At 59.9% G+C, this 56,379-nt stretch carries 56 protein-coding genes and 4 pseudogenes (2 of these 60 cut by a window edge); 36 read left to right on the forward strand and 24 right to left on the reverse strand.

Going from position 1 to position 56,379, the window contains the following annotated elements:
* The 7 genes from NKJ75_RS02475 to NKJ75_RS02505 all read left to right on the forward strand — a co-directional run.
* Window positions 1–821 carry the 3' portion of a class I adenylate-forming enzyme family protein gene (locus tag NKJ75_RS02475; RefSeq protein ID WP_352499129.1) on the forward strand. The gene continues 784 nt to the left of window position 1, outside the view, so only the last 821 of its 1,605 coding nucleotides appear in the window; its start codon lies beyond the left edge, outside the window; its stop codon occupies window positions 819–821.
* Window positions 818–1,078 carry an acyl carrier protein gene (locus NKJ75_RS02480; RefSeq protein ID WP_352499130.1) on the forward strand — a complete coding sequence of 87 codons (261 nt, stop codon included), beginning with the start codon at window positions 818–820 and terminating at the stop codon, window positions 1,076–1,078. Before NKJ75_RS02475 ends, NKJ75_RS02480 begins: the two co-directional genes overlap by 4 nt.
* Window positions 1,075–2,697, forward strand: a complete 1,623-nt coding sequence (locus NKJ75_RS02485) for an AMP-binding protein (RefSeq protein WP_352499131.1) — start codon at window positions 1,075–1,077, stop codon at window positions 2,695–2,697. The genes NKJ75_RS02480 and NKJ75_RS02485 overlap by 4 nt, the downstream gene beginning before the upstream one ends.
* Window positions 2,687–4,039, forward strand: a complete 1,353-nt coding sequence (locus NKJ75_RS02490; protein ID WP_352499132.1) for a cytochrome P450 — start codon at window positions 2,687–2,689, stop codon at window positions 4,037–4,039. Before NKJ75_RS02485 ends, NKJ75_RS02490 begins: the two co-directional genes overlap by 11 nt.
* On the forward strand, window positions 4,036–4,992 hold the full coding sequence (locus NKJ75_RS02495; protein WP_352499133.1) for an aldo/keto reductase: 957 nt from the start codon (window positions 4,036–4,038) through the stop codon (window positions 4,990–4,992). The genes NKJ75_RS02490 and NKJ75_RS02495 overlap by 4 nt, the downstream gene beginning before the upstream one ends.
* Before the next feature lie 53 nt (window positions 4,993–5,045).
* Window positions 5,046–6,203 (forward strand): acyl-CoA dehydrogenase family protein, encoded by a 1,158-nt coding sequence (locus NKJ75_RS02500; RefSeq protein ID WP_352499134.1) that lies wholly within the window; start codon window positions 5,046–5,048, stop codon window positions 6,201–6,203.
* Window positions 6,204–6,869: 666 nt separating this feature from the next.
* Window positions 6,870–7,190: a hypothetical protein gene (locus tag NKJ75_RS02505; protein ID WP_352499135.1), complete on the forward strand. Its 321-nt coding sequence runs from the start codon at window positions 6,870–6,872 to the stop codon at window positions 7,188–7,190.
* Window positions 7,191–7,276: 86 nt separating this feature from the next.
* On the opposite strand, the gene NKJ75_RS02510 is transcribed toward NKJ75_RS02505, so the two are convergent.
* The 9 genes from NKJ75_RS02510 to NKJ75_RS02550 form a co-directional block, all read right to left on the reverse strand.
* Entirely contained in the window at window positions 7,277–7,597 is a 321-nt protein-coding gene (locus NKJ75_RS02510; protein WP_352499136.1) for a hypothetical protein, read from the reverse strand.
* Between the two features lie 135 nt (window positions 7,598–7,732).
* Window positions 7,733–8,425, reverse strand: a complete 693-nt coding sequence (locus NKJ75_RS02515; protein WP_023809599.1) for an amino acid ABC transporter permease — start codon at window positions 8,423–8,425, stop codon at window positions 7,733–7,735.
* A gap of 17 nt (window positions 8,426–8,442) precedes the next feature.
* A complete protein-coding gene (locus NKJ75_RS02520; RefSeq protein ID WP_352499137.1) occupies window positions 8,443–9,159 on the reverse strand; it encodes an amino acid ABC transporter permease in 717 nt (238 codons plus the stop codon).
* Window positions 9,160–9,226: 67 nt separating this feature from the next.
* Window positions 9,227–10,054, reverse strand: coding sequence for a transporter substrate-binding domain-containing protein (locus NKJ75_RS02525; RefSeq protein WP_352499138.1), 828 nt, complete (start codon window positions 10,052–10,054; stop codon window positions 9,227–9,229).
* A gap of 23 nt (window positions 10,055–10,077) precedes the next feature.
* A complete protein-coding gene (locus NKJ75_RS02530; RefSeq protein WP_023669868.1) occupies window positions 10,078–10,818 on the reverse strand; it encodes an amino acid ABC transporter ATP-binding protein in 741 nt (246 codons plus the stop codon).
* A gap of 57 nt (window positions 10,819–10,875) precedes the next feature.
* Window positions 10,876–11,439, reverse strand: a complete 564-nt coding sequence (locus NKJ75_RS02535) for a peroxidase-related enzyme (RefSeq protein ID WP_352499139.1) — start codon at window positions 11,437–11,439, stop codon at window positions 10,876–10,878.
* Complete coding sequence (locus NKJ75_RS02540) at window positions 11,436–11,918, reverse strand: CMD domain-containing protein (RefSeq protein ID WP_352499140.1); 483 nt, start codon at window positions 11,916–11,918, stop codon at window positions 11,436–11,438. Before NKJ75_RS02540 ends, NKJ75_RS02535 begins: the two co-directional genes overlap by 4 nt.
* Entirely contained in the window at window positions 11,915–13,384 is a 1,470-nt protein-coding gene (locus NKJ75_RS02545; RefSeq protein WP_352499141.1) for an NAD(P)-binding domain-containing protein, read from the reverse strand. Before NKJ75_RS02545 ends, NKJ75_RS02540 begins: the two co-directional genes overlap by 4 nt.
* Window positions 13,381–14,352: a LysR family transcriptional regulator gene (locus NKJ75_RS02550; RefSeq protein ID WP_352499142.1), complete on the reverse strand. Its 972-nt coding sequence runs from the start codon at window positions 14,350–14,352 to the stop codon at window positions 13,381–13,383. Before NKJ75_RS02550 ends, NKJ75_RS02545 begins: the two co-directional genes overlap by 4 nt.
* 231 nt (window positions 14,353–14,583) lie before the next feature.
* Here NKJ75_RS02550 and NKJ75_RS02555 point away from each other — a divergent pair, with 231 nt between their 5' ends.
* A complete protein-coding gene (locus NKJ75_RS02555; RefSeq protein ID WP_352499143.1) occupies window positions 14,584–15,654 on the forward strand; it encodes an NAD/NADP octopine/nopaline dehydrogenase family protein in 1,071 nt (356 codons plus the stop codon).
* A gap of 210 nt (window positions 15,655–15,864) precedes the next feature.
* Here NKJ75_RS02555 and NKJ75_RS02560 read toward each other — a convergent pair whose 3' ends face one another.
* From NKJ75_RS02560 to NKJ75_RS02570, 3 genes are read right to left on the reverse strand one after another with little or no spacing between them, the layout of a single operon-like run.
* A complete protein-coding gene (locus NKJ75_RS02560) occupies window positions 15,865–16,512 on the reverse strand; it encodes a hypothetical protein (RefSeq protein WP_023669873.1) in 648 nt (215 codons plus the stop codon).
* Window positions 16,513–16,546: 34 nt separating this feature from the next.
* On the reverse strand, window positions 16,547–17,281 hold the full coding sequence (locus tag NKJ75_RS02565) for a HupE/UreJ family protein (protein ID WP_352499144.1): 735 nt from the start codon (window positions 17,279–17,281) through the stop codon (window positions 16,547–16,549).
* 48 nt (window positions 17,282–17,329) lie between these two features.
* Window positions 17,330–17,719 (reverse strand): hypothetical protein, encoded by a 390-nt coding sequence (locus tag NKJ75_RS02570; RefSeq protein ID WP_023683326.1) that lies wholly within the window; start codon window positions 17,717–17,719, stop codon window positions 17,330–17,332.
* 104 nt (window positions 17,720–17,823) lie between these two features.
* Here NKJ75_RS02570 and NKJ75_RS02575 point away from each other — a divergent pair, with 104 nt between their 5' ends.
* From NKJ75_RS02575 to NKJ75_RS02620, 10 genes are all read left to right on the forward strand, one after another.
* Window positions 17,824–18,105: a metal-sensing transcriptional repressor gene (locus NKJ75_RS02575; protein WP_023669876.1), complete on the forward strand. Its 282-nt coding sequence runs from the start codon at window positions 17,824–17,826 to the stop codon at window positions 18,103–18,105.
* A gap of 8 nt (window positions 18,106–18,113) precedes the next feature.
* Window positions 18,114–19,454, forward strand: coding sequence for a cation diffusion facilitator family transporter (locus NKJ75_RS02580; protein ID WP_352499145.1), 1,341 nt, complete (start codon window positions 18,114–18,116; stop codon window positions 19,452–19,454).
* Between the two features lie 64 nt (window positions 19,455–19,518).
* Window positions 19,519–20,841: an MFS transporter gene (locus NKJ75_RS02585; RefSeq protein ID WP_352499146.1), complete on the forward strand. Its 1,323-nt coding sequence runs from the start codon at window positions 19,519–19,521 to the stop codon at window positions 20,839–20,841.
* Between the two features lie 9 nt (window positions 20,842–20,850).
* Window positions 20,851–21,291 carry a YqaA family protein gene (locus tag NKJ75_RS02590; RefSeq protein WP_352499147.1) on the forward strand — a complete coding sequence of 147 codons (441 nt, stop codon included), beginning with the start codon at window positions 20,851–20,853 and terminating at the stop codon, window positions 21,289–21,291.
* Between the two features lie 129 nt (window positions 21,292–21,420).
* Window positions 21,421–22,983 carry an ABC transporter substrate-binding protein gene (locus tag NKJ75_RS02595; RefSeq protein ID WP_352499148.1) on the forward strand — a complete coding sequence of 521 codons (1,563 nt, stop codon included), beginning with the start codon at window positions 21,421–21,423 and terminating at the stop codon, window positions 22,981–22,983.
* Between the two features lie 28 nt (window positions 22,984–23,011).
* Window positions 23,012–23,953 (forward strand): ABC transporter permease, encoded by a 942-nt coding sequence (locus NKJ75_RS02600; RefSeq protein WP_023703912.1) that lies wholly within the window; start codon window positions 23,012–23,014, stop codon window positions 23,951–23,953.
* A 4-nt stretch (window positions 23,954–23,957) separates the two neighbouring features.
* Window positions 23,958–24,869 carry an ABC transporter permease gene (locus tag NKJ75_RS02605; RefSeq protein ID WP_023669882.1) on the forward strand — a complete coding sequence of 304 codons (912 nt, stop codon included), beginning with the start codon at window positions 23,958–23,960 and terminating at the stop codon, window positions 24,867–24,869.
* Complete coding sequence (locus NKJ75_RS02610) at window positions 24,866–25,876, forward strand: ABC transporter ATP-binding protein (RefSeq protein ID WP_031201713.1); 1,011 nt, start codon at window positions 24,866–24,868, stop codon at window positions 25,874–25,876. Before NKJ75_RS02605 ends, NKJ75_RS02610 begins: the two co-directional genes overlap by 4 nt.
* Entirely contained in the window at window positions 25,869–26,852 is a 984-nt protein-coding gene (locus NKJ75_RS02615; RefSeq protein WP_023696818.1) for an ABC transporter ATP-binding protein, read from the forward strand. Before NKJ75_RS02610 ends, NKJ75_RS02615 begins: the two co-directional genes overlap by 8 nt.
* Before the next feature lie 259 nt (window positions 26,853–27,111).
* A complete protein-coding gene (locus NKJ75_RS02620) occupies window positions 27,112–28,149 on the forward strand; it encodes a Cj0069 family protein (protein ID WP_352499149.1) in 1,038 nt (345 codons plus the stop codon).
* A gap of 229 nt (window positions 28,150–28,378) precedes the next feature.
* On the opposite strand, the gene NKJ75_RS02625 is transcribed toward NKJ75_RS02620, so the two are convergent.
* Window positions 28,379–28,972: a TetR/AcrR family transcriptional regulator gene (locus NKJ75_RS02625; protein WP_023703909.1), complete on the reverse strand. Its 594-nt coding sequence runs from the start codon at window positions 28,970–28,972 to the stop codon at window positions 28,379–28,381.
* A gap of 204 nt (window positions 28,973–29,176) precedes the next feature.
* Between NKJ75_RS02625 and NKJ75_RS02630 the strand changes: the two genes are divergently transcribed.
* The 7 genes from NKJ75_RS02630 to NKJ75_RS02660 all read left to right on the forward strand — a co-directional run bounded on the left by NKJ75_RS02630 (window position 29,177) and on the right by NKJ75_RS02660 (window position 35,418).
* Window positions 29,177–29,989: a class I SAM-dependent methyltransferase gene (locus NKJ75_RS02630; protein WP_352499150.1), complete on the forward strand. Its 813-nt coding sequence runs from the start codon at window positions 29,177–29,179 to the stop codon at window positions 29,987–29,989.
* Between the two features lie 154 nt (window positions 29,990–30,143).
* Window positions 30,144–30,575, forward strand: coding sequence for a hypothetical protein (locus NKJ75_RS02635; protein ID WP_352499151.1), 432 nt, complete (start codon window positions 30,144–30,146; stop codon window positions 30,573–30,575).
* A 182-nt stretch (window positions 30,576–30,757) separates the two neighbouring features.
* A complete protein-coding gene (locus NKJ75_RS02640) occupies window positions 30,758–31,402 on the forward strand; it encodes a DUF1007 family protein (RefSeq protein WP_023696813.1) in 645 nt (214 codons plus the stop codon).
* A gap of 20 nt (window positions 31,403–31,422) precedes the next feature.
* Window positions 31,423–32,139 carry a HoxN/HupN/NixA family nickel/cobalt transporter gene (locus NKJ75_RS02645; RefSeq protein WP_023669894.1) on the forward strand — a complete coding sequence of 239 codons (717 nt, stop codon included), beginning with the start codon at window positions 31,423–31,425 and terminating at the stop codon, window positions 32,137–32,139.
* 483 nt (window positions 32,140–32,622) lie between these two features.
* Complete coding sequence (locus NKJ75_RS02650; RefSeq protein WP_023703907.1) at window positions 32,623–33,966, forward strand: hemolysin family protein; 1,344 nt, start codon at window positions 32,623–32,625, stop codon at window positions 33,964–33,966.
* A 948-nt stretch (window positions 33,967–34,914) separates the two neighbouring features.
* Window positions 34,915–35,052 (forward strand): YHYH domain-containing protein, encoded by a 138-nt coding sequence (locus NKJ75_RS02655; RefSeq protein WP_023669898.1) that lies wholly within the window; start codon window positions 34,915–34,917, stop codon window positions 35,050–35,052.
* A 114-nt stretch (window positions 35,053–35,166) separates the two neighbouring features.
* A complete protein-coding gene (locus NKJ75_RS02660; RefSeq protein WP_245263712.1) occupies window positions 35,167–35,418 on the forward strand; it encodes a hypothetical protein in 252 nt (83 codons plus the stop codon).
* A 280-nt stretch (window positions 35,419–35,698) separates the two neighbouring features.
* Here NKJ75_RS02660 and NKJ75_RS02665 read toward each other — a convergent pair.
* A pseudogene (locus NKJ75_RS02665) lies at window positions 35,699–35,928 on the reverse strand (hypothetical protein).
* An 814-nt stretch (window positions 35,929–36,742) separates the two neighbouring features.
* Between NKJ75_RS02665 and NKJ75_RS02670 the strand changes: the two are divergent.
* Window positions 36,743–37,054 carry a DUF736 domain-containing protein gene (locus tag NKJ75_RS02670; RefSeq protein ID WP_023669902.1) on the forward strand — a complete coding sequence of 104 codons (312 nt, stop codon included), beginning with the start codon at window positions 36,743–36,745 and terminating at the stop codon, window positions 37,052–37,054.
* An 89-nt stretch (window positions 37,055–37,143) separates the two neighbouring features.
* Here NKJ75_RS02670 and NKJ75_RS02675 read toward each other — a convergent pair.
* The 3 genes and pseudogenes from NKJ75_RS02675 to NKJ75_RS02685 form a co-directional block, all read right to left on the reverse strand.
* A pseudogene (locus tag NKJ75_RS02675) lies at window positions 37,144–37,673 on the reverse strand (Ros/MucR family transcriptional regulator).
* 538 nt (window positions 37,674–38,211) lie between these two features.
* Window positions 38,212–38,459 (reverse strand): annotated as a pseudogene (locus NKJ75_RS02680) (conjugal transfer protein TraD).
* A 1-nt stretch (window position 38,460) separates the two neighbouring features.
* On the reverse strand, window positions 38,461–38,787 hold the full coding sequence (locus tag NKJ75_RS02685; protein WP_023669905.1) for a conjugal transfer protein TraD: 327 nt from the start codon (window positions 38,785–38,787) through the stop codon (window positions 38,461–38,463).
* 172 nt (window positions 38,788–38,959) lie between these two features.
* Here NKJ75_RS02685 and traA point away from each other — a divergent pair, with 172 nt between their 5' ends.
* Window positions 38,960–42,007: a Ti-type conjugative transfer relaxase TraA gene (traA, locus tag NKJ75_RS02690; RefSeq protein ID WP_352499152.1), complete on the forward strand. Its 3,048-nt coding sequence runs from the start codon at window positions 38,960–38,962 to the stop codon at window positions 42,005–42,007.
* A gap of 129 nt (window positions 42,008–42,136) precedes the next feature.
* Complete coding sequence (locus NKJ75_RS02695) at window positions 42,137–42,352, forward strand: helix-turn-helix transcriptional regulator (RefSeq protein ID WP_023669907.1); 216 nt, start codon at window positions 42,137–42,139, stop codon at window positions 42,350–42,352.
* 85 nt (window positions 42,353–42,437) lie between these two features.
* On the opposite strand, the gene NKJ75_RS02700 is transcribed toward NKJ75_RS02695, so the two are convergent.
* The gene (locus NKJ75_RS02700) at window positions 42,438–42,680 is read right to left on the reverse strand and encodes a helix-turn-helix domain-containing protein (RefSeq protein WP_023699715.1); all 243 of its coding nucleotides are present in this window, start codon (window positions 42,678–42,680) and stop codon (window positions 42,438–42,440) included.
* 137 nt (window positions 42,681–42,817) lie between these two features.
* On the opposite strand from NKJ75_RS02700, the gene NKJ75_RS02705 reads away from it, so the two are divergent.
* The 3 genes from NKJ75_RS02705 to NKJ75_RS02715 all read left to right on the forward strand — a co-directional run bounded on the left by NKJ75_RS02705 (window position 42,818) and on the right by NKJ75_RS02715 (window position 46,102).
* Window positions 42,818–43,498 (forward strand): hypothetical protein, encoded by a 681-nt coding sequence (locus NKJ75_RS02705; RefSeq protein ID WP_352499153.1) that lies wholly within the window; start codon window positions 42,818–42,820, stop codon window positions 43,496–43,498.
* A 7-nt stretch (window positions 43,499–43,505) separates the two neighbouring features.
* Complete coding sequence (locus NKJ75_RS02710) at window positions 43,506–43,961, forward strand: helix-turn-helix domain-containing protein (RefSeq protein WP_023711097.1); 456 nt, start codon at window positions 43,506–43,508, stop codon at window positions 43,959–43,961.
* A gap of 479 nt (window positions 43,962–44,440) precedes the next feature.
* Entirely contained in the window at window positions 44,441–46,102 is a 1,662-nt protein-coding gene (locus NKJ75_RS02715) for a recombinase family protein (protein ID WP_352499154.1), read from the forward strand.
* 238 nt (window positions 46,103–46,340) lie between these two features.
* Here NKJ75_RS02715 and NKJ75_RS02720 read toward each other — a convergent pair whose 3' ends face one another.
* From NKJ75_RS02720 to NKJ75_RS02735, 4 genes are all read right to left on the reverse strand, one after another.
* Window positions 46,341–46,679, reverse strand: a complete 339-nt coding sequence (locus tag NKJ75_RS02720; protein WP_023691672.1) for a hypothetical protein — start codon at window positions 46,677–46,679, stop codon at window positions 46,341–46,343.
* A gap of 377 nt (window positions 46,680–47,056) precedes the next feature.
* The gene (locus NKJ75_RS02725; protein WP_023691671.1) at window positions 47,057–47,983 is read right to left on the reverse strand and encodes a DUF4238 domain-containing protein; all 927 of its coding nucleotides are present in this window, start codon (window positions 47,981–47,983) and stop codon (window positions 47,057–47,059) included.
* The gene (locus NKJ75_RS02730) at window positions 47,980–48,489 is read right to left on the reverse strand and encodes a Pycsar system effector family protein (protein ID WP_023691670.1); all 510 of its coding nucleotides are present in this window, start codon (window positions 48,487–48,489) and stop codon (window positions 47,980–47,982) included. The genes NKJ75_RS02725 and NKJ75_RS02730 overlap by 4 nt, the downstream gene beginning before the upstream one ends.
* Window positions 48,486–49,178 (reverse strand): adenylate/guanylate cyclase domain-containing protein, encoded by a 693-nt coding sequence (locus tag NKJ75_RS02735; RefSeq protein ID WP_023691669.1) that lies wholly within the window; start codon window positions 49,176–49,178, stop codon window positions 48,486–48,488. Before NKJ75_RS02735 ends, NKJ75_RS02730 begins: the two co-directional genes overlap by 4 nt.
* Window positions 49,179–49,496: 318 nt before the next feature.
* Here NKJ75_RS02735 and NKJ75_RS02740 point away from each other — a divergent pair.
* The 5 genes and pseudogenes from NKJ75_RS02740 (at window position 49,497) to NKJ75_RS02760 (ending at window position 53,917) form a co-directional block, all read left to right on the forward strand.
* Window positions 49,497–50,600, forward strand: a pseudogene (locus NKJ75_RS02740) (IS5 family transposase).
* Window positions 50,597–50,941: a hypothetical protein gene (locus NKJ75_RS02745; protein ID WP_352499155.1), complete on the forward strand. Its 345-nt coding sequence runs from the start codon at window positions 50,597–50,599 to the stop codon at window positions 50,939–50,941. Before NKJ75_RS02740 ends, NKJ75_RS02745 begins: the two are co-directional and overlap by 4 nt.
* A gap of 901 nt (window positions 50,942–51,842) precedes the next feature.
* Window positions 51,843–52,175 (forward strand): exonuclease/endonuclease/phosphatase family protein, encoded by a 333-nt coding sequence (locus NKJ75_RS02750; protein WP_156939127.1) that lies wholly within the window; start codon window positions 51,843–51,845, stop codon window positions 52,173–52,175.
* Between the two features lie 739 nt (window positions 52,176–52,914).
* A complete protein-coding gene (locus tag NKJ75_RS02755; protein ID WP_352499166.1) occupies window positions 52,915–53,472 on the forward strand; it encodes a phospholipase D family protein in 558 nt (185 codons plus the stop codon).
* Entirely contained in the window at window positions 53,459–53,917 is a 459-nt protein-coding gene (locus NKJ75_RS02760) for a hypothetical protein (RefSeq protein ID WP_023691665.1), read from the forward strand. The genes NKJ75_RS02755 and NKJ75_RS02760 overlap by 14 nt, the downstream gene beginning before the upstream one ends.
* 553 nt (window positions 53,918–54,470) lie before the next feature.
* Here NKJ75_RS02760 and NKJ75_RS02765 read toward each other — a convergent pair.
* Complete coding sequence (locus NKJ75_RS02765) at window positions 54,471–56,024, reverse strand: amidohydrolase family protein (protein WP_352499156.1); 1,554 nt, start codon at window positions 56,022–56,024, stop codon at window positions 54,471–54,473.
* Window positions 56,025–56,056: 32 nt separating this feature from the next.
* Window positions 56,057–56,379, reverse strand: the 3' portion of a protein-coding gene (locus NKJ75_RS02770; RefSeq protein ID WP_352499157.1) for a DUF5677 domain-containing protein. 460 nt of this gene lie beyond the right edge of the window; 323 of the gene's 783 nt are visible here — the last part of the coding sequence; its start codon lies off the right edge, out of view; the stop codon is at window positions 56,057–56,059.

Consider the following 56,379-nt stretch of genomic DNA (forward strand, 5'->3'; position numbering starts at 1 on the left):
TCTTCCCGATCGTGCCAACCATGGTTCCGCTGATCGAACCTTTGGTGGACCGTTTCGAGGTCGGTCGCGTCCGCTGCCTGACGAGCACATCGGCAGCGCTCCACAGCGGCAGCATCGACAAGCTGGCGGCTATGTTCTGCCACGCGACCATCTTCTCCATGTACGGCCTCACTGAGTGCCATCGTTGCACCTATCTCGATCCGGCGGAGCTCGAAACGCGCAAGATGAGCGTGGGAAAAGCCATTCCCAACACGGAGCTCTGGCTGGTGGACAAGGAAGGCCGGCGTCACTTCCGCAACGCGACCGGTGAGCTCGTCATCCGGGGAAGCACTGTGATGAAAGGCTACTGGAATAATCCCGCCAAGACGGCGGAAAAGTTGCGCATGTGCCCCGAGACCCAGGAAGTCGTTCTTTTCACCGGCGACACCTGCCGGCTAGACGAAGACGGCTTTCTCTACTTCATCGCCCGCGACGACGACATTCTCAAGGTCGGCGGTCAGAAGGTGGCCCCTTCCGAGATCGAGCGCATGCTTACGTCTCATCCGGTCGTGTCTCAGGCCGCCGCGATCGGCGAGACGCATCCGACCCATGGAGAACGCCCCGTCGCCTTCGTCACGCTGCATCCCGGGCAGGACGCCAAGCCGAGAGCCCTTCTCGACTGGTGCCGCGAACGCCTGGAACACCACGTCGTGCCCGCCCGCATTATCATCGTCGACGAATTGAGGCGTAACCAGAACGGAAAGATCGACAGGCATGTCCTGCGGGACCTGCTCGTCAACACGCTTGATCACCCCATTGCCGCAGAGGAAACCCCATCATGAACGAGTTGGAAGCCATCATCATTAAAGCCATTGTCGAACTTCTCGAACTCCCGAACCAGAATGGGCTTGCGCCCGAGACGCGCCTGCAGGACCTAGGCATCGACAGCGGCCTTATGCTGGAACTCTTCCTCCTCATCGAAGAAAGCGTGCCGAGTCTGGACATCGATCCGGCGCAACTGCTCCCAGAGCACTTCACGAGCGTGGAGAGCCTCGCGAGTTTCGTAGGCAGGAGCGTCCAGGCGCAGGCAGTGGTATGACGGCTCTTCCCAACCGTCACGAGACCTTCCAACCCACCGTGGAAGAGCGTCTGCACGCGATCTTCGAAAGCTTCGCTGGCGAGACGGCTGCAAGCTGCCGCTACGCGGGGGGCGAGCTCAGTTATGCGGAGCTGTATCGCCGGGCCGCCAATCTCCGCCATGATCTTGCCAGCGGCCCGCTTGCAGGACCGGAGCGTCCCCCGGTCCTGATCTGGGGCCACAAGGACCATCGCTACATGATCGCATACTGGGCGTGCCTGACCGGTGGCTGGGCGTTGGTGCCGGTAGAGCCGGAGACACCGGTGGAACGTGTGCGCCAGATCGCGTCGGCCTGCGGCGCCGGAGCCCTGCTCATCGCCGATACGGATACGAGGATCGAGGCGCAGATCGCTGATCTTGTGTCGGTCGTTCACATCGGCTGCGAAGACGACTGCACGGGTCTGGCCTTCGATACCGCCTGCCGGGCGCCAAACGCCGGCATCAATCCGCATGACGTGGCCTACATAATGTTTTCCTCCGGCACGCTCGGCCAGCCGAAGGGCATTCAGGTGAGCTATGCCAATCTCATCGACTTCATAGACTGGCTCGACGTGCTCCTGCCCGAGGCGGCGATGTGGCAGGGCGTGTCCGGCAACATCCGCTACTGCTTCGACGTATCGCTCTTCGAGATCTGGACCGCCTGGCTTCATCTGCTGCCGGTGACAGCGCTCGATCACGCGGACCTGGCAAATTCCAGCGGACTGATCCAGAGGGTGGCGGCCGATCGCGTTTCGCTGTGGGTCTCCACGCCATCGATCATTCGTCTCTTCCTCAAGAATCCGCGCTTCACCGGCGAGGCTCTTCCCGATTGCAGGACATTCCTCTTCTGCGGCGAGCCACTTACAAAAATGATCGTCCGCCAGCTTTTCGAGCGTTTCCCAGGATGCCGGGTCGTCAACACCTACGGGCCGACCGAATGCACTGTCGCCGTCACCGGCGTAGACATCACCGAGGCGCACCTGACGGATACGCACGAGCTGCCGATCGGCTATGCGCGCCCCGGCACCGTGCTCGAACACTTCGCCCAGGCCGAAGCGGGCGCGGAGGATGGGAGCGAACCGCTGGCGGGCGAAATCTACATCCGCGGCCTCAGCGTCGGCAACGGCTACATCAACCTGCCGGAGAAGCAGGCAACGGCCTTCCCCAAGCCGGGGCTCTACCGCACAGGGGACTGGGGATATCGGGCGAAGGACGGCCTCTGGTACTTCAAGGGGCGCATCGACCGGGAAACGAAAATCCAGGGCGTGAGGGTCGATCTCGATGATGTCGAGAAGCATGTGCGCTCGCTTGAAGGCGTCGATGATGCGGTGGTCAGCGTCTATTCGCTCGACGGCCAGCCGCGTGCGCTAAATGCCTTCGTCCTCGGACCACGCGGTGCGGCGGATCTGCGGGCCCTTGCCGAGCGGCTCGCGACCGAGCTCCCGTCCTATCTCGTCCCACGCTTCTGGTATGCGAATTTCGAAGTCAAGCTGAACAACAACTCCAAACTCGACCGCAAGGAGGTCATCACTGCCGCCGGCAAGGCGCGCGCCCGCTACGTCCATTCCGGGCTTGGCGTGGGTGTCCCTCATGGGCACTGATTCCGGTTTCTCACAGGAGGGTCCTCCGGTGGCTGCATGCCCCGTCTTCGACGCCAACTCGGCACTCTACCAGAATCTCGGCCTGCTGAAAGTAGCCGAGGAAGCATCCCGACGGCACGGCGACCTCGTTGTCCTACATACGGGCGACGACCGGGACACCTACCTTTTGAGCGGTGAGCAAGGCCTGCGCTCGTGGAAAGAGAACGCCGCCCAGCTGCTGGCCACTTTCGGCGACGTAAGGAGCAATGCCAACACCACGCGCATGCTTCTCGGCGCAGATGGCCAAGGCGCCTCCTGGGCACGGGTCGGACTGGCACTCCGCCGGGCCCTTTCGCAGGCCGAGGCGGCGTCGGAAGCGCAGTTCGACGCGGCCGCGGACGCTGCGGCCGATGCATTCATCGCCGAGGTGCAGGGCACGGTCGACGACCTTCGCGACTTGACGCGGCTGTGGGCGGTTCGCTCGGTGGCGCCTACGATCTTCGGCTCGGTGGCCGATCCGGCCACCTTGGCGCAGGGGCTGATCGCGATGCAGTCCTTCCACCGCTTTGTGTTCAACAAGACGGCGGAGACGCTGCATTCCGCCGAAAGCTCCGAGGAGTTCATCAAGATCCGTGCCTTCCTTGACCAGGTGGTCGCGGCCAGCATCGAAGCGGCGAGGCCGGGCGACCCGACATTCGTCGCCGCCCTGGCTGGGGCACTGCCAGAAGAAATCGAACCAGACGCGCGGGTGAACCTGCTGCGCCCCATCCTGTTCCGCATCCTCAAGGATCGGCTGAACGTCGACGGGCTGGGCCTGTTCTGGGCGCTTGTGCATCTGGCAAGGGATGACGCGCTTGCGGCTGCGCTGGCCGGGGAGCAGGACGCCGGCGCCAGGCCGGACGGCCGCTCCCTGGCCATGTCGGTCGCAAAGGAGACCGCGCGCCTCTATCCGGAGCATCCTTTCGTCTACCGCACGGCCGGTCGAAGCATGTCCGTCGACGGCATGACCATTCCGACCGGCGCGACCGTCCTGTTCTCGCCCTGGCTCATGCATCACGACCAGCGCTGCTGGCGGGAGCCGAGCCGTTTCTACGGCCGCCGCTTCATGGCGGAAAGCGAGGACCCCGAATGCTTCATGCCTTTCGGCCTTAGCCCCACGGCGCGCAAGCAGACACGGTTCATGCTGCGCCTGCTTTCCAGGTCGCTACACACCGTCACGTGCGCCCTGGAATTCGAGATCGCACCGGCCTGCGCGCCCGGCAACCTGCGCCCCTTCCTGCGCGCCCAACTGGCGCCCCGCGGACCTGTCCCGTTCGTCTTCCGCAGACGCCGGCAGCTGGTCGAGACAGGTTGGTTGCAATGAATAGGCGCAGGCTCGGTCGCTCGGGGCTTCTCGTAGCGCCCTTGGGACTTGGTGGAAACGTCTTCGGCTGGACGATCGACGAACGCGGATCCTTCAGGGTCCTCGACGCTTTCGTCGACCGCGGATTCAACCTCATCGACACCGCTGATGTCTATTCCAATTGGGCGCCCGGCAATCCGGGTGGCATATCGGAAACGATCATCGGCAATTGGATCAAGGCGCGCCACAACCGCGACCGGATCGTGCTGACGACGAAGGTCGGCTTCGCCATGGGCACCGGGAGAGAGGGCCTGTCACGGCGCTATGTGACAGAGGCCATTGAGGCTTCCCTGCGGCGCCTTTCGACCGATTACATCGATCTCTATCTTGCCCATCGGGAAGATCTGCAGGTCCCCATCGAGGAGACGCTGGGTATCTTCGCTGACCTAGTGCGGGAGGGAAAAGTCCGCGCGATCGGCGCGTGCCATCATGGAACGCAACAGCTTGGCACGGCCGAGCATATTTCCAGGCACGAAGGCTGGCCCCGATTCGAGACAGTGCAGGCGCACTACAATCTGTACGATCGGGGAGAGCACGAAGGGGACCTCGCGGCCTTCTGCTCTGCCCATGAAATCGCGGTCACAAGCTACTTCTCGCTGGCGCGCGGCTTTCTCTCCGGAAAATATCGGGCGCGGAGCGATTTTCGCAAGAGCCCGGCCCGCGGCTTCTTCATGAAGGCCTACCTCAACGAACGGGGGCTACGGATACTCGACGCCCTCGACGAGATTGCTCTTGCCCACGGCGTTGCCCCGGCGAGCGTGGCGATCGCCTGGCTCAACAGTCGCCCGGGTCTTGCCGCGCCGATCGCCAGTGCAACGACGCCAGCCCAACTCGCACAGATCCTCGAAGGTGCGACGCTGCACCTTGTGGCCGACGAATTGCAGCGCCTCGACAGCGCCAGCTCCTATTATTGAGGCACCGGCAATGCCTGAGCCATCTCGAACCGGGCCGATCATTGAGGTATGCCATGATCAAACGAAGTCTTTTTTCACATACGGATGACCGTTTCCGCCTCTATGTTGCGGATTTCCTCGACAGCGAGATAGCGCCATACCACGGTGACTGGGAGATGCAGGGCCGCATCCCGCGCGATGCCTGGCTCAAGGCTGGTGCGGCCGGCCTGCTGTGCCGCACGGCTCCTAGTGGCCACGGCGGCTGCGATGCCCCGTTCACCGAAGCCGTGGTCATTGCCGAGGAGCTGGCGAAACGACGGCTCTCCGGCTTTCTGACCTTTTTGCAGAGCGATATTGTAGCGCCATATTTTCTCAAGCTGGCGACGGAAAATCAGAAGCAGGACTATGTTCCGGGTTTGTGTTCGGGCGCAAAGCTCGGGGCAATCGCCATGACGGAACCGCAATCGGGTAGCGAGGTCGCGCATATGAAGACCTCCGTCGCCCGGATTGACGGCGATTTCGCCATCAACGGCGAAAAGAAACATATATCGAATGGCTTTTCGGCTGATGTAATCGTCGTCGCCGCGCGCAAGGCAGGCCTGGCCCTGGAGCAGGCCCCGCAGTTGAGCCTCCTGATCGTCGACGCGGATAGGCAGGGCCTCAGCCGAGAACCCATCGCCAAATCCGGAATGCGCGCCCTCGACACCAGCACGATCGTCTTCGACGATTGCCGTGTAGGCGGAGACAAGCTGCTGGGTGCCGAGGGTCGCGGCTTGTTCTACCTTTTGACCTTCCTGGGTCTCGAGCGTTTGATGCTCGCAATCTATGCCCAGACGAACGCGGTCACCATTCTGCAAGAGTTGATCGGCTTCTGCGGGCGCCGAAAGACATCCAGGGGCAGCCTTCTCGACTATCAGGTCAACTATTGCCGCTTGGCGGATCTCTACGGCGAATGCACCGTCAATCAGGCCTATATCGACGCATGCATCATCGAGCAGTCCCGTAGCGGCCTCAACCCGAGGGCTGCGAGCCTGGCAAAGTTGCGGGCGACGGAAACGCTGAAATCTGTTGCTGCCCTGTCGGTCCAGCTACACGGCGCCCAAGGCATAAGCGGCGTATCAGGTGAGCGTTGCACGCAGGATCTCCTCGACAGTGCCGTACAGTCCATTTGGGGCGGAGCAAGCGAAGTGCTGCGCGATGTGATCGGTCGAGGCTTGGTCAACAGTCTTTAGGACGAACCAGGCCGCCCCAATTTTCCTTAGAAATACAGCATTCGGAAAGCGCCCGGCAGGTCTTTTAGTAGCGATTGTTTACCCGCGAGATGTTGCACTTCCCCAGATGTCTTTGGAGCATAATTGAGGACTGCGGTCTTGGAGCGGCGAGGGGACTTGCCTACATCGCACATGTCGCCGATATGAAGGTCGATGAGTTCGCCGAAGGTTTTCAGGCGCGCTATACGGGACTTGGTCGGCGTCTCACGCGATCGACTTGGCGCTCGGTTTCGGTTGCCCTGCGTCGTGCATCGTCTCGGCGCAAGAAGGTCTCGCTGACGTAGCGACCTTTGCGACGGACTTGGACACGCCAGGAACCGGACGAGAGCTTTGTGTAGGTGGCCATTTTTTCGTGTGCGCTCCGTGTGCAATGAGAGATCGAAACGTGGCGAAAAGGGTCGTATTCTGGCGTAAATTCGAGTGCACTCGGCAGGTCCTAGCGATTTGATGTTAGAGAAAAAATGCTAAAATATCAAGCACATAGATTGGCCATAGCACCCATGAGCTGATGGAACGTCCCCAACTCTGAACCTTGAAGGTGGGCGAGGTTGTCGAGGCGTTGACCGTTCTGACGGGAGCAGGTTTTGCCCTCCCGGCGCAAACGCCAACAAAACAGACTACCGAGCGATGCAACAAGCTGAACCGCCATATCCGCAGCCGCGCGCTTGGCGCACGGAACTTACGCATCTTGCTTCACCCGTGACTCGCGGCGGCATATTCGTGCCCCATGTCTACCAGATGTTTATGCTCGCACTCGAGCAGGGCAAGCAATCAGCTGAGGATCTTGCGGATTTCGTCTGGGAATTCCTCGACAGTGTTGGCGAACGGCTGGTGAGGAACGGACAGCGCGTCGAAGAGAAGGACGAGAACATCAAGGAGTTCACAACTATGGCCAACGCATTCCTAACTAGGAAGCGCCCGCTGTTGCAGGCGCTCGCGGTCATGTAGGCGATCAACTTCGCCTGCCAAGCTTGGGGGTGGCGACTCTCCTCTGTGCAAAAAAAATGCAGATCCATGCAAGGCCCGCTATGTCGCTACAGTCGATTTAGGCCGGCCGTTGTCGCTCGAAGCAGGAAGTCAAAAAAACGAGGATCGGAGGCCCAAGCGATGTTGACGCGAATGCCTGCCTTCGTCCGCCGATAGTGGCCCTCACTGATCAGCCCATGGATCAGCCGCTCGATATGTCCCGAGCTGTTGACGTTCGTCAGCATCTTCAACTCGGCCAGGGAAGCGATCAGGTCTTGACGCGCCGCGATATAGCCGCAGCGCAGGTTGGCCGAGAGCGTCTTGGGGAAGGCGCGCACGCAGATGACGTTCTGCAACTGGTCGAGTGGTGCCAGGTCGACGCCGCGCACCTAACCAAGCGCATGAAACTCACCGATACATACATCGGCTACTTGGGTTTCTCCTCAAGCTTTTCATCTCCGAAAGAATTGCCTCCCAGCTGCGGGTCGATATCCGAAGCTTGACGATTCTATCCCACATCCGCCTCACGTCCGCACCCTCAGCGCCTGCTCCAGCCTGTCGGCAATCTGTGTGACGATATAGGCAATCACCATATAGATCACGACGGCAATCACGAAGGCTTCGAGGTAGTAGTAGTTCAGCGCGGCGGTCAACTGGGACTGGGCGAAGATATCGACAACCTCGATGGCGAATCCGAGAGAAAGGGCCTTCATGATGACCATCATCGAAGTTGTCAGGTCAGGAATTGCCGTGAGGGCCACCTGGGGAAAAAGGATACGTCGGAACAGTTGGCCGCCCGTATAGCCCAGCGAATGGGCTGCGTCCGACTGACCGGTGTCGAATGCATTCAGGGCTCCCTTGATAATCTCCGATTGGAACGCGGCGACACAGCCGGTAATCGCAACGACAAGGATGACCCAATTGGGGGTTTCGTGGGCGTTGAAGTTGATCCCCAGCAATGAGAACAGGAACTGGAATGCGGGCGGCAGACCGAAATAGGCGAGGAAAATCACGATGACCATCGGAACGCCCTTGAAGACGATCTTGTAAGTCATGATGAGCTCTCGCAGCACCGGCACCCGTCTGTATTCGATAAGCGCGAATATGCTGCCGACTATCGTAGACAGGACAAAAATCATGAGCGCCATTCCAATCGTCACGGGTACGGCACTCAGAATTTCCTGAGTGTCCTGGAGCAAAATATCGGTATCAAACATGGTTGAATACCCTTACGTCAGACGCTCGCGAGGAGCTCGTTCTTGATCGGAGTTGTTGTCGTCGCCTCAGGCGCTTGCATCGGTGATCGAAGCTCGAAGAAGCGCACGATGAGCCATGCGACCAGGCACATCAGCGAATAGATGACCGCCAGGACGAGGTAGGTTTCGAACTGGAACTGGTTGTAGTCGCGCTCCATGATCAGATGCGCGGTCGCCATGACGTCGGCCGCCCCGATGTACATGACCAGCGCAACGTTATGGATCAGATAGATGATGGAGTTCCCATAGCCCGGCAAAGCGAAGTGCACCGCCTGAGGACCCACGACGCGAGTAATTTTCTGTCGGAACGTATATCCAAGGCTGTCGGCCGCATCGTGCTGGCCGCGATCGACGGCCAGATATGCAGGCCGCATGACTTCCGACAGATAGCCGCCGTGGTAGAGACTCAACCCCACCATGGCAGCCATCGTCGCCGAAATAAAATCTTTGGCGCCGAACAGGATCACCAACAGCGGAAGCCCATAAAACGCGACGAACAACTGCAGTACGACAGGAACACTCCGGGCATAAGATACGTAGAGGTCCACTAGGTGACTTATGACTGGCACCCTGCGGACCCGGAGGGTTGTCGCGATGAGTGCCAGGCAGAACCCGGAAATGAGGGCCGTAAACGTGATGGCGAGCGTCAGCGGCAGTGCCGAGAGCAACTCGGGAATCATAGCAGATACATCCACTTTGAAACGCTCCTTCTTGCAATTCAGCCTTGCCGCTGACTAGCGAATATGGCCCTCGACGGCCGTGCTATTTCATGTACTGGACGATGCCCTCGCCGAACCACTTCTGCGAGAGCTTCTCGATCGTGCCGTCGTCTTTCAATTCCTTGAGAACCTTGTTCACATCGTCAGCCAGAACCTTGTTCTCGTCTGATCTGTGGATCAGCATGTAGGTGTTGTTGCTGAACACTGGTTCGGACGCCACGATATCGAGTTTCTTTTGCTCGATGACGGTCTGCTCACCGAGATTGGACGGCAAGACGAGAGCGTCGAACTTACCGTTCTGAACTTCGTCCAGCCGGTTCGGGTAGGGAATGCCTGCACTCGATGCCGTGACATCGAGCTTGTATTGCGGGTTTTCTTTCTGCCAGTTCATGATGAACTTGTAGGTTCCACCGCCGGCCGTGGTCGGAACGATCCTCTTGCCGACCAGGTCTTTCATTTCCTTGATGCCGCTGTCTTTCTTGCTGTAGATCTTCATCAGGCTGGCGCCCATAGGATTTTCCGGAATGAAGAACTGCTTGGAGCGCTCGGGCGACTTGTAGTAGCCACCCACCGCAATGTCGTACTTGCCCGTAGCGAGACCGGTTTCCTGGGCAATGTCGGAGACGCCTTCCATTTCGAACTTGTATTGCGGCAGCTTTGCGTTGATCGCCTTCAGAAGGTCGGGCTCATAGCCTTGCGGCTCGACGCCGATCGCGCCCCATGCCAGCGGCTTGGATTCGGCAGACGTAGCGATCTTGATCGTGCGAACGGTCTGGCCATAGCTGACCCCCGCCGTTGCAAGGGCAATCGCGATGCCGCCGGCGATGGCCAGGGCATAGCGGCGAGAGAAATTGGATGTGATTGCAGACATGTCTTGGTTCCCTTGTTGTTGGATTATTGAAAAGCGAGTTCTGACTGCAGGAATTGAGCAAGTCGTGGGCTGGAAGGCGCGTCGAAGATATCAGCCGGGCTGCCATCGGCGGCGACCACGCCGCGGTCCATGAAGACGATCCGGTTGGAGATGTTCCTTGCGAATTGCATCTCGTGGGTCACAAGCAGCGAAGTGATCCCTGATGAGGTGACGTCCTTGATCACCTTCAGGACTTCACCGACGAGTTCTGGATCCAGCGATGACGTAGGCTCATCGAAGAGTATCACGTCGGGACGAACCGCCAGGGCGCGCGCAATGCCGGTGCGCTGGAGCTGGCCGCCCGACAGTTGGGAGGGATAGCTGTCTCGCTTCGGGGTGAGGCCGACCCGCTCGAGCTCCCGCAAGGCGATCTCCCGCGCCTCGTCCGCGGACTTGCGCTGCACGACGACCAGTGGATCCATCACGTTCTGCAGGACCGTCATGTTCTTGAAGACGTTGAATTGTTGAAAGACCATCGCCGTTCGCAACCGGATCGCCTGGACAGCGACCTTGTCGGCACGCTGGTAATCCATCCGGATCTGATCGAACGCGATGGTTCCTGACGACGGCTTGGCCAGGTAGTTGATGCATTTCAGCAACGTGGTCTTGCCGGTGCCGCTGGGGCCGATGATCGAAACCACGTCACCCCGCTTTACCGAGAGATTGACGCCGTTCAGAACCTGCGTGCTTCCGTAAGACAGCTTTACATCTTTGAGTTCAAGCATTTCTGGTTGGCCCTTCGGAAAGTGTGAGACGGACTGCTTCGACCGCATGCGACATCATCACCCGCTCTCTGCATGGCCGAGAACGTGCATCAGCCGGTTTGCCCAGCCGAAGATCGATATGGCGTGGATCAGGTCGATAATCTCGCGGTCGTCCATGCCGACTGATCGAAGCGCGGCGATATCGTCTGCCGTCGCTTCCGACGGGGCCGCCGACAGGCGGCGGGCAAAACTGTAGATTGCCGCATCGCGTGGGCCGAGCGCTTCAGGTTTATCGAGATAGAGCGCGGTGACCACTTCGTCGTTCTTGGTCAGCTCTGCATGCCTGCGGGCGTGAACAACGGCGCAGAATTTGCAGCCATTGACGATGGACGCACCTAATGCACCAAGCTCGCGGTCAGGGCGGGCAAGCCCGCCTTCGACATACATGATTGCGTTGAACAAGACGGTGCGAGCAAGGTAGCTCTCAGGGTCATGCGCAAGGGTGCGCACATATTCCGAAACTTTCTTGGCTGATGGCGTGACCTTCATCGCTTCAAGCTGTTCCGGCGTGGCCTCGGATAGCTCGACCGGCGCTATGTACGGATGCCAATTCAATGGCTTCAGGCGCACCGCGGAAATCATGCCGTCCTCAACAATCGCAGGCCGGTTGCCACCCGCGTCTGGAAATTGACGAAGGCGATGAGCTCGGAAAGGGCGACGATCTGAGGATTGTTCAATCCAGCTTGGGCGAGCAGGGCGATGTGGCCCGCTTCCGCCTTTTTCGGTGTCAGCGTAATCAGGTCCACATGGCGTGCGATGGTCGCCAATGGCTCTTCCAAATCCGTTTCCCCCTGGGCTAAGGCCAGAAGCTGCTCAGTCGGATCGAGCTGAGCCAGCTGCTCATCATATTCGGCCATTAGGACCGGATCGGCATTCAGAGCGGCCATGCGACGGGCCAGAGCAACCCGCAAATTAGGCGCAAGCCCTTGGTCGTTTGCTGGCTGCAGGACGGAGAGGCGGCATTCCTCGGCCCCCAGCACGAATTCAGGCCGAAACCGACGCGCGCTGAAAAGCGCATCGTCCGTTGATAGACCGGCGGCCTTGTCCATTGCGTCGATCACAGCGCGACCTCCTTCTCCAACAACGGTGTTGAATCGACCCATTCGTCGCCCAGAAGTTCGGGCGTGTCGTAAGCGATCAGGTTGGCGAAGTGGGTTTCGACATCTTCGGCAAACAGCGATGCGGCAATGCCGCGGACCAAACGGTCGGCACCCGCGCTGACGGCTGGGATATCACCGGAGACCTTGCCGTGCGTCAGCATGGCGGCGTCGTTGAAGCAGTGGATATGCGACAGCATCGGGCAGGAGCCGGGGACGCGCTCACGAAACTCGAAGGCGGGACCTAGGTCCGGTGCGTCGGACATGCCTGCACGCGCCGGCCCCATGTCCGGTGTATATCGGCCATCCGACCAGGTGCGGATATGTGGCGCGATGGCTGCAAATTCCGGGCGGCCGTTGAAGTCGTTTGAAAAGCCGGTTGCCGCGATCAGGAAGTCGTAGCGCATCAGCCCCTGGGTGGTTTCGATAAGCAGGCCTCCCGCATCTTCCGTGACCGCGACGATGCCGCAGTCGAGAAAGAACCGGGCATTGGGGTGGCGAGAAACGCGAAGCGTCGATGAACGCGGCGGCGGCGTCTGGGTTGAAGCGGTGTAGTCGAAGAACTTCCACTTCCAGGCATCGGGCAATTGATGCATGCCGAGTACAACACCCGGACTGCCGATTCCGGTCAGCTTGTTGATGCGCGGCATTTCCTTGCGCCGGATCAACATGTCCACAGATCCGGCGCCCGCCTCGAGTGCGGTTGCGGCATTGTCCATGGACGAGGCACCGGCGCCGATGACCGCCACACGCTTACCTTGCAGCGCGTCGAAATCGATCTCGTCCGCAGAATGGGCCCAATAAGCGCGATCGATGCCCCTGAGGAAATCGGGCACGGCAAAACCGCCCAGACCAGAGCGGCCGGTGGCCAGAACGAGATGACGGGTGAGAACCCGGCCGGATTCCGCGCCTTCGATATCGATCGCAATCAGATCACCAACCGGTGCGACGCCGGTCATGCGCACGCCGTTGCGCACAGGCAGAGCAAGAACCTTGCGGTACCAGACCAGGTAATCCACCCACTGGCCCTTGGGGATTTTGTCCAGCGACCGCCAGGCGTCGACGCCCCATTGCGCCGTGAACCAGGCGCGGAACGTCAATTGCGGCAAGCCGAGCGACGGACCGTGCAGGGTCTTCGGCGACCGGAGTGTTTGCATGCGGGCAAACGTTATCCACGGTCCTTCGAGCCCAGCCGGCGCCGCATCATAGGCGACGACATTGGTGATCCCTGCCAGCACCAGCTTTGCCGTGGCAGCAAGTCCGCACATGCCAGCGCCAATGACCACGACATCACGGACTGGGGCGCCCTCATGCATGCGTGTGGGGACCCAGGGCTTGGCGGGCAGTTCGAGAAACTCAAGATCCTGTGCGAGCTGTGCTTCGAGCGCGGCAAGACCTGTCGACGTTGGCGCGGTGGGGGTATGCTTCATATTCCCGTTCCGTGATTTGTGCCGGATGCAGGATCGCTCACCAGTTGGCCGGCCAGGGCCGGATCGAGTTTCTTGAAGCCGACGATCGTCCGTTCAGCCACCGCCTCGACCGCATCCATCAACGCCTGCGCGACTGGACGAAGGGGGCGTTTTTCGGCAGCAACAACGCCCCAATAAAAAAGGACGGTCGCGTCAATCGGGCGGATGGCGACCCCAGGCAAGGCCACGCCATAAGCGGTGAGGGGATCGATGACAGCGGCTACGCCGGTCCGGCGCACAAGCTGCAACGCGCCATAGGCAGTATTCGTCCGGATCACTGGCCCGGTGTCGATACCCCTGGCGGCCAATGCCTTGGAGACATGCAACTGGAAACGCAGCGGATTGAGCAACGTAGCGACGCGGCGGCCGGCAAAAGCCGAAAGCGGTATGACATCAAGTTCAGCCAGCGGATCCTCCTCCCGCACGGCCGCAACATCAGGTGCCGAATAGAGCCGCAGGACATCCAGACCGGGCGTATCGAGCGGCAGGCTTGAAAAACCGATCTCGGCACGTCCGCTGCGCACTTCCTGCGCGACGATCGAGGGAAGAAACTGCCCGAGATGTGTCTCGTGCGGAAGCTCAATACCCTTGAGCTCGGCCAGGGCCGCCGGGATCAAGCCGGTGCCGATCGCGGAGGTTGTGACAATCTGCAGGATCCGCCCACGGCCGGCGGCGATCATCTTGGCCCGCGCTGCAAGTTCGGTGAAAGACATCAGCAATCGCCGCGCTTCCTCCTCGAATGCGACACCCTCTTCAGACAGCTGCACCCGTCGACCGATCCGATGCAGCAATTCGAAGCCAAGTTCGGCCTCGAGCTCCTGAATGGTGCGTGTCACCGCAGGTTGGGAACGCCCGAGCATGTCAGCCGCCTTGGTAATGCTGCCGCTGGCAGCAACCGCAAGGAAGGTCTGAAGGTCCCGGGTTTCCATGTTCTCCCTACATGCGTAATTCGTATGATTGACATCGTCTCATTCATTTTTGATATATGTCAAGCGGAAACTAATGGTCGTTGCGGCGTTTGCCGGCTCAGAGCCGGAGTCCTGATCGAAACGGCTGATGGCAACCGACGTGACTCCAATTCGGATCCTCGTGATGAAAAAACTTGTAGGCGGGGACGGCAAGGATTCTCGAACCATAAAGCCGGCGACAGGAGGAATGTTATGCGCGTGAGTATTCTGGGCGCCGGAGCAATTGCCTATGGCCTTGCGGCCTATTTGGCACAATCGGGACACTCGCCAACGCTTTGGTCACCGTCGGGACGCCGCACCAGAACGTTGGCTACTGGCGAATTGTTGAAGGCGACGGGGGATATCGAGGCGACGGTGCCGGTGCGCATTGCCAAGGATTGTAGAGATGCTATCGACCACGCGGACGTGGTGGTGATCGCGCTTCCGGCTTACGGCCACAAGATGGTGATGGACGCCGCCGTCCCTCACCTGGCAGATGGAATTCCGGTCATCATCAGTTCGCATAGTTCGTTCGGGGCTCTGTATCTCTGGAAGCGGTTAGCCGAGCGCAAGGTCAGGTTGCCGATCGTCGTTTGGGGCACAACGCTCTTGACCGGCCGCCAGCTCGGACCAACAGAAGTCCAGGTCACTTCCATTCGCCAGAAGCTTGATGTTGCGACGCTGCCTTTCGATGCGCTCGATCAAGGGTACAAGCTTTGCACGGCCTTGTTCGGCGATCGTTTCGTCAAGCGCGATGGTCTGCTGGCAATTGCGCTCAGCAACCTCAATCCGCAGAACCATCTGGGAATTGCCCTTCTCAATCTCACACGCATGGAGAAGGCCGAGCAATGGAGCCAGGGGGGAAATGTCACTCCTGCCGTTGGTCGCTTCATCGAGGCTCTGGATGCCGAACGATTGGCCATAGCTGGCAATTTCGGTATCGCTGTTCGTACCGTCCAGGAACATTTTTCATTGTCGTTCCACGTCCCCATGAGCACCGTTTCGGAAATGAACCTGGAGATGGATCGCCAAGGTCGTGGCGGCTTTGGCCCGACGACTATCGAGAGCCGCTATATTCTCGAGGACGTTCCGTTCGGCCTGTTACCAACCGCAGTCCTGGGGAAGATCAGCGGAAATCCGGCGGTTCTCCATGAATCCGGAATTTCCATATTGTCGGCGGCTTATGGCCGGGATCTAAAGGGAGATAATGATATTCTTCCTGGGCTCGGCATCGAGAAAATGACAAAGACGGATCTTGAAGCCCTTTGCCGCAAGGGGTTTTGAGCGCGCTCGCGGCCAATGCGGCGTGATTACGCTTTGGGGAAGCTAGCGCGACGCTCCTGTTACATCATTGCGAGCTGATTCTAACCAACGACATCCGAAGGGGACCAACACAGGTTGGATATTATCAAACTGTGTTGGTCCGAGTTGGCTATTTCACCTGCTTGATCTCCCCCGGCGCCAAACGGCGCCGGATAAGACGTGCCGTATCGATCACATCATGCGTTTGATGTCGGTGTACGCGCCATTCGTCTTCAGCGTCACGGTGACGTCGGCACCGGTGCGGTTGCGCCAGAACCAACCGTGATTGCCGTCAAAGGCTGCCTCAAGTACGCCCTCGTCCTCTGCAGCACCGCGTCCCTTCTCGTATGAGATGTTTTCGCCGCCGCCGTCACCATGGGTGTCGAAGTTCACCGCCGCGCCATTGGCTGTCCAAGAGTAGTTTGCCTTTGCGCCCTTGGCCATGACGAGCTTGATCTCAGCTCCTTCGCCGGGCTTGAGGGTGACCGACATTTCGTCCGTCCGCAGTTCCTGGGCAGAGGCGGAACCAATCACCAGTTCAGCGAAGACGCGCTCCAGAAGACTCGACTGCTGATCTTGGCCTGGCACTGCGGTCGGCGTGCCGTTTTGCAATTCGCGAAGGCGGTCTTGCTCGGCCTCTTCGGCGAGTTGTGTCTTGATCTCGCCCATCTCGGTGAGCTCGAGCGCTCGCCCAACGCCGGTGGGATCGATGGCGTATTCGGCCGGCAGCACGATGGTCACAAGGATGGCCGCTGCCGCGACAATGGCGATAAGGGTAGATCGGAGGAGCTGCATGGATGTCGGCAGTTCAGCGCGGGTCGGGATGTCGGTGTTGTACATGGGAGAATTCCTTTTTTGATCTTTACTTGGAGGTTCAGGAGACGACCCAGCCGGTGAGCTGATAGCCGATCAGCACAAACCCGGCGGTCATCATGATGGTGTTGGCGGTGTATGCGTGGCGCCAGAAACTGTCGGTCCGGCGCCAGTAGCCCATGACGATAAGGATAGCAGCGAGCGCCAGAAGCTGACCGACCTCAACGCCGACGTTGAAGGCAAGTAGGTTGGGCACGAGCCCGTCGGGCGAGATGTTGTATTCGATGATCTTCGTCGACAGGCCGAAGCCGTGGAAAAAGCCGAAGATCAGCGTCGCGATCTTGGTGTTCGGCTGGAAGCCGAGCCACCTCTGGAAGGCACCCATATTGTCGAGCGCCTTGTAGACGACCGACAGGCCGATGATCGCGTCGATGATGTAGCTGTTGATGCCAACGTTGAAATAGACGCCAAGCAGCATGGTCGTGGAATGGCCGAGCGCGAACAGGCTCACATAGATGCCAATGTGCTTCATCCGGTAGAGGAAGAAGATCACGCCGAACAGGAACAGGACGTGGTCGTATCCCGTCACCATGTGCTTGGCGCCGAGATAGATGAAGGGCAGCAGATTGATGCCCGTGATCTCCTGGATATAGCCCTTGTCGCCTTCGGCAACGGCATGGGCGAGGGCAGTCCCCCCAAGCAATGGGAGGGTCAGGAGAGCAATGAGCACAGGAAGGGCAAACCGCCAGCGCGCGCAAGGCGTGCGTGGCGGACCCTTGTAGAAGGATCCTTGCATGAGAATTCCAATCGTCGTCGTTGAGGATGGCCGCGCGTGCGGCCGCGATCATGCGATGACGATCTGCCTGGGAGGGCGCTCAAGCCGGAAACGGATTTCGAGGTCGGCAAACGAAGGCGGGTAAACCAGCCAGCTCCGGCCTATCGGCGGTGCTGGCTGCGCGAAGCCCGGAAGCGTGCTCGCCGTTTCATGGGTGTGGTCGGCCGGATTGTGGCCGTGGGTATGACCAAAGCTCTGCTCATCGGCTTCGCCATCGTCATGGCTGTGGCCGTGTTTTTCGATCTGTGCTGTCAGCTCTGCGTGACGCGCTGCCTCGGCGGCAGCGAGCGCAATCGGGCTATGCGAGGCCGAACTACCCACTGGGGAGAGCAGCACGCCGAGAGTCATCGCGAACGCGACGATGAGACGAAAGGCTGTGCTAGGGATCCAATTCGGCATGCTTAACGATTATTCTCTAAAATCCTAACGAATGGTGGCATGCACCAGAATCGAGGCCACTTTGAGGCTTGGAATATCCTCTCTGGGGGGATAGCATCAAGGGCATGAATGAGCGTCCCCACGTCCACGAAACCCATCCTGCCATCATCAAGCGGCTGAAGCGCGCCGACGGCCATCTGCGCGGGATCGTCGAGATGATCGAGGCCGGGCGACCGTGCCTCGACATCGCCCAGCAACTTCATGCCGTGGAGAAGGCCATCGCCCAGGCCAAGAAGACGCTGATCCAGGACCACCTCAACCACTGCCTTGAGGACGTCGTCGGACCGCTGGCGCTCGAGCAGCGCCGCTCGATCGACGAGTTCAAGGATATCACCAAGTACCTGTGAGAAGCGCCATGATGGACAAAGTTCGCGATTGGTTCGGGTTCGGCCCGATGACGCAAGGCATGGGCGGCCACGGACATGATCACGGCGAGGGCGGCCATGGCCACACGCATGGCGTCATCGACCCGACGATCGCCACGACGACGCGCGGCATCTGGGCGATCAAATGGTCATTCGTCGTTCTGGCCATCACGGCGGCGCTGCAGTTGGTGGTCGTGTTCCTCTCCGGCAGCGTGGCGCTGCTGGCCGACACGATCCACAATGTCGGCGACGCGGTCACCGCCATCCCATTGTGGGTCGCCTTCATGCTGGCCCGTCGCAAACCGAGCAAGACGTTCACCTACGGGCTGGGCCGCGTCGAAGATCTGGCCGGCATTCTGATTGTCCTCATCATCTTGTTCAGCGCCATCGTTGCCGGCTACGAGGCGATCGACCGGTTGATCAATCCGCAGCCGATCGCATTTCTTGGCTGGGTCGCCATAGCCGGCATTATAGGTTTCTTAGGCAACGAGGCCGTTGCAGTGTTCCGTATCCGGGTCGGCCGCGAGATCAACAGCGCGGCGCTGATCGCCGACGGCTACCATGCGCGCACCGACGGCTTTACCAGTCTGGCGGTTGTGCTGGGTGCTATCGGCGTATGGCTGGGGTTTCCGCTGGCCGATCCGATCATCGGGCTCTTGATCACGGTGGCCATCTTCGCGATCGTCTGGCAGTCTTCGAAGGCAGTCCTCACGCGCATGCTCGACGGTGTCGAGCCCGGCATCGTCGATGAAATCCATCATGCCGCCGAGCACGTGCCCGGTATCGAACGTGTCCAAAGCGTGCAAGCGCGCTGGATCGGCCACCGCCTGCATGCCGACGTCGCCATCAGTGTCGCCGACGCGGCGACGGCCAAGGATGTGCTGGGCGTCACCGAAGCCCTCAAAGAGGAACTGTTCGCCCACTTGCCGGCGCTGGCCGAAGCGAATGTCCGTCTGGACAGTTCGGCCGGGTCTGCCGCAACGGGCACGGAACCCTCTCACCCACATGATCATCATGCGCCGGAGCCGTTCAAGGTCGACTGCGATCTGGCTGCGGGAACCCTTGAGATAGTCGACACGCCGGCCGGCGAGCGGATGCGGCTGACCGTCGAACGGCATGCCAACGATTTGACGGCGACCGTGATTATCGACCGTCCAAAGGGGCCGGAGACACTTCGCCTCGAACCGGTCGCCGACAATCATCACCGCCTTGAGAGCACAGTGGCCCCTGCCGAGCCGCATGAGTTCCAGGCAAGACTGGTCTTGAAGGCCAAGGATCGCGAACAGGTGCTGCCGTTCAAGATGGTCGAACCGGAAGGCCACCATCACTGAGATCAGGCCCGCCATTCAATCGCCACGGATCAACGACCCATCGCTCCTCCAAGAAGACAGACATATGCTGCAAGTCCTTGCCAATCGCACTTATCGCCATCTTTTCCTGGCCCAGGTCATCGCCCTGATTGGCACTGGCCTTGCCACCGTGGCGCTCGGGCTGCTGGCCTATGACCTTGCCGGCGCCGATGCCGGCGCGGTGCTCGGCACGGCGCTTGCCATCAAGATGATCGCCTATGTCGGCGTGGCGCCCGTTGCCGCCGCCTTCGCCGAGCGCCTACCACGCCGTACCATGCTGGTTTCGCTCGACCTCATCAGGGCAGGGGTTGCCGTATTCCTGCCCTTCGTCACCGAAGCCTGGCAGATATATCTTCTCATCTTCATCCTGCAGTCGGCGTCAGCCGGCTTCACCCCGACCTTCCAGGCTTCGATCCCTGACGTGCTGCCCGAAGAGAAGGACTACACACGGGCCTTGTCGCTGTCGCGGCTTGCCTACGATCTGGAGAGCGTGGTCAGTCCGATCCTGGCGGCGGCACTGCTTTCGGTCATCAGCTTCCATAGCCTGTTCGCAGGCACGGTCATCGGCTTCCTGGCGTCGGCCGCGCTGGTGGTGTCGGTGGTTCTGCCGAGCCCGAAACCCTCTGAGCCGCGCGGCATTTACGAGCGCACCACACGCGGCATCCGTAACTATCTGGCGACGCCGAGATTGCGCGGCCTGCTGGCGCTCAACCTCGCTGTCGCCGCCGCCAGTGCCATGGTGATCGTCAACACGGTCGTGCTGGTTCAGGCAAAATTCGGCCTTTCCCAGAGCGACACGGCATTTGCCCTTGCCGCCTTCGGTGGCGGCTCGATGATCGCGGCGCTGGTCCTGCCGCGGCTGCTGGACAGCATCCCGGATCGGGTTGCGATGTTGTCAGGCGCCGGCCTGCTGGTTGCCGGCGTGTTCGCAGGGCCGTTCGCCATCAGCTATCAGCTGCTCTTGCCGCTCTGGTTCGTGCTCGGGCTCGGCTATTCGCTGGCGCAGACCCCGTCTGGGCGGCTGATCAAACGCTCGGCCGATCCCGTCGACCGGCCGGCATTGTTTGCCGCGCAATTCGCGCTTTCGCACGCCTGCTGGCTCATCACCTATCCGATCGCCGGACTCGTCGGCGCGGCGATGGGCCTGCCCTTCACCTTTATCCTGCTTGGCGTCATTGGCGCCGCGGCACTCTTTGCCGCGATGTGGTTGTGGCCGCGTCACGATCCCGACGTTCTCAGCCACGCCCATGACGATCTGTCTGACGGGCATTCGCACCTCGAGGACGCCGTCTGGACCGAAGCAGGCTTCGAGCATGCGCATGGTTATGTCGTTAACGATAGGCACCCAAAATGGCCGAAAGCGAGCTGAGCGGCCCCAATGCTGGGAAATGTTGGTGCCTTCGGCGCGCTGTTCCTCACCGCGTTCGCCGCAGCGACAATTCTGCCGCTGCAGTCAGAGGCGGTGCTGGCCGGCCTGCTGCTGACCGGAAGCCAGTCACCGGCGGCGCTGATCCTGGTCGCGACGATCGGCAACGTGCTTGGTTCGGTTGTCAACTGGCTGCTCGGCCGCTGCATCGACCGCTTTCGCGACCGCAAATGGTTTCCGGTCAAGCCCACTGCGCTCGATCGCGCCGCGGCGCGCTACCGCCGTTACGGACGATGGAGCCTGTTGCTGAGCTGGGTTCCCGTCATCGGCGATCCGCTGACGATGATGGCCGGTGTTCTGCGCGAGCCGCTCTGGAGCTTCGTTGCGATCGTCACGATGGCGAAAGCCGGCCGCTATCTCGCGCTCTCGGCGGCGGTGCTGAACTGGATGTAGGCCGCAACCGCGACCAAGTGGGTCGCTGGGGTAAGACTCTCAAACAGTTTTCCGACTTTATGCTTATGTCTATACAAATTAGCAAGCGTGCACATGATCGTTGCCAATCAAACAAAAAGGGGAACTAACATGATGACTCTCGACCGCCGCAATTTCCTGGCCTCCACAGCCGGCCTGGCCTTCATTGCCGCGTTTCCGCGCGCCGCGTACTCGGAGGGGCATGAAACGTTGAAGGTCGCCATTGCCGCCGAAACCGGCGATCTCGACCTGCTGCAAAACGTCTCCACGCTGAGTTCCTACACGGTCGTGTTCGACGCCCTCATACACTATGGCCAGGACGGCGCGCTCGAGCCCGGGCTCGCCACCAAGTGGGCTGTCGCCGACGACCAGCTTTCGATCGCCTTCGACCTGCGCGAAGGTGTTGCCTTCAGTGACGGCACGCCCTTCGATTCGACCGCCGCCGAATGGAATCTCAAACGCTGGCTGGGCGTCGCGGATTTCTCATGGATCGGTGTGTCCGACGGATTCGACAGCATCGTCACCGATGGACCCAGCAAGTTGACGATCAAGCTGAAGCGTCCGGTGCCCGCCGCCTTGCTGGAGCTCACCATCGTGCGTCCGGTGCGCTTCCTATCGCCGAAGGCTGTCGACGCCGGCGGCAAGCAGACCGCTCCGGTCGGCACCGGACCGTGGATCGTCGAAAGCTACGATTCCTCCGGCACCGTGCTGGTGCGCAACGACAAATACTGGGGCGAGAAGCCACTGTTTGCTCGCATGGAGCTGAAGGTGGTTCCCGACGAACTCGCCCGCGCCAACGCCCTGCGTTCCGGCGACCTCGACGTGATCGGCGGCGACTGGGTGGCGACGCTGTCGCCACGCCGCGCCCGCGCGCTTGAAAAGGACGGTATGAAAGTGGTGGCCGAGGCCGGCACCGCAACCATGCTGCTCGGTTATTCGCCGAAGGCCAAGATGATGGCCGACAAGGCCGTGCGCGAGGCCATCTATGTCTCGGTCGACCGCGCCGCGATCGCCAAGGTGTTGTTCGAAGGCTACGCAGATCCGGCGGCGGATCTCTTCCCGGCCAACGTGCCTTCGTCGGGCAAGCGGCATGACGTGCCGGTACGCGACGTCGCCGCGGCCAGGAAAATCCTTGCCGATGGCGGTTGGAGCGAAAGCGGAGGCGTCTGGAGCAAGGAGGGCGCGCCGCTGGCGATCGATTTCCTCGTATCGGAGGAATCGCTGCCGGGTTCGCGCCGCATCGCCGAGATGATCCAGGGTCAGCTGTCCGAGGTCGGCTTCCAGGTTCAGGTCTCGTCAGTCGACAACGCCACCATGCACGACCGTCGCCCGGCGTTCGAATATGATCTTGCCTTCTTCACCACCTATGGCGCGCCCTATGATCCGCACGGCACGCTCGGCAACGCGTTCGTATCCACCGCCGACAGCGGGCCGGACGGCAAGATCTATGTTTCCCCGGAGCTTGATGGCGTGGTCAAGGCCGCGCTCGAAGCGAGCGGCGACGAACGCGAAGCCAAGATGCAGGCGCTCTACGACTGGCTGCACGACAACCGGGCGATCTGCCCGCTCGTTGTCAGCCAGCGGCTGTGGGCGCACAATCCTCGCGTCGAGAACTTCGCGCTTCCCGCGACGGACTACGACCTGCCGTTCAAGGCGATCACGCTGAAGGCCTGAACGCCTCGAACCTCCTGGGGGAGTTCCGATGAGACGCACGATTCTGCGAAGGATGTTGCTTGCCTGTCTGCTTGTCGTGGCGGCATCGGCATTGACCTTTACCCTGGTTGCCGCGGCGCCGGGCAACGTCGCCGCGCTCATGGCCGAGCGTGCGGCAGGCCCGGGCGCGGATGCCGAAATGATCAAGAAGATCGGCGAGGACCTCGGGCTCTATGATCCGCTGCCGGTCCGCTACGGCCGATGGCTTTTCAGCGCCATCACCGGCGATCTCGGCGTCTCGCTGCGCACCGGCAAGCCGATCGCGCAGGAATTCGCCGCCAGAATCCCGATGACGGCGGCGCTGCTTGCGGGCGGCGGCATTCTCGCCTTTTTCCTGTCGCTGGCGCTCGGCGTTGCCGGTGCGGTCAGCAATGGTGGCGCGTTGGACCGGTTCCTCCACGCCTTCTCGCTGGTCGGCGCCTCGACGCCGAACTTCTTCGTGGCGGCGCTGCTGGTCATCGTCTTTTCGGTGATGCTGGGCTGGCTGCCCACCTTCGGCGTCAGCGGCTTCACCTCGTGGCTCTTGCCGTGGGTGACAATCGCCCTGTTTCCGGCATCGGTGCTGAGCCGCGTCGTCCGCGTCAACCTCCAGGAGGCCATGTCGCGACCCTTCGCCACGACGGGCTTCGCGAAGGGCTACACGAGGACACAGGTGCTGATGCGCGAGGCTCTGCCCAACATCGCCATCCCGTTCCTGACCACCTTCGGCGCCCAGTTCACGCTGATGATCATCGGTTCGATCGTGGTTGAAACGGTGTTTGCGCTGCGCGGCGTCGGCGCCTTCTTTATCGATGCAATCCGCTTCCGCGACTTCGTCGGCATGCAGTCGGTTCTGTTGCTGTTCGTGGTGTTCTTCGTTGTCGTCAACCTGATGGTTGACGTGATCTGCATGTTTGTCGACCCGCGCATGCGTAGGGCGAGAGGAGCTTGATCCGATGAACACGTCCTTGTTCAGGAGCATGAAGGACTGGCCCTGGCTGGTGCTGCTGCCAGTCGTCTTCTTTGTCGCGGTCGGTGTGCTCGGTCCCTCGATCATGCCTTACGATCCCGGCGCGCAAGACTACGACGTCACGCTTGCGGGACCGAGCTGGGCTCACTGGCTGGGCACCGACTATCTCGGCCGCGATATTCTGAGCCGCATCATCGGCGGCGCCCGCATATCGCTGGTGGCGATGGTGATCGTGCTGGTGGCCGCACTTGCCATCGGCGTCAGCATCGGTTCGTTCGCCGGTTATGTCGGCGGGCGCGTCGAGCTGGTGTTGATCAGCCTCATCGACATCGCGCTGGCGCTGCCAAGCCTGGTGATCGCGCTGGCACTGATCGGCATTCTCGGCACCGGCTACTGGTCGATGATCACGGCGCTGACGCTGGCGTGGTGGGCGAACTATGCCCGCATGAGCCGCGCCGTGGTCACCGCCGAATTGCAACAGCCCTATATCGAAGCGGCAAGGGTGATGGGCGCCAGCCATCTGTGGATCTTTGTGCGCCATATCCTGCCGCATGTCCTGGCCCTCGTCGTGGTCTATGCCAGCGCCGATGCTGGCGCCCTTGTCCTGGCCATCGCGACGCTGAGCTTCCTCGGCCTGGGCGTCGCGCCGCCGGCGCCGGAATGGGGCCAGATGCTGGTCGACGGCATGAGCTACATCGAGGAATACCCAAGGCTGGTCGTCCTTCCGGGCCTTGCGCTCACTTTGGTGGTGGTCAGCTTCAATCTGCTGGGCGAGACCTTCGCGTTGCAAAAGGTGCCGAGGCCGGTGCGCGGCGGTTTGCTGCGCAAGCGTCGCAAGGCGCGCGCCGTTGAGGAAGCGGAGCGGAACGCCGTCGAAACGGGAACAGCCGCGCCATGAGCGACGAGCCGATCTACTCCATAGAAAACATGGTCATTGATCTCTACGCCACGACCGTTTCCGTGCGCGCGGTCGATGGGGTGTCGTTCAACGTCCGTCCCGGCGAGACAGTCGCCGTCGTCGGCGAGAGCGGTTCGGGCAAGACCGTCATGACGCTTGGGCCGCTCGGCCTGCTGCCCGAGGGCGTCACCGTTGATATCAAGGGATCGGCGCGAGCCGAAGCGAGCGAACTGGTCGGAATGGAGTCCAGGCGCTTGTCTGACCTTCGCGGCCGCTATTTCGGCGTCATTTTCCAGGACCCGATGAGCGCGCTGAACCCGATGCTGAAGATCGGACCGCAACTGGCGCGCCAGGCGCGCCGCTTTGCCAATCTGTCGCATGCGGATGCCCGCAAGGAAGCAGTCTCGCTGCTCGCCCGCACCGGCATCCCTGATCCGGAAGACCGCTACGATCGCTATCCGCATGAAATGTCTGGCGGCATGCTGCAGCGCGCCATGATCGCACTGGCCCTGGCAAGCCGGCCGCGCGTGCTGATCGCCGACGAGCCGACCACTGCGCTGGACGCCACGGTGCAGGCGCAGATCCTGGAGCTCATCCGCGAGATCCAGCGCGAGGAAGGCATCGCGGTCGTGCTGATCACGCACGACATCGGCGTCGTCGCCTCGGTCGCGGACCGGGTCATGGTGCTCTATGCCGGGCAGGTGGCGGAGGAGGGGACCGCGATGGATGTGCTGACGCGGCCGACGCATCCCTATACACGCGGGCTGCTTGCCTCTGTACCGGATTTCCGCGCCGACGAACGCGCCGCGACCAAGGAAATACCAGGTTTGCCGCCGAACCAGATCAGGCTGGAGCCGGGCTGCCGTTTCGCCGCCCGCTGCGAACTGGTTGAGCCCGAATGCCACGTGCATCGGCCGCCGCTCCAGACGATCTCGACGGGCGGGACGCCGCACAAGGTGGGATGCCCGGTGGTGCTGAGGCGGGAAGGGATAGCGGTCCATGGCTGACATTGCGGCGATTGAGGTCAAGGGCCTGAAGGTCCATTTCGCCAACCGCTCCGGCACAGGCGCCGTGCGGGCGGTCGACGGCATCAACCTGACCATTCCGCGTGGTGCCTTCCATGGCATCGTTGGCGAATCCGGTTGTGGCAAGACCACGCTGGCTCGCAGCGTCGTCGGCCTGCAGAAGGAGACTGAGGGTACGGTGCTGATCTCGGGGCGGGATCGCGCCCAGTGGCTGAAGTCGGACCGCAAATCGTTCAGCCGCGAGGTCCAGTTCGTCTTCCAGGATCCGCTGGGCTCGATGAGCCGTCGCCAGACCGTCTACCAGACGCTGGAAGAGCCGCTGCAGATCCATCGTCTCGGATCTTCGGCCGAGCGCCGGCGCCGTATCGGCGAGCTGCTGGATCTGGTGGCGCTGCCAGCGACCGTGCTCGACCGCCTGCCGCGTTCGCTTTCCGGCGGCCAGCGCCAGCGCGTTTCGATCGCTCGCGCGCTTGCGCTGAAGCCATCGATCCTGGTTTGCGACGAACCGCTCAGCGCGCTTGACGTTTCGATCCGGGCGCAAATCGTCAACCTGTTCACATCATTGCAGAAACAGCTTGGCCTTACCATCGTCATCGTTGCGCATGACCTGGCGATCGTGCGCGAGGTCTGCTCAAACGTGACGGTGATGTATCTTGGCCGCATCGCGGAAGCCGGCGTGACGCGGCCGCTGTTTCGCGAGCCGGCCCATCCCTACAGCCAGGCACTGCTTTCGGCGGTTCCTTCGCCGGATCCTCGTATCGAGGCCGGCCGTCGCCGAATCATCCTCGCGGGCGATCCTCCAAGCCCCAGCGCGCCGCCACCGGGATGCCGCTTCAACACCCGCTGTCCTGTGGCGATCGATGTCTGCCGGGCCGAGGAGCCGATGTTGCGCTCGGTGCCGCATGGCGGGGTCGCGGCCTGCCACCTGGCCGACGGCGAGCGGCGGCCGGTGATTTGAGTGCCGACTTGATCTGCCCTCGTTGCCCAGGCCGCCGCCGGCTTCGGTCACTCAATTCGTTGGTTTCATGTGGTATGCTGGCGGTATTCCGCTTCAAGGTCGGCGTGATCCCGGTGCTAGCGGCATGTTCGATCCTGGGCGTGCTTTTCGGCGTCGCGGCGGGCTCGATCTAGGCCGATCTTTCTGCTCGGATGCGAGCATCGCAGTCTATTTCGTATCGGGGCTGTCTGATGGGCGAGCAAGTAGGAGGCGAGGTATAATGGGCACGAGGCGAGTGGCTGTGGTCTGGCGCGGTAACCGGGAGGCGCGTCGCACGGCGACACCGCAGAACAACCGGTTTCATCGCGTGTTCGAGGAACTCGCTGCGATCGGTGTTCACGCCGAACCGGCCGTTTATGACGAAGAGTTTGCCGAGGAGGTTCGGACCCAGCTCCTGGCGACGGACGGCGTGCTGGTCTGGGTCGATCCCTTGCACGAGGGAAAAACCCGTGCGGTGCTTGACCCGCTGCTGCGCGACGTGGCGGCACGCGGCCCCTGGGTGAGTGCACATCCAGACGTGATCCTGAAAATGGGCGTGAAGGAAGTTCTGCACCGTACGAAGCATCTCGGATGGGGAACCGATACTTACCTCTACGGCTCCGCCGAGGCTTTTCGCGAGGCGTTTCCGGAGCGGCTTCGAACGGCCGGTCCACGGGTGCTGAAGCAGAACCGCGGCAATGGCGGCCAGGGAGTATGGAAGGTCGAGCTGATCGGTTCGTTTCCTGGCGGAGAGCCGGCGGTTCGGGTGCTGCACGCGCGACGCGGCAGTACGCCGGAAGAACTCGCACTGCCGGATTTCATGGCGCGCTGCGAGGTGTATTTGACACCCGATGGCTGCATCGTGGATCAGCCATTCCAACCGCGTTTACCCGACGGGATGATCCGCTGTTACATGGGCGCCGACAAGGTGGTCGGCTTTGGCCACCAGTTCATCAAGGCCCTAATCCCACCACCTCCTGAAGGGCCAGATTCCGAGGCTGCGCAACCAGGGCCGCGGATAATGCATCCCGCTACGGCCGAACCGTTTCAGGCGCTGCGGACCAATATGGAAACCGGGTGGACGCCGCAAATGATGGCTGTGCTAGGCATCGATGCCAGGTCGCTGCCGATCATTTGGGATGCCGATTTTCTCTACGGACCACGGACTGTGTCAGGTGAAGACACGTATGTGCTTTGTGAGATCAACGTCAGCTCGGTCTTTGCCATCCCCGATCAAGCGCCGGCCGAAATAGCTCGACTCGTTGCCATGCGATTTTGAATCGACGAAGATTGGCGGTCCGAGTGGGGCTCTGGCCGAACGCGGTTCGGCGGTCAGTCCGATGGTCGCCGGACCCCTGCTTGCCGTTTCCGGTTTCGGCTGACCAATTCTCATCGCGGTGGCTTGAACACCATCTACGAAATCCTTTTGCTCACGACGTTTCGCAAGATTCGGCCGCCCGAGGAACGTTAGCCTCAACCGGCGCGAGATCTGGATTTGGAAGCTCTTGCTAGGGTGACCGACCCGGAAGAGCTGAACCCGCCATCCGCTGGAACAGGTCGTCGACCTGGGCCGGCGAGAGGCTGGCGTCCTCGGCGATCCACCAGGCAAGCACCGAGAGAAAGGCTCCCGATATGAACTGGACGACGAATTCCAGCGGCACGCCCGCGTCGCCGATCCGCTTGCCAGACAGTTCGGTTCGCACTGCGCGCCGTATGCGTTCACGCAATTGATCGTGGATCGTGTCGCCGCTGCTCGCAAGTAGCGCCTTGTGAAGCGACCGGAACGCCCGCGCGTGCTCGAACATCGGCAGGCTGAATTCGAACGGGCGGTTGCCTGTCTTTTCGTCTGCCGACACGCGCCTGCTCAGCGACAGCAGATGCGCCTCAAGGGCCGCGCTGCGCAATTCGTCCTTGCCGGCATAGTGCGTATAGAAGGTCGACCTGCCGACATCAGCTTTCTGGCAGATGTCTTCCACGGTGAGAGCCGCATAGCCGCACTCTGGGATCAGGGCAATCAGCGCGTCCTGCAGCATGGCGCGCGTGCGCGCGACACGACGGTCGATCGTACCCCTGTGGTCGGGCCGCTCGATTTTAATGGTCATTGCTCTTTCCACCGTGCGGTTTCGGACGTTCAGCGGTCCGTTGTCCAGCAACAGCGCTACTGGACAATCTGTCCAGTATGATACGCCGAGTCCAGAAGCTCAAGAATGCCTTGAGCACTCCGGAAACGGACGAGGAGGCAAAAGGAAATGCACCAATTTGGTCATCGGGCTGGAAACGGACAGCATTCGCGAAAGGGCGTTATTATGCTTGCCGTGCTCGTCAAACTGTCGCTGGTCGCCGGTTTTCTGCTAATGCTTCATTTCGGGGACGGCTATCTCAATGCCGGTGCTTGGACGGCTGCAGTCCACGGCCTCATCCTCGCCGCGGTCGCGGCATTCGCACTCTGGGGCGGCTTTCGTCACATGCGGACTGCCGGCGCGCATGGCGCCGGCGAAAGGGGCATCGGCATCGTCCTGCATAGGGCGGTCGGCTATGACCTGCTTGCGCGCGTCCTGACTTGGGGCCGCGAGGACCGGTTCCGTGAATTCATGCTGCGTCTGGCAAGGCTCCAGCCCGGCGAGGCGATGCTCGATGTCGCCTGCGGTACGGGCACGCTTGCCATAGCCGCGAGACAGTTGGTCGGAGCGGTCGGACGCGTCACGGGCGTCGACGCATCGGTCGAAATGGTCGAGAGGGCGCGCGTCAAGGCTACGCGAGCCGGCGTTGATCTGACCTTCCTCCAGGCGACGGCCCAGGAACTTCCCTTCGAAGATGGCCAATTCGACATCGTGATCGGTACGCTCATGCTGCATCACCTGCCGAAACCCGACCGATCGACCTTCTTTCGTGAAGCGGAGCGGGTTCTGAAGCCGGGAGGCCGACTGCTGCTTATCGACTTCGGAAGGCCGCTGCACGAATCCACATTGCCGAGGCTCCATCGGCACGGGCATATCGACATGAATGCGGTCGGAACTCTACTGGTCGAGACAGGCTTCAGGGTCGACGATACCGGCGCCGTCGGGACCATGAACCTCGATTATGTGCGCGCGACCACGGACAAGATCCTGCCTGCCTGAGCGCGGCATGCTGCGGCGACCGGACCGGGCGCGCCGCCGCCAGGAAGACGCGCGGGCCGGTAGTCGCGGGCCGCGCTGCATTGTGTGCGCAGCCGCCGCGGCGCTATCTTGCCGATTGGCTATCCCGGCCTGCTTCGATACGCGAGTCTACCGAATGCCCAAGACCTACTTGTCCTTGACGCTTGCGGCCGCATGGTTGGCATCACCGCTTGCGCATGCCGATGGCGTCGACCGGGCGCTGGATGCCTTCCACGCGACATGCCTGGCGCACGGCCCCGACTTCGAGCGAACCGCGACATTGGCAAAGACGCGCGGATGGACGCCGCTCGTCGACGGCGCGGCACTTGCTCCTGTGGATGCCATGAAGGCCTTCCGCGGATGGCAGGTCACCGGCGACGACCTTCCGGCCGGAACGATGGTCGCGGTGACCAGGGCGACCATGGACGGCAGGTCCGTCCAGACCTGCTCGCTCAAGCTTTTCGATGTCGACCGCGCCGAGTTTGAAAAACGGTTCTTCCACCGCACCGACGCCGAAAAAATCGGCGAGGAGAGGAAGGCAGGCAGGTTTCCCGGCTGTTCATACTGATCGCGGGCAATCGCAAGCAGCTCGTGCATTTGACGTCGCCAGCCGTTCGGGGCACAGCGAACGCCATCATAGCAAGTTCGATCGTCGATGATTGAAAAGGCTTCGCGGGCCGCGTCCCAATTTAGCCTGCTTGCGCTGCCAGATCACTCGGTTGGCGCGCAATGACGAGAAAGCGAGCGCAAATGCGACTGACCAGCACGATTTTTGGCGTGGCGCTCCTGCTCGCCTCCACCGTCGCGGCCGGCGCTCATCCTCATGTCTTCGCGGAAGCCCGTTTGGACCTAACGGTTGGCGCTGACAAGTCGGTCAAGTCGCTCAAGCATCTCTGGCGGTTCGACGAGCTCTTCTCCTCGACGGTGCTGATGGAGTTCGACAAGAATTCCGACCTTACTCTCGACGCCGAAGAACTCGACGCCGCCGCCCTCACCATCCATGCCTCACTGGAAGAATACAATTATTTCCAAATGGTCACTGTGGAAGGCAAGGACGTGGCGATGACGCCGCCGGCGAGGCTGGTCACTAGCTACGAGAACAATCAACTCGTCATCCAATTCGAGACGCAGCCGAAAGACACGCTGGCGCTCGCCGGCAAGGTGAGCATCGGCGTCTACGATCCGACCTTCTACACCGCGATCGATTTCACCGATGACGATAAGATCGCCGTGGCTGGCCTACCGAAAGATTGCACGAGGGCCGTCGTCCGCCCCGATCCGAATACCGCAATCGCACAGAATCAGACGAAATTGACGGATGCCTTCTTCAGCGATCCGACCGGAACCGATCTCGGCAAGATATTCGCGACACGCCTTGAATTGACGTGCGGTTGAAGCGGCGGAACGGATAGAACGTGTTTTTCCAAACCCTGGTCGAGTTTCAACGCACGATATACTTGGCGCTCGCCGAACAGATCAAATTGCTGTCAGCCGGGGGCGACTGGCTGGCGTTCACTGCCTTCCTGCCGATGGGTGTCCTGTTCGGAGCTGCGCATGCTTTGACACCCGGACACAGCAAAGCCGTGCTGGCTACCTATTTGGCCGGATCGGATGCCAGCATCCGTCGCGGCCTACTGGTGTCGCTGACACTCTCCTTCACCCATGTCACGATTGCCGTTGTGATTGCAGCCCTCTCGTTGCCATTAGTCTCGATTGCGCTGGGCAGCGTCGGCCGGGCGCCGCTTTTGGAGGATGTCAGTCGTGGCCTGCTCGGGTTAATTGGTCTGTGGATGCTTTGGCGGGCGCTCAGCCACGGTCATCACCATCAGCATGAAGGCGAGGTTGTGGGCGTCATGGCCGGCCTGATCCCATGTCCATTGACGCTCTTCGCGATGACCTTCGCGATCTCAAGAGGTGTTCCGGTCGCGGGCATACTCTTTGCAATCACCATGATGGCCGGCGTGGCACTGACGTTGTCTTGCGTGGCAGTTCTGTCGATCCTGTTTCGGGAACGGCTGGTGCATTTCTTCGACCGTCGGCCGCGCCTGTTCGATGTGATATCGCGAACTATCGAAGGTACCGCCGGCCTTATTCTTACTGGCGTGGCTGTCTGGCAAATCTCGTCGAAATGAGAAAGTTTGACCGACCGCCAAGGCCACAGCGATTCTCATAGGGATCACATTGCAATTAACGACGTCGTGCCATTAAGTGCCGGCACGCGTGGTTCGGGTTTGGGTTTAGAACATTGAGTGACCGTCAGAAGATCATTTGGATGATAGCGCTGGCGATCCTCGCCGGCATCGGGGTGATATTGCTAAATCACTGGATCAAAGGCGATCTCTACGCGGCGGATCCATTGACTTCGACTACCCAGATACGCCACATTTAGTTCGGCCGGCATGACCGGTTCTTTTTCTATCCGATTTCTGGCCCGCCGGTTCGCGCCGGCGGATTTTTTGCGGGGGTAGGATACTCAGCGCGGATTTGGCTATCTTGCCCCTGATTGTCAGAGGCGGAGCTGCGGTGATCGCTCCGCAATGATGGCCAACGGCGGTTCCACGACGGCGGCATACGCGCTTGAGAGATGAGAGTGGCTGTTTCATAAAGAGGATATCATGCCTGCGGACGATGGTAGTCTACGCGACATTCTTGGAATTCTGTTGGTTCTCCTACTCGTAGGCGCCAACGGTTTCTTTGTCGCCGCCGAATTTGCGCTGGTCGCGGTTAGACGAAGCCGCGTCGACGAATTGGCTACAGCTGGACGCTCGAACGCCAGCCTCCTTCAACGGGCTTTGGTGAATCTCGATGCGAACCTTGCAGCAACTCAGCTCGGCATCACCATCTCATCGCTGGCGCTCGGTTGGGTCGGCGAGCCTGCACTCGCTCATCTGATCGAGCCACTCCTCTTGGGAGTGATGGGGTCGCTGGCCACGGCAGCTTCGCACACCATTGCCGTCGCAATCGCCTTCATCATCATAACCGCGCTACACATTGTCTTGGGTGAACTAGCGCCGAAAAGTCTGGCGCTCCAGCGCAGCGAGAGCACGGCACTTCGGGTCGTCCGCCCTCTCGGTCTGTTCCTGTTCCTGCTCAGGCCGGCGATCCTTGTTCTCAACGGTCTCGGCAATCTGGTGCTGCGTCTGTGCGGTCTGCGTCCGGGCACAGGCGAGGAGTCCTTGCATTCGCCCGAAGAGCTGAAGCTGCTCGTGGCGGCAAGCCAGGAGGCAGGGCTCCTTCATCAGACGCAACAGGAACTGGTCGAGCGTGTCTTCAACATCGGCGATCGGCGCATTGCCGACATCATGACACCGCGACGCGATATCGACTGGATCGATACCGACGACATCCCTGACGAGATTCTGCGCACCATCCGGCAATGTCGCCATGAGCAGCTTCTGGTCGGCCGTGGGGGGATAGACGAACCGCTTGGCATGATTCTGAAGAAGGACCTTCTCCACCAGGTGCTCGACGGCAAAATGCTTGACCCGATGGCGGTCATCCGAGAACCTTTGATCGTTCACGAGGCAACGCCGATTTTCCGTGTACTCGATCAGTTCAAGCGGACGCCGGTGCGCCTGGCGATCGTCATCGACGAATATGGCGCTCTGGAGGGGATTGTCACCCAGACCGATCTGCTCGAAGCCATCGCAGGCGACCTTCCTGACCTGGACAATGAGGACCCTGATGTCATAGAGCGCGATGACGGGTCCTTGCTCATCGACGGAATGATGCTGGCGCACGATGCGTTCGCTCGCCTAGGATTCCGATCGGGGTCTGCCGAAGGGGATTTTCACACGATCGCTGGGTTCGCCTTGTCCCGCCTTGGGCACTTGCCGGAAGCCGGTGAGCACTTTGACTACGAGGGCTGGCGCTTCGAGATCCTCGATATGGATGGAAGGCGGATCGACAAGGTGCTCGCTCGCCGTGAGCCGCCTACATCCAAGCCGGCAACCAGTTGAGACTGACCGCGCGACAGGCCGGTAAGCCGGCCGGCCTTTTGCGCGCGAATATTCCCACTTTTCGAACCCATGCTCCCACAGTAGTCCCTATCCACAAACGCCCGTCAGTTCGCCCAGGACGCGTATGCGCTGGAGTCACAGTGACTGGTGAGCGTCTTCGCGTCGCGCTATGTGATCAATGGAACCGACAGTTGAGGGTCTAAATGGACGCCAAGAGCGCCGTCTGGCTGATTATTGGGGTCCTGGTGGTGCTAGTGGTGGCCTTTCTCACCGCAATGGCATTCGGGCTGCTATGAGTCAGCCAGGCTGATCGACACTCGCCACAGGCCGTTGTGGCGCCGGGGCGGTGGCACCCCCATTACCACAGCGACTGCGCGACGGAGGGACATGTCGGTTGCGTGTCGACGAACGACCACAGATGCGGCATGCGGCAATTTTTTGCGGCGAAGAATGATTTTTGAATCGTGTACAGAAGTCATGGCCAAGACCAATCCCAAATCCCCTGATTTTCCGCCGCCGCGCCGTTGACCCGCTTTGAGAAAGCCGAGTTCGCGAAGCTTTGCGATCCGAAAGGCCGTCGCAAATCAACTTGCACCGACAGATGCCTCGCTGGTCTGTGATCTGGTAACGGCGAGGTCGCGCTCATTGCCATGCGAGCCCTGTTCAAGCGCGCTGTGGCCGATTGCAGCGACTCGGAATTTCTTTCGACGAAACGACATCTGCTGTCGATCACCAGCGGCATTGACCGGACAACGGCGGCCACGCAAAAGATGGCCGCGCAATTGGGCGTCTAAGCCCGTCGCTCGCCATTTCATCGGCCGATCTTGATGCGCGGGAGCAATATTGGATATTGAACATCGGCACTTAACCAGTAGGTAATTTGCAATCAGCCAGTTGTGCTAACTCCCCGATAGTGCTCTTCTGTCCGAATTATCTTGGGAGGGCGATATGAAATCTACAATTCTTGCCGCCATGGCGGCTTTGACCATGTTGGCATTTTCGGTGGATACCTTCGCACACGGCGGCGGCACCGATGCCAATGGGTGCCATACCAACCACAAGACTGGCGAGTATCACTGCCACTGATATCAGGACCAAATTGCGTGATTTGGGTTCGTGCGAGTAGGCATATTCGCGGCGCCTAGATAGCAGCGTTGCTCACCGTGGGGGGCGCAGATGAGAATTCGAAGGCTGTTCCACTTGGGCACATTGATGCTTGCGGCGGCATCAGCTACGCCATGTCATGCGCAGGGGACTTTCGGAGGAAATGACTGCACCGAAGATTGTTCCGGGCATAAAGCTGGCTACGACTGGGCTGAGCAAAATCAGATTTCCAACGACAGCGACTGCAGCTCAAACAGCCAATCATTTAATGAGGGCTGCCAAACATTCGTTGAAGACCCGTCTCGCGGTTCGGACGAAGACGATGAAGGCGAAGAGATAGACGACTGAGATACAGCGCTGATTCGGATAAGGATCCAGCCGGCGGCTCCGTCGTGTAGGCGCGGTCGCTTTTGGTGTGGCATCTTTCATCGGCTGCGCTCATGCCGAAGACGCGTGCGACCCAAACTACGCGGGAGCCTGCGTTCCAATCGCCAGCGACGTCGATTGCTCCTCCGGAAAGGGCAATGGTCCGCCTAGGTACGCGGCCCGGTCACTGTTGTCGGCACGGATATCTATGATCTGGACCGCGACGGCGATGGGATCGGCTGCGAAAACGGCTAGAGCCACGCTACGGCTTGGACGGCCCTGTCCCGTTCCACTGGATGAACGCCACTTCCTTCCCGGTGACTTCCCGCACGGCTTTCAACAGCACCTCATGCAGGACGCGCGTCTGCCGGTAGTCGTCGCTATGGGGCGATATAAACGGCTGATGATACTTAAGTGCAGTGCCTCCGCTGCCGTCGCAAAGCGCTCAATTTCAGCCTGTGATAATTGCTGCGAACCTTTCGACCTGGCCATGTCCTATCCTCGAAATCTCTCTGTGTGCCAGACGACCTTGCCGTCGATCTTCATCGGCTTGTGGATCATCAAGCGCTTCGGCAGATGCTCGGGATGCACCTCCAAACCAATGGTCGAACCGGGAATTTCCACCACTCTTATCGGGAAAGTCACGCAGCGCATCACCTCGGCGTCAGACGCCCGGCGTGAATCCGACCTTCCAGCAATGCCTCACCGCGCGTCGGCGTGACCGCAGCGGGAACATTCGGCCATGCGGTGGAGGATCAGGTGTGGCGCATCTATAGGAAATCGTCGGCATCTGTCGGCTTAGAAGTGCTGCCCTCAGCAATCAATTGGTCGCCTTCGGAGCCGCCCCGAACGCGATGACGATTCAGCCCAAAGATTAGGGAAATCGGACGTCCCTTCTTCACCGGTTAGGAGTAGGACCAACACCGCCCTGGCGCGTGAGGAAGGTCTGTGACCGAAATTCAGAAGCGCAGGGCGCAAGCTACAATGGCCCTGACTGATCTTAGCCAATGTGGCGTTCCTTCCGGGTATTCTTTCCAGGCCACGCCCAAGGCGTCCTCGAATGGATTGGGTCTGACCGAAGACCGTCTTCGTTTCACTCCGTCTCGATCGTCTTCTCGCAACGTCGGCGCTGCGTTTTCTTCCCCTGTCCGCTGCGCGTCCATTCCTCACGGTCCAAGAAAGCCTCGCGTCGCCGTCTTCCACTTCGTTTCAGCCCCTTCGGGATGCAGACCGATCGTTTCCGGTCTCACGTCCACCATCGAGGCCGCCTTGGGCGCGGCCCGAGAAAACACAAAGGAACATCACCATGGCTACGATCGGCACTTTCTCCCGCACCGCGAACGGCTTCTCCGGCTCGGTCAAGACCCTCAATCTCAACGTCAAGACGGTAACGTTCGCTCCGACGGATGGCGAAAATGAAAAGGGTCCCGACTTCCGCATCTTCGCTGGCGCCACCGAGTTCGGGGCGGCATGGAAGAAGACCTCGCGCGAGGGACGCGACTACCACTCGGTCAAGCTCGACGATCCCAGCTTCCCCGCTCCGATCTATGCGAGCCTGGTCGAGACCGACACCGAGGGTGAGTTCTCGCTCATCTGGTCACGCCGCGCCGCAGAGTGACCCGACAAAACACGAAGCCCCGCCGCAAGGCGGGGCTTTGCCATGTTCAGGTCCTATACAACTTGGCACGTCGGGCTAGGTGCAGCGCGTTACGCTTTGGCCGGCGCCTTGCGGACCTTCTTCAGCGGCGACTTCATGGCCGCCGCAGTCGTCGCCGCTGCCGCCGCACGAGTAGCCCGTTTTGGTTTTTCCGCCGCGGCAGACGTGGGCGTCGCCGCCTTGCGCCCGAGCCCTATTGATTTCGCCAGAGCCGACCGGGTAGCCGCGTAGTTCGGCGCCACCATCGGATAGTCGGACGGCAGGTTCCATTTCTGCCGGTATTCGTCGGGGGTCAGGTTGAAGTGCTGAAGGTGCCGCTGAGCGATTTGAATTTCCTTCCGTCTTCCAGACAGATGATGAAGTCAGGTGTCACCGATTTCTTGATCGAAACTGCCGGGTCCTGTTTTACCACAGGTTCTACCGCCGGCGTGCCGATGCCATTCAGGGCGGCATGGATGTCGCCGATGAGTTTCGGCAACTCGCCAACCGGTACTGGATTGTTCGATACATAGGCGGCGACAATGTCAGCCGTTATCGACACGGTATCCAGTTTGTTGCCTTGCTCGAGAGCAGTGGTCATATGATTTCCCTTTTTTGTATCGGATGAATTGAGCGACGTTTGATTTTTCTAGCCTGCCCACGGCGCAAATAGTACGTTTCTTCGTAAAATCCACCTCTTTTGCGCAACATGACAAGAGTAAGTTTCGCTTCTGTTGTCCCATCGGCTGGGATGCTTTTGCCTATCTCATCTAAAGCGAGGAGCTTCCTTCACTTTTCCGCCCGTTCCAGCTGTGCAGAGCAATGCCGCTGGCTCTCACCCTGGCTATAGAGTTTGTATCAATGCGCAGTGTGCATGATCGAATCTGGAGGGCGTGGGAGGTTTCGAGGGCACGATCTGGATTTTGAAGTTCGCTCATAGGGCAGCGCCCGCTTTGACGAGCGTCGCCAACGCGAGCCTTGCGCTCTATATGATCAGGATCAAGGCTCGCGAGAGAAGATTGTCGGCGGTCGCGAGGAGATCGCGAAAGCTTCCTGCGCAAGCGCTTGACTGCGGCGCTGGCACACCGGCGGAAGTTTGCTGTTCCGACTTCGGACTGGCCGCTGCTCGCCAACTGTGGCTATGTTCGCCAGTCCATCTGCTCTTCACGCCGTTCACCATCGAATGCCTGCTTTCCCTTCGCGGCCAAAAGCTCCCGGCATGCTTACCGTCATGGCCCTGCAGCTTCGCGGCGATCCAGAGCATCGCGCCGTAGATGATTGCGCGATCGTCATTGGTGAGCTCGACAATGCCTGCCTTGAGGACGAGACCGCCAAGCTCGATCAGCTGTCGGGTGCGTTTGCGACGCTCCACCTGCCATGTTCTCATGTCATTGCGAGCCTGTGCCGCCTGCCGGCGATTGCGCGCTGCCCGATTGCGCTGGAGCGCCGCGAGGGTTGCGCTGAGATGCCGAAGCAGTTCGCCGGGACCTGCTCTCGAAAAACATCACCCCACGCTTAGCCCATGCCTCACGCTTTGCCGTGTCTTTCGTCTCAGTGATTGCGACCAGTGCGCCCGCCAGTTCGTCCGCGCTGAGCTGATCGGCGCCGGTGGCGATCACCAGCTCGCCAAGCTGCTGCACCTTTCTGGTTTTGAGCTCTCGCGCTTTTTCTTCCAGGGCTTGAAGTTCTGCGTCGAAGTCCCGCGGTTTGCGCATGGCTGTCTCCATCGGTTGTCGGTCGGAGGATGATAGGGGAGCGGCTGCCGGAAGGCTTCAGGGTCGCCGAGACAGCCCGGGACGGGCTGGTCCATCCCGAGATTTTTTCGAGGGAGGGCGCGCTTATACGTCGTGCCGACGTGGGCTTTGACGTGCAAATGATCTGGTCGCGATGGCGATCTATCATCTTCACGTCAAGGTCATTGGCCGCAAGGCAGGCTCAAGCGCTGTGGCGTCCGCCGCCTACCGCTCGGCCTCGCGGCTGCGTGACGAGCGGATAGAACGCAGCCACGACTTCTCCGCCAAGCGCGGTGTCGTTCATTCCGAGGTGATGCTGCCGGAGGATGCACCGGAGGCCTGGCGCGACCGCGAACGGCTTTGGAACGATGTCGAGGCGTTCGAGGTGAGGAAGGATGCGCAACTTGCCCGCGAGGTCGAGTTTGCGCTCCCGCGTGAACTCAGCCAGGCGCAAGGCATCGAGTTGGCGCGCGACTTCGTTCAGGCTGAGTTCGTAAGCCGGGGCATGGTCGCCGATCTCAATGTGCACTGGGACCGCGCAGAGGATGGAAGCCCCAAGCCGCATGCTCATGTCATGCTGACCATGCGGGCCGTGGACGAGAATGGTTTTGGCGCCAAGGTTCGAGACTGGAATGCTACCCAGCTGGTTGAGCGCTGGCGCGAGCGATGGGCGGAGCTGGCCAATGAACGCCTGGCCGAACTCGACATCGACGCGCACATCGATCATCGCAGTCTGGAAGCGCAGGGCATTTCACTGGAGCCGCAAACCCAGATTGGTGCGCCAGCACAGCGCATTGAGGGCAGTGGCCTTGCTGCTAGCGACATTGAAGCAGATCGCGCCGAACTGCATCGCGACATCGCGCGCAACAATGGTGCGCGCATCATTGCCGATCCATCCGTGGCGCTCGATGCCATCACGCATCAGCAATCGACTTTCACCCGAAAGGACATTGCGAAGTTCTCGCATCGGCACAGCGACGGAGTGGAGCAGTTCAACGCGGTCGTGGCAGCCATCAGCAACGCACCCGATCTGATTGAACTCGGCAAGGACGGACGTGGCGAAGATCGCTTCACCACTCGGCAGATGATCGACACCGAACAGCGCCTTCACCGCGCTGCGGAGCGTATCGATTTGGACGAGAGACACGCGGTGAGTAACGCACATCGCGAGGCGGCACTGGCGCGCGCAGCGCAACGCGGGCTTGTCCTTTCGAGCGAGCAGACCGATGCGCTGGCGCATATCACCGATAGAAACGGTCTTGGTGTCGTCGTCGGCTTTGCCGGAACGGGCAAGAGCGCCATGCTGGGCGTTGCGCGCCAGGCATGGGCAGCGGCGGGCTACGAGGTTCGAGGCGCCGCACTCTCCGGCATTGCCGCCGAGAATCTGGAAGGCGGATCAGGCATCTCATCACGCACCATCGCCAGTATGGAGCATAGCTGGGGACAGGGCCGCGATCTGCTCACAGCTCGCGATGTCCTGGTGATTGATGAGGCCGGCATGGTCGGCACGCGCCAGTTGGAGCGCGTGCTTTCCCATGCCGCCGACGTTGGCGCAAAAGTCGTACTCGTCGGCGATCCGCAGCAGTTGCAGGCGATCGAGGCCGGCGCCGCATTCCGTTCCATCCACGAGCGTCATGGCGGCGTCGAAATCGGTCAGGTTCGCCGGCAGCGTGAGGACTGGCAGCGCGATGCCACGCGCGATCTGGCAACCGGCAGGATCGGCGCCGCGATCGGCGCCTACGATGCGCAAGGCATGGTGCATCAGGCTGCAACGCGCGACGAGGCGCGAGCTGAACTCGTCGAGCGCTGGGATCGCGACAGGCAGGCGCATCCAGAGGCAAGCCGGATCATTCTCACCCACACAAACAACGAGGTGAGCGCGCTCAACCAGGCAGCGCGCGAGCGCATGCGCGCTGCCGGCGATCTCGGCGACGAGGTTCAGGTGGATGTGGAACGCGGTGCAAGGGCCTTCGCCAGCGGCGACCGTGTCATGTTCCTGCGCAACGAGCGCGCGCTTGGCGTCAAGAACGGCACGCTCGGCGTGATCGAAGAGGTCAGCATACAGAGGATGACGGTTCAAATCGACGACGGCCGATCCGTGCGCTTCGATCTGAAAGACTATGCCCACATCGACCACGGCTATGCCGCGACCATTCACAAGGCCCAGGGCATGACCGTCGACCGGACGCATGTGCTCGCCACACCGGGCATGGATGCGCATGGCAGCTACGTCGCACTGTCGCGGCATCGAGACGGAATGGACCTGCACTACGGCAGCGATGACTTCACGACCCGCGAACGCCTCGTCCGGACGCTGTCACGGGACCGCGCCAAAGATATGGCGTCGGATTACGAGCAGGTCGACTCGGCGCAACACTATGCCGAACGGCGCGGCATCACGTTCCGCGAGCGCGTGGTCGAGATCGTGCGCCGGATCGTTCCGGAGAAGCTGCGCGACAGGATAGGCGGACTGCTCGACGGGTTGCGCTCGCCCGCAGACGCCGTGCCCATGCAGGAACGTGGACCTGGGCCGGGAAGGGAGAGTGTAGAGGTACGGATCGGAGATGCGGACCCGACGCCCGGCAGAGAAAATCTCGCCACCGGAGTGCCACGAGGCGCGAATGTGCCGGTGGACGCGGAAGCGGCGTTGCGCAGCGCTCGTACGAAGGCGCTTATTCGTCACGCGCGCGCTATCGACGCGATATCGCACAACGGAGATGCGGATGGGCTGGGCAGTCCCGAGCAGATGCGCGAGTTGAGGGATGCCCGTAGGGCCTTCGAGAAGGTGCGGCCCTTTGGCTGGCGCGATGCCGAAGCGGCTTATGTGAAAAATCCCGAACTTGTCCACGAGGCGGGGGCTGGCCGCGTCCGCCGCATCGTGCTTGCTCTCCAGCTTGAGACGGAAATCCGCACCGGGATGGACATCGATCCAGGCCGCCGCGCCGACCGTTTCGTCGAACGCTGGCAAAAGCTCGATCGGACGGGACGGGAGCAATATCAGGCCGGCGACATGTCCGGCTACAAGTCAACGCGCTCGGCCATGTCCGATATGGCCAAGAGCCTTGAACGCGATCCGCAGCTTGAATCCATGCTCGCCAATCATAAGAAGGCGCTTGGCATCGAGGTCGAATCCGGCCGGCGTCTGGGTGTGGAACTGGCATTCAGCCATGGCATCGGAAAGGGGCGGGGCCTTGGGCTCTGACACCCCTCCGATTTGCCACCGTTTTCACGCTACAGGCGGATGAAGCGAAAAATCGGATTGCCTCCGGCATGGGTTCGTCCTGTCTGTCCCAACAGAAATCAGCAACAACCATTCAGGTGGACGCAAGCTATGTCCGAGCCGGATCGTATCGTTCGTCTCAAAACAGTCCTCGCCAGGACAGGCCTGTCCCGCTCGACAATCTATCGCAAGATCGCCGACGGCACGTTCCCGGCTCAACTGAGGATCAGCACCAATGGCGCCGGGTGGCATGAATCCGAGATCAACCGCTGGGTTGAGGATCCCATTCGATGGGGGTCGAAGGCTGAGGTGAAGAGGTCCGATTGAACGGGTAGGTGCAACAACCTGGGGGCTTCCTTGCCGGTTCTGCAAATTGTCAATTTGCACTAGCGCGGTCACACGCTCCCATCGCTCAACCTGTTACTTCCGATAGCTTCTTGATGGCTGACGGAGCGCTAAAACCGAGAATCTCGGCGAGGTTTATAAACTCCACGACATCAACACGTCTCTGTCCGCTTTCTAGTCGAGCTACGAACGATTGGTATTGGCCGAGCCTGGTTGCCAACTCAACTTGCGTAAGGCCTGCCGCTTCACGGTTTTTGATCAGCAGCGCGATCAAAGCTTTGTGCCGATTCGTACCGAGTGTATCTACCACTTATCACCTCATCTGAACTCAGATGGGGGCTTCCTTTATATCTGATTTTCAGTTATCTTAAATTCAGATATTTAGCTGAGGCCGCCAAAGCGTTTGGCTGTATCACCAACCATGCAAAGCTGTTTGGAGCTCGGATCATGGATGATTCCGACGATAGCATGAATTTGTTTTTCATCACCCGGCGGCGCTTGCTGACGGGAACGGCCACGGGCGCGGCGGCATGGCCCTTCCAGGCAAAATCGCTGGCTGGCGAACTGACGGACGGCAGCGCGGCCGATCCTGCTCTTCGTCTGTGTGGGAGCTGGCAAAGAATCCATGATGAGACACTGGCGCTGTGCCGCGAACAGCAGCGGTTGGAGACACACCTCGCCAGGATAGTTGGCTTTCCCTGCGCCAAGGTGCGGCTTGCCGATGGTACGGACGTGACGCTCCATTCCATCGAGAGCCTGAACGATGCCCACTCTCCTGAAAATGAAGTCGAATGGGGCAGGGCGCTTGCGGATTTCGTGGCACACCAGGCGCGCTGGGACGCTGCTGATGCTGAGATCGGCTATTCGAGAACAGACGAACTGATCCGGCAATCGGAAACAGTCGAAGGGGCACTTCTGGATGATCTACCGCAGACAGCGGCCACGTCCATCGAAGGCATTTTGGCCAAGCTCAAGGTCATCCTGCGTGACGGTGAGCACTGGGAACATCCAGACGATTTTCCCTGGCCGCACATCCGATCGGTACTGCATGACCTCATCCGTCTTCACCGTTTAGACGCTGCGACGAACCCAAGCTCAGAAAAGCAGCAAAACTCACAGAGCAGGTGAAGCCTTGATGAAAATCTTGGATCGTTTTCAAAGCGGTGTGGCACCTAACGGTGAGGTCGGTCCCCATCCGGCCGACCGTCACGTCGGCAGGCAGATCGCGACTCTGCGAGTCCAGTCGGACGTCTCGCAGGCGCAACTGGCCCGTGCGATCCGCATCAGCTTTCAACAGCTCCAGAAATACGAAAGCGCGCGCAACCGCGTCAGCGCTTCCACGCTCTACGAAATCGCCCGCTCGCTGGATGTTCCTGTCAGCCGCTTCTTCGATGGTCTGCCGGGCAATGGCGAGGCAACCGCTCCGCTCCTGCCCGTAGACGAACGCCTGGGCTTCATCGCCAGCGCGGAAGGCAGACGCTTGATCGAAAGGCTGATGCGACTCCCCCCGCGTGTGCGCAACCGCGTGTCGTCTCTGCTCTTTGAATTGGGAAAGGGAATCGATCCTGTGCAATGCCCAGACGAGTATTAGAAACGAGGTTGAGGAGGTCGTGAGGGCCCGCGCCACTTGTTGCCTACAACCTCGGAAAGACGGCGGTGGGTGTAGTCAGGCGATCCCGCCAGACATGCCTGAGAGCTTCTCCAGAGCCGCCCGGAATAGCTTGCGGCTTGAGGTTGGGACTTGCGGATTTCCGAAAAGCACGCCTTGCTATCCAATTCTGCGACTAATCAATTTGATGGCTTTTCTCATCTCCTGCATGCGCGCATCTGGGAGACATGGACCAAGATCACGATCTCGGCAGGATTGAACCAAGCCGCGCATTCTGCGGACTGTTATTTTCAGCAGAAGCCCAGCCGATCCGTAGCGAGCGCTACTCGCAATGGTTGTGAGGTACCAAAAAAGGGCCTTGTTCCGAGCGCCTGACAGAGCGATTCTGCGCCTTGCAAAAGCACTTGCGCGCCAAGCGGCTCGCGAAGACCACGAGCGTGAACAGGCCGAGAAAACTTATCATGACTCGAACCGCGATCTACGCACGCTTCTCAACCGACCTCCAAAATGAGCGATCAATCGACGATCAACTCGCTTTGTGCCGAGCATATGCAGAACGTGAGGGGTTGAACGTTGTCGCAACGTTTGACGACCGAGCACGCTCCGGTGGCTCCGTCCTGGGCCGTGACGGATTACTTCAGCTCATGGACAAAGCGCGTGAGCACGAATTCGACGTGCTCGTCGTAGAGGCACTTGATCGGCTCTCGCGCGACATGGAAGACCTTGCGGGCATTCACAAACGCCTTTCATTTCTCGGCATCGAAATTCGTGCCGTTCACGAAGGCGTGGTGAACACGGTCTTGGTCGGCCTGCGCGGTCTCGTTGGCCAGCTATACCGAGAGGACATCGCTCACAAAGTCCGCAGGGGCCAAGCCGGCCGAGTCAACAAAGGGCTTCACGCCGGCGGTCTGACCTATGGCTATTCGTACGTGCTAGGCGATCCCGGGAAGCGGATGATCGCAGAGGATGAAGCGGAAATCGTGCGTCGTGTCTTTCGAGAGTATGTCGCAGGGCAAACCCCGCGCGATATCGCTCACGATCTAAACACAGACCGCATACCGCCGCCTCGCGGTCGTGCCTGGAATGCCTCCACCATCAATGGAAATGTGCAGAGAGGGACGGGGCTGCTTCACAATGAGCTTTATGCTGGCCGCCTGATCTGGAACAGGGTCAGAATGATCAAGGATCCTGACACGGGGAAACGTGTCTCGCGCCCAAATCCCAAGGGTGACTGGCGAGTAGTCGCAGTGCCCGACCTCGCTATTGTTCGGTCCGACCTGTTCGACGCAGCACAAGCACGCAAGAAGGCGCGTGCAACCACTCATCCAAGCCACCAGCGCCGACCACGGCACATGTTGACGGGGCTCCTGAGGTGTGGTGCCTGTGGTGCGGGAATGTCGTCGAAAGGCGTGGACAAGTCCAAGCGCATTCGCATCCGCTGTTCCGCCGCGACTGAAAGCGGAACATGCGCCGCTCCCAAGACCTTCTATTTGGATACGATCGAAGCTGCAGTTCTGAACGGCCTTTCCGCCGAGTTGCGCCATCCCGAAGTGATTGCCCAGTACGTCCAGACCTACCACGAAGAACGGAAGCGCTTGGCAGCCGACACCGATGCCAGGCGCAGCCGTTTGGAGCGACGGCTTGAAGAACTAACTCGGGAGATCGAGCGCCTGGTCAACGCCATTGCCAAGGGCTATGGCGACCCAGCCGTGCTGGGACCGCAATCAACAACGCTGAATGAAGAGCGTAAGGGCATTCTAGCCGAGTTGGATCGGGTGCCCGCCGCTACGGCAGTGATCGCGCTGCACCCTGCGGTGCTCGCTCGCTACGAGGAACAACTAAACCAACTTCGGACCGGGCTTGCTAAGGGCATTGCTTTTGGCGATTCCGAATGTGCAGAGGCAATGCGCGACTTGGTCGAAACCGTCACGGTGTTTCGAGATCCATCGAGGATCGGCGGCGTCGAAGTCGAAATCGCTGGGCGGTTAACGGCACTCTTGGGCGAGGGTGCCTTCCCCCACGGCGTCAAAGGAGCGGGGGGAATGGTGGTAGCGGGAGACCGCTACATCGCAAGACCCACCATTGAGAAGGCGTTTTTTTGCTTTCGTCGGCATGCGGCGTGACGCAAGTCATTTGGACGTTCATCTGCCGACGATATCGACCTCCGAGGGGATGGAGGCTTTTTCAAAGGCTTGAGGCGCCTAAAGTCGAGCGTGGAAGGCGGTGCAGCCGTGCCTTCTGCGGAAGCGGGACCGACAGCGGCCCGACCGGCACCGGCGAAGCGAAAGCGGCGAGGAGGAGCCGCAGAATGATCGCCCAGCGGTGACGCCCACGAGAGACGCCACCGCCTTGGCTGATCGGTTACAGCGCCGCCAATAGCGCAAGTAGCGCGAACACGGCACCGACAAACACATTTTCAGCCAAGCTTGCAATGCGGTCCATTTTTGCCGGTTGCAGATGTTCAGGCGCAATCATGTCGAAGGCCATGGTCAGGCCGGACCAAAGCATCAGAATCGTCAGAATGGAAAGAAGGGTGTCGGTGGTAACAAAGCGGGGCTCCCGGGTTGGGTGAGGGAGCTCTCGGCGCACGCGCAGAGAGTCCTCACCGATGAAGGTGAAAGCTCTCGACGGGGGCGCATCCTGCATGCGTACGATCGAGGTGTACTGTGTTTTGATTGAGCGCGACACGCTGTAGGACACTGCATCGGCTTAGTCTAGTGGCGATCACATAGGCGTCGATCCTGCTCAGGCAAGACGCTTCAGCGATTAGGCTCAAATTATTTTCGATGCCGGATTTTGCGACGGTCCAACCTGGCCGGGATCTTGCCGGCCCACAGGTAGATCTTGTGTTGGCCTTGTCCGCTGGCGTTGGGCGCCATGCGAAGCCCTTCGGATCAAAGCCATCGGCGAAGAGCACACTATCCAGACGCATGCGGTGGATGGTCTTGCCGGGTGAGCAGTGCCCATGTTCGGGCTTACTCTGCCAAGCGTCCGCATCCTGGTTCGCCTTTGTGGAGTCCTGAAATGTCGGATAGAGTATATAGCACCCACGCTGAGGTGGCCGACTGATTAGACCACTAGACCGTTGTGGCCGCCTCATCCGCATCATCCGCCAATATACGCCTTATCAGCGAGACTTGCTTCATCTTGGACATTTCCCGTCTAATGAGTCCAATTTGGGAATTGTCTACCGCATAGACCCATTCCTGAGCCTGTTGAACCACTGCCATGTTCGAGGTTCGCAACAGCTTCGAACGTGGCGCGCGGGTGATTTTATCCATCCCCGACGAGTATGACGCGGCGACGAACAAATGCGTAGGGCTCAACGGAAGAAACATGTGCCCATCTGGGCGGGAAATGCCGTCCGTCATGTAGAGCGGTCTGTCGGATGTCAGGAGGCGAGTTGTTAGCGATGACAGGTCTGCGACGTGCCATTGCATCTTCAAAAATCCGTCCAAAATCGTAGGATTTGTAATCGTATTGGTGGCGCTCAATATCGCTGTACGAAGAGGCATTGTAGGGTCTTTGTTAAGGAGGAATTCCCCGGCGCTATCTGGATCTCCCGGCTTTTTAAATAGCACGTATTTCGCCTGCACCTCTGGTCGCGGCCGTGTCCAGCTCTTTGAAACAAATTGCTTGAAAGCGCTGATTTCGTCCGGGTTCCTTATAAGGAGTGACAGCATAAATCGTGCCCAAGCGACGCGCCCCTTTAACGTCTGCGGAATCCGTCCCTGGAGTAGTTCGCGGTAGGCGTCGGCCGCCGTGGTGTCGACCATACTCATGAATGTGCGCTCTACTATTTGTCGCTCCGCTTTTGGCACGCCCGGCATAGCGTACAGGTCTTTCTTAAAGCCAGTTCCACCGGGTCCCCAACGTCTCGATACGATTTGACCACCATAGTTACGCTTGAATTCCTCAAGCTGGTGGTCTTCCGAGCTAACCCAGGACTCTAGATAAAACTTCGGTACGAAGTGATGTTTGCGGGGGTCTTTTGCCGGTTTCAAACCGGAAGCTTCCAATGGACGTATGACGTTCCAATCAGCAGCAGAAACCACGGCAGTATGGCGAACATCACAGCCAACGTGGCTCGCTTAAGGTAGTCGTATTTCAGCGCCACGATTTCCGAGTTGCGCCAAATCTGGCCCATCACGTCCCTCTTAAGAGATGGCTCATCGAGAGCACCGTACTTTTGCAGGTAATCACCTTCCGTGAGTTTGGCGATCTCCTTGAAATAAACCAGCGACGCGTGGCCGCCCTTAAGGTGTGGGAACGCGCAGAGATACAGGTTGATGATTGTCCAAGCCACAGATGCTATGAAGACAAAAGCAGGCACCCCAACCCACCACGTCTTCAGATCATCAATAGTAAGATTGACGGCGGCGAACGCTACCTGCGCCGAGACGATGGCGAACAGCGCCGACACCTTGGAGTCGATGCGCGGGAAGAATCCCATGATGCGGTCGAGCTGACGTTCAGCCACGTCCAAGCCGATTTCTTTGAGCTGATTCATGGCACCCTCCACCACCAGTTAGAGCGATAGATCGTGGCACCATTCATGGTGTTCCACGTCATTTGATCCCACATGCTCCGGCCTTCGGTTATCTTGAGGCTGGTGTGAAGCATGTCGAACACCTCCTTCGTGATCCAGGTAGAGTGCTCATGCGGCAGTGTGCAGAGTTTAGCTGCCCAGTTGGCAGCTCGGCCAATCCACACCAGGTCATTTGAGCCCCGAATTCCGGCACGAGCGACGCGCAACTGCGAAGTGTCGATGCCGACCGTATGTTTCAATACAAATTCAGTGGTGTACTGCTTCATCAGGGAAGGCTGGACTATGTTCAGACACGCCCAATTGATTTTCAACGCCGCCCTAGAAGCTGCCGTGTTTTTGGAGTCTCCTAGGTAGACGGCCATCACGCGATCGCCGTCATAGGCCGTAATCACACCGCCTTCCGAAATAATAATTTTGGCGGCGCATCTAAGAAATGCCTTGTAAACCTCTGCCGCAAAGAAGGCACTGTGGCTATCAACAAGCTTTGTAGAGTCCGAAATGTCGGCATACAAAACGGTCGCATTCAGGTCGACGCCATCGTTGCCAAGCCGCAAACTATCTTGTTCGGGAACAGTGGTGCCGTCTCGTTTGGACCATCTCTCCGTAAAGATCTGCGTTACTTCGGTCTGTAAATCGTCCTTGAGTGCCACCGCCATCTCCCCGAAATAAAGATAGGCGTTAGTTAAGCGATTATATATGTTTAACTACAGATACGCACAGAAATTGTTGTGCTTCACCTTTTTCCGCCACTGCTCCCAGCCGCTGCCTTTAGCCCGAGAGAGGACGTAGTATGTTTCGCCAACTCCTGCGCCTGCGCTCCGCCTGAAACGGCTCTACGCGCGCTTCTGAAGGAGGTAGAGCTGTCTGGATCCGCTGTGGTGCAACCTTGATCTAGCAGGCTGTTGAAAAAGGCACTCGCCATCGGTTTTCAACGATCATTGTCTCCGAAGGGATTCGGAGACGTACGCATGCGAGGCGGAGACGATCGAACTGGCGAACTGGTCAGCTACGTGGACCTTGAAGCCCGAGTTCGGCGCAATCATCCGTTGCGGACGATCCGGAGGATCGTGAATGAAGCCCTTTCCGCGCTGGAACGCGAGTTCGCGGCGCTGTACTCGCCGATCGGTCGGCCGTCGATCCCGCCGGAGAAGCTGCTGCGGGCGATGCTTTTGCAGGCGTTCTATTCGATCCGCTCGGAGCGGCCTTTGATGGAGCGGCTGGAATACGACCTTCTGTTCCGCTGGTTCGTGGGCATCGGCATCGACGACGCAGCCTGGGACCATTCGGTGTTCTCGAGGAACCGCGACCGGCTGCTTGAGGGCAACATCGCGGCGAAGTTCCTCAGTGCAGTCCTGGCGCAGCCCAAGGTCAAGAAGCTCCTTTCCACGGATCACTTCTCGGTCGACGGAACGCCGATCGCGGCCTGGGCGTCGATGAAGAGCGTCAAGCCGAAGGACGGCTCGGGCGAAGATGGCTCAGGCGAGCCGCCGGCTCAGGACGGCGGACGTAACGCGGAAGCGGATTTCCATGGCCAGAAACGGTCGAACGGGACGCATGCTCGACCACCGACCCCGATGCCAGGCTCTGTCGCAAGGGGCGGGGCGAGGAGGCCAAGCTCTGCTTCATGGGGCACGGGCTGATGGAGAACCGCCATGGCCTGCTGGTCGATGCCTGCCTGACGCTGGCTGACGGGCATGCCGAGCGGGTGGCCGCACTGCATATGGTCGAGCCTCGCGCCGGCCGACCGCAGGCGATCAAGCTCGGTGCCGACAAGGCCTACGATGCAGGACTTCGTCAACGAACTGCGTTCGATGAAGGTAATGCCGCATGTGGCGCAGAACACCAGCGGCCGCAGTTCGGCCATCGACGGGCGCACCACCCGGCATAGCGGCTATGCTGTCAGTCGGCGTATTCGCAAGCGCATTGAAGAGGCGTTCGGCTGGATCAAGACGGTCGCCGGGCAGGAGAAGACCAAGTTGCGCGGTCGCGACCGCGTCGGGTGGGCCTTTACCTTCGCTGCCGCCGCCTACAATCTGGTGCGATTGCCCAAGCTGCTGGCGGTGCCGGCATGACCGCGCCCACGGGCTGCCAACTGATCGGCCACTGCCGGATCATCGAAGCCGATCTGTGGGATCGCGGCTACCTGAACCTCGGTGGACCCGCAACCATCACCGTCGGACCCGACAACCATGCCGAGATAGCCTTTGGCGCCCTGCAAGCCGGCCTCGATCTCAGTTACAGCCCCTCGACGATCTTCTTCACATGGGCCGGCTTCGACGAGATGGATGAAGTCGCCGGCGATGGTTCCGCCGAATTGCTCGACGACGGCTCGATCGAGATCACATTCGCATACCACAATGGCGACGAAGCCATCCTCAAGGCAATACGACAGACTTCTTCAACAGCCTGCTAGGCATCTATCGGCGTTCGAGTCGGTAGACCGCTACCGCTTTTCCCCCCCCTCTCAGAAGACTTGCGGTATTTTTTACGGTGTTGGGCGTGATAGACCTGTCTTGGTGCTGCAAAGACCGGTGGGGAACGGCAAAATCTAGCCCGAAGGTCCGATACGAGGACACTTGTAAGCTGAAACCCCAATGAGTTGTGCGCGAATCCAATCGACGCGCTGACCGAGACCCGCCGTTCTCTCAGCACGCAATCGGCGGCTGGACCGGGGTGGATAGATCTCGTAAGCTTAAAAACTTCACGTTGTATGTGCGTAGTTGCAAGAACGCTCTGTGGGGTTTGAAGTGATAAGGCGTGCAAGCTGCTTTCGTGCCTTGGGCTTATTCATTCCTTTTGTGCTAGCCATTGGCTGGTCCCCGTCATCTCGAGCAGACACCATGAAAATCCTGTCATGGAATATATCGAACTACGTACCGGCGGCCGGTTACTCATATCGTGGTGAAATAGGCACGTGGCGCACGGAAGCAGACTTACTTGCCATACGTGCAATCTTGGACGATGGATACGATGGGATATTCCTACAGGAAGCAGTCAACGAGCTCGCCATACGGTCTACGGTCGGTCCGTCATACTCAGTTCTTTCGACTGATGAATACCGCAAACTTACGAGCGCTCCGCCACTCCTCGAACGATTGGTCCAACCATTCGTCGCGATATTAGAGACTCCCACTATGTATGTCACATCTGTCGCAAGCTTTCGGCTAGACGATGCTCAAGACCGCGCTCACCTGACCCGTGACACGCTGTATGTCGAATTGTTGTGGATGCAATACAAAGTCGGTTTAGTACATGTCCATCTGAAAAGCGGATGCCCCGATTCCGTAGTCAGCGCGAGATCGGAGTGCAGGTTGATGACAGATCAATTCAAGCAAATCGAAACCATAGTAAAGGCGAAGATCGACGGCGTCGATGCATTGCTGGTTATTGGAGATTTCAATCGCGAGTTGATGAATCCGCGTCTTTTACCATGGCGCGAGGAGCATGTTTCATGGCTTCAAAAGGTTGTAACTGTGCCCTCATGCACGCTTAGGCCTTCAATCAACCCTATCGATTTTGTTCTGGTCGCAACAATTCGGGATGGGCTTAAGCTAGAGCCAATCAGCGTCGATATGAGCGACGTAGTCCATCTTGTGCCAAGGCGTATAAGCGACCATTGTCCCATGGCATTTCAGCTATCAAACTAACAGCGTGTGACGATATATGTTTCTTGAGGCTATAGTGGCGCTTTGGGTAACGTTGACCGGGCAGTCTGCCGCACCGGAAAACGCCGTGAGTTTTTTCGGCAATGTTCCGTCCTGTGACGCAATTTTGCGCGGGCGTGAGCCGAGCTTAATTCTGGACGCCGACCGTCTTCTTCCTGCCTTTCAACTTTTTTGTGATGCGCGCGACCGAGATCGACAAGGGAGCAGTTACGTCAAAACCTTCCTGACTACACACGTTGGCCGGTTCTCCCAAGCTGACGGGCTATTCTGGGCTATTGCAGATCGAACCTTCTCGGACCTCTTGTGCGATTCTATGTCTCCAACTGCGACGCACGTTCGATTGTTCGTAGGAGGAAGTGACAGTTCACTTGGCCCACTATTGGATTGCAAACTCTCCTCGGCCTACAAGAACGTACGCGCAGTCCCCCTACTGGACGGGATCGCGTCGTACCACCCGAAATTCCTAGCAACGACAGACGGCGGGAACAGTTGGACCTATGTTTCGAGCGGAAATCCTACAACGAGGTCATCGACGGTGATCGACTTCAACGTAGTCTTCCAAGGGTCGACAACAAGCCAGCTATATCTCTGGCACAGATGCGTCGTCCAGGCCTTTGACCGCTTCATTGCGTTTCCACAGGACGAGCCTTTGGAGCGGCTGTACCAACAATGCAGTCTGCCGTCTTACAGCACCCGAAACGCCTTGATCGTCCCTTACCTCATGCCCTTCGATCAAGACGCGTACTTGTCAGAGCTTGCCTTCTGGGCGGGTCGCTCCGATGCGATAGATATCTCGTCTCAGAGCTACAACTCTGACAGGATACTACACATCATACAGCTGGCGGCCAATAACGGCGCGAGTATCAGGTACTTGCGGGACGATGACATACTTTTGTCCGCAGACCCGGGATCCCTCCCGATATCCAATAGCTATGACGAACACATTCTGTGGGACAGCCAATTATGTGGATCAAACGTGTCGCGTGGTTACCTGATCACTAGACCTGAAACGGGATTCCTGCACGCGAAGTTTTTTATATTTCGCGGGTCATTTGGCGTTCGAGTGCTTTTTGGCTCTGGAAACCTGACTTACTCAGCTATCACAGAGAACATCGAGAATAATTATCTCTCGGCTGACGACAAACTTGGCTTGGCCTTTGTTGAATTCTTTGACAGATTATGGGCGATGTCAGTGAGCTATAGTAGGTGGCATTCAATCGCCGGCATGCTTGGCCCATATCGGAATAGGAAGTGGGTGAACGCCGATGACTGTACTTAACGACCTCCGCGAAGAAACTAAAGCTGCGTTCGCGCGCTTTGTTGAGAGCTCAGAAGGCGCTGAATTGCCTTTCGAGCGACTGCAATGTTATCTCGAGCAGGCGTTAGCCACTCACAAAATCTACCTGAAATTTGCGCCCTTCGAAGCAGAGTTACGGCAGGCGAAAGGAGCTTGGGAACTTGTACAGGATGGGGAAGGCCGTGTGCAGAAGGTCGTGCCCATGCTGTTAGAGCGCCTCGGCGTTGAAATAAAGCCGGCGGCCCGCATTCTTAGCGATGGCAAGGATCCTTGGGACGCGACCAAGGAGCTGGCGGAGAACTGCTTGGAAAATCTCGAGGAAAATTGGGATGATCCTGGCGAGTTGATTAATGATTTTAGGGAAGATTGGAAAGAATGGTGGGACGACCTCTCCGACTGGCTTGACAGGGGGATTGGTCGCGTCTGAGACTGATCTTGGCGGATTTGGCGGTGTATGCCGCCCGCGATTTGGCGAAGTTTTTCGCGAAGACTTCTGTTCGAGGCACCGATTGGAGAACTCCCAGCCGATATGGCCGATTTGCTCAAGTCACTGGTCGTACGCAGCCTCACGCTGAGGTCCGTTGGCTTCCGGTAGAGCCAAGAACGCAGACGAGATTGCTGATTTGAATGGTTGAATTGGCAAAAAGAATCCGACCCGGTCGGCTGTGTCCTAGTCCAGACGGATTGCAACTGCCATCAACGCGCTGACCGGGAATATCTTAAAATGAATCAATATTCCGGACTAGTCGGTCGCTGTGATTCCGCAGCAATCGCTATGAGGCGCAAAGCTGACTGGTATCATAGAGACCAACACGTGCTGAAACAGGGCCGAAACGCTTTAGTGAAAGTTGTGCCGTTCACCTCGACAGAGTCGTCTTCACTTCGCCGAAACCGTTGCCACGGGGGAGCGACAATGCGTAGAAATCGAACTCCCACTGCGGGATTTTTCGCATTCTGTCGCCTTCGGCTGTTCGGGCCGGCTAGAGGGCTTGCTTCATATAGGCCGGGAGGTTGATGTTGGCTTTCAACGCGGGGATGAAACCAGGATCGTCGACGGCCGTGATCGGCGACATGCGCAAAGGTTTCAACACCGGCGCCGCGGCCTTCATGATGTCCTGCAGTGTCGAGAATTGCTGATCGTCTTCCAACTCGAAATCGATTGTGATCGCATCACGCTCGATTGCCTGAAATCCCATGATCGTAGGCGAAGGAGCGCTTGCTGCGAGCTCAGGCAGGTGCGCAAGGCCGAACGTCAACTTTGCGATTGCGGTACCAAGTGAGAGCCCGGCAAGCGGATCGTCGCCGGCTTCGGTTAAATCGAGGACGTAATCCTTCCCGCCGATAACGATGCGTTCCTGTTCCTTGGCGTCGAAGTCAAGGAAGCCAAGGCGACCGTGCCGGGGCCTTCCATTGATCAGCACAGCCAGTACGTCGCTCTCTCGTGCGTCGATGAGCTGCGCATAGGCGTCGCCCGCGTCACCATCAAGGATCAGGAGGTCCGCTTTCAATCCGCGTTCAATGCTACCGACTTGGCCTTGCCAACCGAGCATTTTCGCGGGTGTCGATGTCAGCATCCGTGACAGCTCCTCAGGAGAAAACAGGCCTCCCAGATGGTCACTGACGATGCGCGCGATCTTGAGCTCGCCCAGGAGGTTCTTGCTGCCGCTTGGCGACCAGTCGGACCCGAGTGCGATCGGGACGCCGGCAGCTTTTGCGGATGCGACGTCTGCGGTCTTTCCGTAAAGCAGGAGGTTGGAAAGCGGTGACCAGACCATCCCGGCAGCAGCGGCGATGCGTTGAAAGTCGGCCGCCTGCAGTCCGGTGCAATGGATCGGGATCAGATCCGGATCGATGGCCCATGTGTTGGGCGTGTATTCGAGATCGAGGAAGCGCTGGCGTGCGTCCTGATCGGTTCCTTCGCTGAGGTGATAGAAGAAGGGGCGATCCTTCCGAAGCGCGGGGACGAGGTCCGATGCGATCTGGGGTGCCGTGTAGTCCAGCGTCTGGCCACCGGCGGCTGTGAAGGCAGGGTCGCGCGGCGCTTCGACATTGCGGGTGAGGCCTTGGTACCATTTCGAGCCGCCGCCTCTGCTTAGGCCTTGCGTTGTCGTCGTCCCGCCAAGCAGGGACCGGCATTCAACAAAGCGCGCGATGCTGCGCGGGTAGTCGACATCAACGTTGCCACCGATGACATTGGCGGGGAGGGAGATCGAAACCTTGTAGTCGGGTTCGTGCTCGCGCCACTGATTTCGGTTGGTGTAAGTCTTAGGGACGTTCCAGAGCGGCAGGAAATTGTAGCTCAAGTGGTTATGAAGCTCGATGAGGCCTGGGTAGATCGTCCCGTGGGTGTCGATCGGCGTGATGCCAGCGAATTCATTGGGAACATGACCAGGGTCGGCGACGACGGCGGCAATGCGGTCGGCTTCGATGCAGATCGCGCCATGGGAGTAGATGGTGCCGTTGCCATCCATCGTGACGATGCGGCCGACCATAACCTGTCGAACGCCGTGAACTGCTGCAATGAAATTTCCCATCTAAACTCCCCCGGAGGCTGACTTTGAAATTTTTAGGCGTTGTCTTCCTGCTGCGACTGTTGGTCGGCACGGTACCGTTCACTTGCCAAGGCCCGGTAGCGTCGAAGTAGCGTCTGAACTTCGTCCCAAACGTCCGTTTTTGCTTTGATCTTCATGATGAGCAGAGTGGCGATTGTCATGGAAATGCCGAGCTCTGTCACCGTGCGGTGAAAATCGTCGTCATCGAGCGCCGGATGAAGGGTTAGCGTTGCCAAGCCGGTTTCGGGATGCTGGATATAGTGCCGGTTGAGAGCGGTGACGCTGACGTGAGCGGCGTCCCCGGAAATATCGCGATAGCTGCGATAAAGCCGATCGA

Origin of the sequence: Mesorhizobium sp. M0058, assembly GCF_040323095.1 — a bacterium.
Lineage (GTDB): Bacteria > Pseudomonadota > Alphaproteobacteria > Rhizobiales > Rhizobiaceae > Mesorhizobium.

Bases quoted from the DNA above. Each gene is read 5' to 3' on its own strand.
- NKJ75_RS02650 (WP_023703907.1), top strand. From the start codon at position 32,623: ATGCCTGCGGACGATGGTAGTCTACGCGACATTCTTGGAATTCTGTTG.
- NKJ75_RS02490 (WP_352499132.1), top strand. From the start codon at position 2,687: ATGGGCACTGATTCCGGTTTCTCACAGGAGGGTCCTCCGGTGGCTGCA.
- NKJ75_RS02565 (WP_352499144.1), bottom strand. From the start codon at position 17,281: ATGCAAGGATCCTTCTACAAGGGTCCGCCACGCACGCCTTGCGCGCGC.
- NKJ75_RS02635 (WP_352499151.1), top strand. From the start codon at position 30,144: ATGCCCAAGACCTACTTGTCCTTGACGCTTGCGGCCGCATGGTTGGCA.
- NKJ75_RS02560 (WP_023669873.1), bottom strand. From the start codon at position 16,512: ATGTACAACACCGACATCCCGACCCGCGCTGAACTGCCGACATCCATG.
- NKJ75_RS02615 (WP_023696818.1), top strand. From the start codon at position 25,869: ATGGCTGACATTGCGGCGATTGAGGTCAAGGGCCTGAAGGTCCATTTC.
- NKJ75_RS02495 (WP_352499133.1), top strand. From the start codon at position 4,036: ATGAATAGGCGCAGGCTCGGTCGCTCGGGGCTTCTCGTAGCGCCCTTG.
- NKJ75_RS02525 (WP_352499138.1), bottom strand. From the start codon at position 10,054: ATGTCTGCAATCACATCCAATTTCTCTCGCCGCTATGCCCTGGCCATC.
- NKJ75_RS02515 (WP_023809599.1), bottom strand. From the start codon at position 8,425: ATGTTTGATACCGATATTTTGCTCCAGGACACTCAGGAAATTCTGAGT.
- NKJ75_RS02485 (WP_352499131.1), top strand. From the start codon at position 1,075: ATGACGGCTCTTCCCAACCGTCACGAGACCTTCCAACCCACCGTGGAA.
- NKJ75_RS02760 (WP_023691665.1), top strand. From the start codon at position 53,459: ATGACTGTACTTAACGACCTCCGCGAAGAAACTAAAGCTGCGTTCGCG.
- NKJ75_RS02730 (WP_023691670.1), bottom strand. From the start codon at position 48,489: ATGAATCAGCTCAAAGAAATCGGCTTGGACGTGGCTGAACGTCAGCTC.
- NKJ75_RS02570 (WP_023683326.1), bottom strand. From the start codon at position 17,719: ATGCCGAATTGGATCCCTAGCACAGCCTTTCGTCTCATCGTCGCGTTC.
- NKJ75_RS02610 (WP_031201713.1), top strand. From the start codon at position 24,866: ATGAGCGACGAGCCGATCTACTCCATAGAAAACATGGTCATTGATCTC.
- NKJ75_RS02550 (WP_352499142.1), bottom strand. From the start codon at position 14,352: ATGGAAACCCGGGACCTTCAGACCTTCCTTGCGGTTGCTGCCAGCGGC.
- NKJ75_RS02500 (WP_352499134.1), top strand. From the start codon at position 5,046: ATGATCAAACGAAGTCTTTTTTCACATACGGATGACCGTTTCCGCCTC.
- NKJ75_RS02480 (WP_352499130.1), top strand. From the start codon at position 818: ATGAACGAGTTGGAAGCCATCATCATTAAAGCCATTGTCGAACTTCTC.
- NKJ75_RS02505 (WP_352499135.1), top strand. From the start codon at position 6,870: ATGCAACAAGCTGAACCGCCATATCCGCAGCCGCGCGCTTGGCGCACG.
- NKJ75_RS02640 (WP_023696813.1), top strand. From the start codon at position 30,758: ATGCGACTGACCAGCACGATTTTTGGCGTGGCGCTCCTGCTCGCCTCC.
- NKJ75_RS02535 (WP_352499139.1), bottom strand. From the start codon at position 11,439: ATGATTTCCGCGGTGCGCCTGAAGCCATTGAATTGGCATCCGTACATA.
- NKJ75_RS02580 (WP_352499145.1), top strand. From the start codon at position 18,114: ATGATGGACAAAGTTCGCGATTGGTTCGGGTTCGGCCCGATGACGCAA.
- NKJ75_RS02575 (WP_023669876.1), top strand. From the start codon at position 17,824: ATGAATGAGCGTCCCCACGTCCACGAAACCCATCCTGCCATCATCAAG.
- NKJ75_RS02655 (WP_023669898.1), top strand. From the start codon at position 34,915: ATGAAATCTACAATTCTTGCCGCCATGGCGGCTTTGACCATGTTGGCA.
- NKJ75_RS02545 (WP_352499141.1), bottom strand. From the start codon at position 13,384: ATGAAGCATACCCCCACCGCGCCAACGTCGACAGGTCTTGCCGCGCTC.
- NKJ75_RS02600 (WP_023703912.1), top strand. From the start codon at position 23,012: ATGAGACGCACGATTCTGCGAAGGATGTTGCTTGCCTGTCTGCTTGTC.
- NKJ75_RS02685 (WP_023669905.1), bottom strand. From the start codon at position 38,787: ATGCGCAAACCGCGGGACTTCGACGCAGAACTTCAAGCCCTGGAAGAA.
- NKJ75_RS02755 (WP_352499166.1), top strand. From the start codon at position 52,915: ATGCCCTTCGATCAAGACGCGTACTTGTCAGAGCTTGCCTTCTGGGCG.
- NKJ75_RS02620 (WP_352499149.1), top strand. From the start codon at position 27,112: ATGGGCACGAGGCGAGTGGCTGTGGTCTGGCGCGGTAACCGGGAGGCG.
- NKJ75_RS02590 (WP_352499147.1), top strand. From the start codon at position 20,851: ATGCTGGGAAATGTTGGTGCCTTCGGCGCGCTGTTCCTCACCGCGTTC.
- NKJ75_RS02670 (WP_023669902.1), top strand. From the start codon at position 36,743: ATGGCTACGATCGGCACTTTCTCCCGCACCGCGAACGGCTTCTCCGGC.
- NKJ75_RS02710 (WP_023711097.1), top strand. From the start codon at position 43,506: ATGAAAATCTTGGATCGTTTTCAAAGCGGTGTGGCACCTAACGGTGAG.
- NKJ75_RS02745 (WP_352499155.1), top strand. From the start codon at position 50,597: ATGACCGCGCCCACGGGCTGCCAACTGATCGGCCACTGCCGGATCATC.
- NKJ75_RS02625 (WP_023703909.1), bottom strand. From the start codon at position 28,972: ATGACCATTAAAATCGAGCGGCCCGACCACAGGGGTACGATCGACCGT.
- NKJ75_RS02605 (WP_023669882.1), top strand. From the start codon at position 23,958: ATGAACACGTCCTTGTTCAGGAGCATGAAGGACTGGCCCTGGCTGGTG.
- NKJ75_RS02695 (WP_023669907.1), top strand. From the start codon at position 42,137: ATGTCCGAGCCGGATCGTATCGTTCGTCTCAAAACAGTCCTCGCCAGG.
- NKJ75_RS02585 (WP_352499146.1), top strand. From the start codon at position 19,519: ATGCTGCAAGTCCTTGCCAATCGCACTTATCGCCATCTTTTCCTGGCC.
- NKJ75_RS02555 (WP_352499143.1), top strand. From the start codon at position 14,584: ATGCGCGTGAGTATTCTGGGCGCCGGAGCAATTGCCTATGGCCTTGCG.
- NKJ75_RS02630 (WP_352499150.1), top strand. From the start codon at position 29,177: ATGCTTGCCGTGCTCGTCAAACTGTCGCTGGTCGCCGGTTTTCTGCTA.
- NKJ75_RS02765 (WP_352499156.1), bottom strand. From the start codon at position 56,024: ATGGGAAATTTCATTGCAGCAGTTCACGGCGTTCGACAGGTTATGGTC.
- NKJ75_RS02715 (WP_352499154.1), top strand. From the start codon at position 44,441: ATGACTCGAACCGCGATCTACGCACGCTTCTCAACCGACCTCCAAAAT.
- traA (WP_352499152.1), top strand. From the start codon at position 38,960: ATGGCGATCTATCATCTTCACGTCAAGGTCATTGGCCGCAAGGCAGGC.
- NKJ75_RS02750 (WP_156939127.1), top strand. From the start codon at position 51,843: ATGACAGATCAATTCAAGCAAATCGAAACCATAGTAAAGGCGAAGATC.
- NKJ75_RS02595 (WP_352499148.1), top strand. From the start codon at position 21,421: ATGATGACTCTCGACCGCCGCAATTTCCTGGCCTCCACAGCCGGCCTG.
- NKJ75_RS02530 (WP_023669868.1), bottom strand. From the start codon at position 10,818: ATGCTTGAACTCAAAGATGTAAAGCTGTCTTACGGAAGCACGCAGGTT.
- NKJ75_RS02705 (WP_352499153.1), top strand. From the start codon at position 42,818: ATGGATGATTCCGACGATAGCATGAATTTGTTTTTCATCACCCGGCGG.